At 70.5% G+C, this 56343-nt stretch carries 53 protein-coding genes and 2 pseudogenes (1 of these 55 only partly in view); 26 read left to right on the top strand and 29 right to left on the bottom strand.

Annotated elements, in window-relative coordinates; all coding sequences use genetic code 11:
- Window positions 1-83 carry the 5' portion of a DUF3000 domain-containing protein gene (locus OG230_RS27890; protein WP_328906476.1) on the bottom strand. Its footprint begins 577 nt before the window's first position, so the window shows 83 of its 660 coding nt (coding positions 1-83); it begins with the start codon at window positions 81-83; its stop codon lies off the left edge, out of view.
- A gap of 91 nt (window positions 84-174) precedes the next feature.
- On the opposite strand from OG230_RS27890, the gene hemE reads away from it, so the two are divergent.
- Window positions 175-1248, top strand: a complete 1074-nt coding sequence (hemE, locus tag OG230_RS27895) for a uroporphyrinogen decarboxylase (RefSeq protein ID WP_328906477.1) — start codon at window positions 175-177, stop codon at window positions 1246-1248.
- Between the two features lie 18 nt (window positions 1249-1266).
- Here the strand turns inward: hemE and OG230_RS27900 are convergent, their stop codons facing one another.
- Both OG230_RS27900 and OG230_RS27905 read right to left on the bottom strand, forming a co-directional pair.
- Window positions 1267-2649 (bottom strand): FAD-dependent oxidoreductase, encoded by a 1383-nt coding sequence (locus OG230_RS27900; RefSeq protein WP_328906478.1) that lies wholly within the window; start codon window positions 2647-2649, stop codon window positions 1267-1269.
- A gap of 80 nt (window positions 2650-2729) precedes the next feature.
- Entirely contained in the window at window positions 2730-3707 is a 978-nt protein-coding gene (locus OG230_RS27905; RefSeq protein ID WP_328906479.1) for a DUF4349 domain-containing protein, read from the bottom strand.
- A gap of 128 nt (window positions 3708-3835) precedes the next feature.
- On the opposite strand from OG230_RS27905, the gene hemG reads away from it, so the two are divergent.
- Window positions 3836-5311: a protoporphyrinogen oxidase gene (gene hemG, locus OG230_RS27910; protein WP_328906480.1), complete on the top strand. Its 1476-nt coding sequence runs from the start codon at window positions 3836-3838 to the stop codon at window positions 5309-5311.
- A gap of 4 nt (window positions 5312-5315) precedes the next feature.
- Window positions 5316-6041 (top strand): hydrogen peroxide-dependent heme synthase, encoded by a 726-nt coding sequence (gene hemQ / locus OG230_RS27915; protein ID WP_328906481.1) that lies wholly within the window; start codon window positions 5316-5318, stop codon window positions 6039-6041.
- Between the two features lie 32 nt (window positions 6042-6073).
- Here the strand turns inward: hemQ and OG230_RS27920 are convergent, their stop codons facing one another.
- The 6 genes from OG230_RS27920 to OG230_RS27945 form a co-directional block, all read right to left on the bottom strand.
- Entirely contained in the window at window positions 6074-7702 is a 1629-nt protein-coding gene (locus OG230_RS27920; RefSeq protein WP_328906482.1) for an alpha/beta hydrolase, read from the bottom strand.
- A gap of 112 nt (window positions 7703-7814) precedes the next feature.
- Window positions 7815-8609: a TIGR04222 domain-containing membrane protein gene (locus tag OG230_RS27925; RefSeq protein ID WP_328906483.1), complete on the bottom strand. Its 795-nt coding sequence runs from the start codon at window positions 8607-8609 to the stop codon at window positions 7815-7817.
- Window positions 8610-8712: 103 nt separating this feature from the next.
- On the bottom strand, window positions 8713-9771 hold the full coding sequence (locus OG230_RS27930) for a TIGR04222 domain-containing membrane protein (RefSeq protein ID WP_328906484.1): 1059 nt from the start codon (window positions 9769-9771) through the stop codon (window positions 8713-8715).
- Between the two features lie 4 nt (window positions 9772-9775).
- Window positions 9776-11074, bottom strand: a complete 1299-nt coding sequence (locus OG230_RS27935) for a DUF692 domain-containing protein (protein WP_328906485.1) — start codon at window positions 11072-11074, stop codon at window positions 9776-9778.
- A 109-nt stretch (window positions 11075-11183) separates the two neighbouring features.
- Window positions 11184-11930, bottom strand: a complete 747-nt coding sequence (locus tag OG230_RS27940; RefSeq protein ID WP_328911557.1) for a DUF4142 domain-containing protein — start codon at window positions 11928-11930, stop codon at window positions 11184-11186.
- A gap of 130 nt (window positions 11931-12060) precedes the next feature.
- Window positions 12061-12819, bottom strand: coding sequence for a peptidyl-tRNA hydrolase (locus tag OG230_RS27945; protein WP_328906486.1), 759 nt, complete (start codon window positions 12817-12819; stop codon window positions 12061-12063).
- 71 nt (window positions 12820-12890) lie between these two features.
- On the opposite strand from OG230_RS27945, the gene OG230_RS27950 reads away from it, so the two are divergent.
- The 4 genes from OG230_RS27950 to OG230_RS27965 are packed head-to-tail and all read left to right on the top strand — an operon-like array spanning window position 12891 to window position 15349.
- Window positions 12891-13568: an AIM24 family protein gene (locus tag OG230_RS27950; protein ID WP_328906487.1), complete on the top strand. Its 678-nt coding sequence runs from the start codon at window positions 12891-12893 to the stop codon at window positions 13566-13568.
- Complete coding sequence (locus tag OG230_RS27955) at window positions 13565-14476, top strand: ABC transporter ATP-binding protein (protein WP_328911558.1); 912 nt, start codon at window positions 13565-13567, stop codon at window positions 14474-14476. Before OG230_RS27950 ends, OG230_RS27955 begins: the two co-directional genes overlap by 4 nt.
- Before the next feature lies 1 nt (window position 14477).
- Entirely contained in the window at window positions 14478-15146 is a 669-nt protein-coding gene (locus tag OG230_RS27960; protein ID WP_328906488.1) for an ABC transporter, read from the top strand.
- 14 nt (window positions 15147-15160) lie between these two features.
- The gene (locus tag OG230_RS27965) at window positions 15161-15349 is read left to right on the top strand and encodes a hypothetical protein (protein WP_328906489.1); all 189 of its coding nucleotides are present in this window, start codon (window positions 15161-15163) and stop codon (window positions 15347-15349) included.
- A 12-nt stretch (window positions 15350-15361) separates the two neighbouring features.
- Here OG230_RS27965 and OG230_RS27970 read toward each other — a convergent pair whose 3' ends face one another.
- The 5 genes from OG230_RS27970 to zapE form a co-directional block, all read right to left on the bottom strand.
- Window positions 15362-16276 carry a polysaccharide deacetylase family protein gene (locus OG230_RS27970; RefSeq protein WP_328906490.1) on the bottom strand — a complete coding sequence of 305 codons (915 nt, stop codon included), beginning with the start codon at window positions 16274-16276 and terminating at the stop codon, window positions 15362-15364.
- Window positions 16277-16369: 93 nt separating this feature from the next.
- Window positions 16370-17830, bottom strand: coding sequence for a nucleobase:cation symporter-2 family protein (locus OG230_RS27975; RefSeq protein ID WP_328906491.1), 1461 nt, complete (start codon window positions 17828-17830; stop codon window positions 16370-16372).
- Between the two features lie 146 nt (window positions 17831-17976).
- A complete protein-coding gene (locus OG230_RS27980) occupies window positions 17977-19353 on the bottom strand; it encodes an alkaline phosphatase PhoX (RefSeq protein ID WP_328906492.1) in 1377 nt (458 codons plus the stop codon).
- A gap of 135 nt (window positions 19354-19488) precedes the next feature.
- A complete protein-coding gene (locus tag OG230_RS27985; RefSeq protein WP_328906493.1) occupies window positions 19489-19914 on the bottom strand; it encodes an OsmC family protein in 426 nt (141 codons plus the stop codon).
- Between the two features lie 93 nt (window positions 19915-20007).
- Window positions 20008-21102: a cell division protein ZapE gene (zapE, locus tag OG230_RS27990; protein WP_328906494.1), complete on the bottom strand. Its 1095-nt coding sequence runs from the start codon at window positions 21100-21102 to the stop codon at window positions 20008-20010.
- Window positions 21103-21139: 37 nt separating this feature from the next.
- Here zapE and OG230_RS27995 point away from each other — a divergent pair, with 37 nt between their 5' ends.
- The 4 genes from OG230_RS27995 to msrB all read left to right on the top strand — a co-directional run bounded on the left by OG230_RS27995 (window position 21140) and on the right by msrB (window position 24428).
- On the top strand, window positions 21140-21955 hold the full coding sequence (locus tag OG230_RS27995) for a pyrimidine reductase family protein (protein WP_328906495.1): 816 nt from the start codon (window positions 21140-21142) through the stop codon (window positions 21953-21955).
- 165 nt (window positions 21956-22120) lie between these two features.
- Window positions 22121-22573: an indole-3-glycerol phosphate synthase gene (locus OG230_RS28000; protein ID WP_328906496.1), complete on the top strand. Its 453-nt coding sequence runs from the start codon at window positions 22121-22123 to the stop codon at window positions 22571-22573.
- 42 nt (window positions 22574-22615) lie between these two features.
- Window positions 22616-24010, top strand: a complete 1395-nt coding sequence (murC, locus tag OG230_RS28005) for a UDP-N-acetylmuramate--L-alanine ligase (RefSeq protein WP_328906497.1) — start codon at window positions 22616-22618, stop codon at window positions 24008-24010.
- Between the two features lie 10 nt (window positions 24011-24020).
- Window positions 24021-24428 carry a peptide-methionine (R)-S-oxide reductase MsrB gene (gene msrB, locus OG230_RS28010; protein WP_328906498.1) on the top strand — a complete coding sequence of 136 codons (408 nt, stop codon included), beginning with the start codon at window positions 24021-24023 and terminating at the stop codon, window positions 24426-24428.
- 27 nt (window positions 24429-24455) lie between these two features.
- Here the strand turns inward: msrB and OG230_RS28015 are convergent, their stop codons facing one another.
- Window positions 24456-24917, bottom strand: a complete 462-nt coding sequence (locus tag OG230_RS28015) for a hypothetical protein (RefSeq protein ID WP_328906499.1) — start codon at window positions 24915-24917, stop codon at window positions 24456-24458.
- 286 nt (window positions 24918-25203) lie between these two features.
- Here OG230_RS28015 and OG230_RS28020 point away from each other — a divergent pair, with 286 nt between their 5' ends.
- Window positions 25204-26073 carry a peptidoglycan-binding protein gene (locus OG230_RS28020; RefSeq protein ID WP_328906500.1) on the top strand — a complete coding sequence of 290 codons (870 nt, stop codon included), beginning with the start codon at window positions 25204-25206 and terminating at the stop codon, window positions 26071-26073.
- A gap of 69 nt (window positions 26074-26142) precedes the next feature.
- Here OG230_RS28020 and OG230_RS28025 read toward each other — a convergent pair whose 3' ends face one another.
- The 3 genes from OG230_RS28025 to OG230_RS28035 all read right to left on the bottom strand — a co-directional run bounded on the left by OG230_RS28025 (window position 26143) and on the right by OG230_RS28035 (window position 29090).
- Entirely contained in the window at window positions 26143-27522 is a 1380-nt protein-coding gene (locus tag OG230_RS28025; protein ID WP_328906501.1) for a hypothetical protein, read from the bottom strand.
- A 21-nt stretch (window positions 27523-27543) separates the two neighbouring features.
- Window positions 27544-28497: a hypothetical protein gene (locus OG230_RS28030; RefSeq protein ID WP_328906502.1), complete on the bottom strand. Its 954-nt coding sequence runs from the start codon at window positions 28495-28497 to the stop codon at window positions 27544-27546.
- A 65-nt stretch (window positions 28498-28562) separates the two neighbouring features.
- Complete coding sequence (locus OG230_RS28035) at window positions 28563-29090, bottom strand: hypothetical protein (RefSeq protein WP_328906503.1); 528 nt, start codon at window positions 29088-29090, stop codon at window positions 28563-28565.
- Between the two features lie 546 nt (window positions 29091-29636).
- On the opposite strand from OG230_RS28035, the gene OG230_RS28040 reads away from it, so the two are divergent.
- Genes OG230_RS28040 through OG230_RS28050 form a run of 3 tightly spaced genes read left to right on the top strand, consistent with a single transcriptional unit; the run spans window position 29637 to window position 33228 of the window.
- Window positions 29637-30851, top strand: a complete 1215-nt coding sequence (locus OG230_RS28040) for an RCC1-like domain-containing protein (protein WP_328906504.1) — start codon at window positions 29637-29639, stop codon at window positions 30849-30851.
- 13 nt (window positions 30852-30864) lie between these two features.
- Window positions 30865-32043: an RCC1 domain-containing protein gene (locus OG230_RS28045; RefSeq protein WP_328906505.1), complete on the top strand. Its 1179-nt coding sequence runs from the start codon at window positions 30865-30867 to the stop codon at window positions 32041-32043.
- A gap of 9 nt (window positions 32044-32052) precedes the next feature.
- Window positions 32053-33228 carry an RCC1 domain-containing protein gene (locus tag OG230_RS28050; protein ID WP_328906506.1) on the top strand — a complete coding sequence of 392 codons (1176 nt, stop codon included), beginning with the start codon at window positions 32053-32055 and terminating at the stop codon, window positions 33226-33228.
- A 58-nt stretch (window positions 33229-33286) separates the two neighbouring features.
- On the opposite strand, the gene OG230_RS28055 is transcribed toward OG230_RS28050, so the two are convergent.
- The 5 genes from OG230_RS28055 to OG230_RS28075 form a co-directional block, all read right to left on the bottom strand.
- On the bottom strand, window positions 33287-34747 hold the full coding sequence (locus OG230_RS28055; protein ID WP_328906507.1) for a VCBS repeat-containing protein: 1461 nt from the start codon (window positions 34745-34747) through the stop codon (window positions 33287-33289).
- Between the two features lie 151 nt (window positions 34748-34898).
- A complete protein-coding gene (locus OG230_RS28060) occupies window positions 34899-37310 on the bottom strand; it encodes a GTPase-associated protein 1-related protein (protein ID WP_328906508.1) in 2412 nt (803 codons plus the stop codon).
- 121 nt (window positions 37311-37431) lie between these two features.
- Window positions 37432-37677, bottom strand: coding sequence for a DUF397 domain-containing protein (locus tag OG230_RS28065; RefSeq protein ID WP_328906509.1), 246 nt, complete (start codon window positions 37675-37677; stop codon window positions 37432-37434).
- The gene (locus tag OG230_RS28070; protein ID WP_328906510.1) at window positions 37674-38525 is read right to left on the bottom strand and encodes a helix-turn-helix domain-containing protein; all 852 of its coding nucleotides are present in this window, start codon (window positions 38523-38525) and stop codon (window positions 37674-37676) included. Before OG230_RS28070 ends, OG230_RS28065 begins: the two co-directional genes overlap by 4 nt.
- 172 nt (window positions 38526-38697) lie before the next feature.
- On the bottom strand, window positions 38698-39087 hold the full coding sequence (locus OG230_RS28075; RefSeq protein ID WP_328906511.1) for a RidA family protein: 390 nt from the start codon (window positions 39085-39087) through the stop codon (window positions 38698-38700).
- 72 nt (window positions 39088-39159) lie between these two features.
- On the opposite strand from OG230_RS28075, the gene OG230_RS28080 reads away from it, so the two are divergent.
- The 4 genes and pseudogenes from OG230_RS28080 to OG230_RS28095 all read left to right on the top strand — a co-directional run.
- Entirely contained in the window at window positions 39160-40071 is a 912-nt protein-coding gene (locus OG230_RS28080) for a LysR family transcriptional regulator (protein WP_328906512.1), read from the top strand.
- A 112-nt stretch (window positions 40072-40183) separates the two neighbouring features.
- Entirely contained in the window at window positions 40184-41395 is a 1212-nt protein-coding gene (locus tag OG230_RS28085; RefSeq protein WP_328906513.1) for a hypothetical protein, read from the top strand.
- Between the two features lie 136 nt (window positions 41396-41531).
- Window positions 41532-41993: an ATP-binding protein gene (locus tag OG230_RS28090; RefSeq protein WP_328906514.1), complete on the top strand. Its 462-nt coding sequence runs from the start codon at window positions 41532-41534 to the stop codon at window positions 41991-41993.
- Between the two features lie 122 nt (window positions 41994-42115).
- Window positions 42116-42592, top strand: a pseudogene (locus OG230_RS28095) (transposase); the annotation flags it as partial.
- Here OG230_RS28095 and OG230_RS28100 read toward each other — a convergent pair.
- The 3 genes and pseudogenes from OG230_RS28100 to OG230_RS28110 all read right to left on the bottom strand — a co-directional run.
- A pseudogene (locus tag OG230_RS28100) lies at window positions 42584-42958 on the bottom strand (transposase); the annotation flags it as partial. The pseudogenes OG230_RS28095 and OG230_RS28100 sit on opposite strands and share 9 nt — an antisense overlap.
- Window positions 42959-43197: 239 nt before the next feature.
- Window positions 43198-44283 carry a hypothetical protein gene (locus OG230_RS28105; RefSeq protein WP_328906515.1) on the bottom strand — a complete coding sequence of 362 codons (1086 nt, stop codon included), beginning with the start codon at window positions 44281-44283 and terminating at the stop codon, window positions 43198-43200.
- Window positions 44284-44296: 13 nt separating this feature from the next.
- Window positions 44297-45316, bottom strand: a complete 1020-nt coding sequence (locus tag OG230_RS28110; RefSeq protein ID WP_328906516.1) for a hypothetical protein — start codon at window positions 45314-45316, stop codon at window positions 44297-44299.
- Window positions 45317-45590: 274 nt separating this feature from the next.
- Here OG230_RS28110 and OG230_RS28115 point away from each other — a divergent pair, with 274 nt between their 5' ends.
- The 4 genes from OG230_RS28115 (at window position 45591) to OG230_RS28130 (ending at window position 48383) form a co-directional block, all read left to right on the top strand.
- On the top strand, window positions 45591-45998 hold the full coding sequence (locus tag OG230_RS28115) for a peptidase inhibitor family I36 protein (protein WP_328906517.1): 408 nt from the start codon (window positions 45591-45593) through the stop codon (window positions 45996-45998).
- 142 nt (window positions 45999-46140) lie between these two features.
- Window positions 46141-47070, top strand: coding sequence for a hypothetical protein (locus tag OG230_RS28120; protein ID WP_328906518.1), 930 nt, complete (start codon window positions 46141-46143; stop codon window positions 47068-47070).
- A gap of 170 nt (window positions 47071-47240) precedes the next feature.
- Window positions 47241-47822, top strand: a complete 582-nt coding sequence (locus OG230_RS28125; protein WP_328906519.1) for a sugar O-acetyltransferase — start codon at window positions 47241-47243, stop codon at window positions 47820-47822.
- A gap of 15 nt (window positions 47823-47837) precedes the next feature.
- Complete coding sequence (locus OG230_RS28130) at window positions 47838-48383, top strand: TetR/AcrR family transcriptional regulator (RefSeq protein WP_328906520.1); 546 nt, start codon at window positions 47838-47840, stop codon at window positions 48381-48383.
- A gap of 150 nt (window positions 48384-48533) precedes the next feature.
- Here OG230_RS28130 and OG230_RS28135 read toward each other — a convergent pair whose 3' ends face one another.
- The gene (locus tag OG230_RS28135) at window positions 48534-49046 is read right to left on the bottom strand and encodes a hypothetical protein (protein WP_328906521.1); all 513 of its coding nucleotides are present in this window, start codon (window positions 49044-49046) and stop codon (window positions 48534-48536) included.
- Window positions 49046-49804, bottom strand: coding sequence for a hypothetical protein (locus tag OG230_RS28140; protein WP_328906522.1), 759 nt, complete (start codon window positions 49802-49804; stop codon window positions 49046-49048). Before OG230_RS28140 ends, OG230_RS28135 begins: the two co-directional genes overlap by 1 nt.
- Window positions 49805-50463: 659 nt before the next feature.
- Between OG230_RS28140 and OG230_RS28145 the strand changes: the two genes are divergently transcribed.
- Window positions 50464-51090 carry an RNA polymerase sigma factor gene (locus OG230_RS28145; protein WP_328906523.1) on the top strand — a complete coding sequence of 209 codons (627 nt, stop codon included), beginning with the start codon at window positions 50464-50466 and terminating at the stop codon, window positions 51088-51090.
- Entirely contained in the window at window positions 51087-52250 is a 1164-nt protein-coding gene (locus tag OG230_RS28150) for a CU044_5270 family protein (protein ID WP_328906524.1), read from the top strand. The genes OG230_RS28145 and OG230_RS28150 overlap by 4 nt, the downstream gene beginning before the upstream one ends.
- A gap of 97 nt (window positions 52251-52347) precedes the next feature.
- On the opposite strand, the gene OG230_RS28155 is transcribed toward OG230_RS28150, so the two are convergent.
- Window positions 52348-55344, bottom strand: a complete 2997-nt coding sequence (locus tag OG230_RS28155) for a family 16 glycoside hydrolase (RefSeq protein WP_328906525.1) — start codon at window positions 55342-55344, stop codon at window positions 52348-52350.
- Window positions 55345-55906: 562 nt separating this feature from the next.
- Between OG230_RS28155 and OG230_RS28160 the strand changes: the two genes are divergently transcribed.
- A complete protein-coding gene (locus OG230_RS28160; RefSeq protein WP_328906526.1) occupies window positions 55907-56290 on the top strand; it encodes a peptidase inhibitor family I36 protein in 384 nt (127 codons plus the stop codon).
- Window positions 56291-56343: the final 53 nt, after the last annotated feature.

Raw genomic sequence — 56343 nt, forward strand, 5'->3', positions numbered from 1 at the left:
GGCGGGACGGATGTGTCCTCCGTACTGTCCTTGCTGCCAGTGCCATCGGAATGATCGGAATATTGTCCCTGAGCCGGAGCCATGCGGGGAAGAGTAGGCGGAACCGGAGCTTCGCGCAGGGAGGGACACCCGGGCGGCACAAGCTCCTTACGGCTTCGTGCGAAGATTCTTGGCGTGAGTGCCAACGATCGCCCGTCGGGCCAGCAGACGAAGTCATCCGCCACCCATGAGTCGGCGTTCCTCAAGGCGTGCCGGCGTGAGCCCGTGCCGCACACCCCGGTCTGGTTCATGCGCCAGGCGGGGCGCTCACTCCCCGAGTACCTGAAGGTCCGCGAGGGCATCGCGATGCTCGACTCCTGCATGATGCCGGAGCTGGTCACCGAGATCACGCTGCAGCCCGTGCGCCGCCACAAGGTCGACGCGGCGATCTACTTCAGCGACATCGTCGTACCGCTCAAGGCCATCGGCATCGACCTCGACATCAAGCCCGGCGTCGGGCCGGTCATCGCCGAGCCGATCCGTACCCGCGCCGATCTGGCCCGGCTGCGCGACCTCACGCCCGAGGACGTTCCGTACGTCACCGAGGCCATCGGCATGCTCACCGCGGAGCTGGGGGCCACTCCGCTCATCGGTTTCGCCGGAGCGCCGTTCACTCTCGCGAGCTACCTCGTCGAGGGCGGCCCGTCCCGCAACCACGAGCGCACCAAGGCGATGATGTACGGCGACCCGGAGCTCTGGGCCGACCTGCTCGACCGTCTCGCGGAGATCACCGGCGCCTTCCTGAAGGTCCAGATCGAGGCGGGCGCCTCGGCGGTCCAGCTCTTCGACTCCTGGGTGGGCGCGCTGGCCCCCGCCGACTACCGGCGCTCCGTACTGCCCGCCTCCGCGAAGGTCTTCGACGCCGTCGCGCCGTACGGCGTCCCGCGCATCCACTTCGGTGTCGGCACCGGTGAACTCCTCGGCCTGATGGGCGAGGCCGGCGCGGACGTCGTCGGCGTCGACTGGCGGGTCCCGATGGACGAGGCCGCGCGCCGCGTCGGTCCCGGCAAGGCGCTCCAGGGCAACCTCGACCCGGCGGTGCTGTTCGCACCGACCCCGGCCGTGGAGGAGAAGACCCGCGAGGTCCTCGACGCGGCAGCCGGCCTGGAGGGCCACATCTTCAACCTGGGCCACGGCGTCATGCCGTCGATGGACCCGGACGCGCTGACCCGCCTCGTGGAGTACGTGCACACGCAGACCGCGCGCTGAGGCGGCCGGGCGGGTACGTCAGGCCGTACCCGCCGCCCGCACCGCCGCGCTCGCCTTGCGGGCCGCCACCAGGATCGGGTCCCAGACCGGTGAGAACGGCGGGGCGTAGCCCAGATCGAGCGCCGTCATCTGATCCACCGTCATCCGCGCGGTGAGTGCCACCGCGGCGATGTCCACGCGCTTGGCGGCCCCGTCGCGTCCCACGATCTGCACGCCGAGCAGCCGCCCCGTGCGGTACTCCGCGAGCATCTTCACCGTCATCGGCCGCGCCCCCGGGTAGTAGCCGGCCCGGCCGGTCGACTCGATCGTCGCCGTGACGAACCGCAGCCCCACCGCCCTCGCGTCCTTCTCGCGCAGCCCCGTCCTGGCGATCTCCAGATCGCAGACCTTGCTCACCGCCGTACCGACGACGCCGGGGAACGTCCCGTACCCGCCGCCCACGTTCGCCCCGATGATCTGGCCGTGCTTGTTGGCATGCGTGCCCAGCGCGATGTGGCGCGGACGGCCCGACACCAGGTCCAGGACCTCGACGCAGTCGCCGCCCGCCCAGATGTTCTCGTGGCCCGTGACCCGCATCGACGGGTCCGTCAGCAGGCCGCCGTGCGCACCGGTCGGGAGGCCCGCGGCACGGGCCAGCTCCGTCTCCGGCGTGACGCCGATACCGAGCACCACGACATCGGCCGGATAGGTCTCCGCGTCCGTGGCGACGGCGGTGACCCGGCCGTCGGGCCCGGTGAGGATCCTGGTGACCGCCGCACCGTTCACCGTCGTGATGCCCAGGCCGTCCATCGCCTCGTGCACCAGCCGGCCCATGTCGGGGTCGAGCGTCGCCATCGGCTGCGCCCCGCGGTTGAGCACCGTGACCTCGAAGCCGCGATTCAGCATCGCCTCCGCCATCTCGACGCCGATGTAGCCCGCGCCGACGACGACCGCACGCCGCCCCGGCGCCCGGTCCAGGGAGTTCAGCAGCGCCTGCCCGTCGTCCAGGGTCTGCACCCCGTGCACACCGGCGGCGTCCATCCCCGGCAGCTCCGGGCGGACCGGGCGGGCGCCCGTCGCGATCACCAGCTTGTCGAAGCCCGTCCAGGACGTCTCGCCGCTGTCCCGGTCCACGGCGCGCACTCGCTGTCCGGCGACGTCGATCTCCGTCACCTCGGTGCGCATCCGCAGATCGATGTCCCGGGCCCGGTGTTCCTCGGGCGTACGCGCGACGAGGTCGTCACGCTGCTCGACGTCGCCGCCCACCCAGTACGGGATGCCGCAGGCGGAGTACGAGGTGAAGTGGCCCCGTTCGAAGGCGACGATGCTCAGCTCGTCGGGCCCCTTGAGCCTGCGGGCCTGCGACGCGGCGGACATGCCCGCCGCGTCGCCCCCGATGACGACCAGTCGCTCCGCTGCCATGCCGGGTCCCTTCGCCGCGATGTCCTGGGCCCACGCTACGGCGTCGTACAGGTGCGGGGCGTGCGGGCCCCGCGGTGCACTCAGTCCCCGGACGGGCCGGAGGGCGCCGCCTCGGACGGGCCGGCGGCCGGTGCCTGCGGGGTGCGGCGGCGCAGCCGTCGCCAGACCAGCAGAGCGATCGCCGCCACGGCCAGGAACGGGGCCGACGCCCCGATCGCCATGGCGATCCAGCGCAGCATCGTCACGAACGCGTCCCAGCCGCCGCCCAGGGCGTCCAGGAAGCCCGGCTCGTCGTCACCCGGCTTCGCGACCGGGGAGTCGGGCTCGGCCAGGTCGAGCGTGATGGTGGCCAGCGAGGTGCGGTCCTTCAGACTGGCCTGCTGGGCGAGGAGCGACTCCAAGGAAGCCTGCCGACTGCTCAGTTCGCCTTCCAGCGTGACCACGTCGGTGAGCTTCTCCGCCTGGTCCATCAGCTTGCGGACCCGCGTGACGCTCGCCCGCTGGGTGGCGATCCTGCTGTCGATGTCGACGACCTGATCGGTGACGTCCTTCGCGTTCGACGTACGCGACAGCAGCTTCCCCGAACCCGCGAGACTCCGCAGCACGTCCTGGTACCGGTCCTCGGGCACCCGCAGCACGAGGTGCGAGCTCTCGTGCTCGTCGTCGATCCGCTCCGTGGTCTCGTTCGACACGAGACCCCCGGCGCCCTCGGCCGCGGCCCGTGCCGCGGCGACCGCCCTCGGTACGCTCTTCACCTCGACGAACAGGGTGGCCGTGCGGATGACATGGGTGACGGCCTTCGGACGGCCGCTCTCCGGCGCGCTCTTCGAGCCGTCGGCGGACCGTTCCCCGGACCTGTCCGCCGCCGAACCGGCCCCCTCCTTCGTGTCCGACTGGGCCATGCTCTTAGTGGCCGCGTCGTCGCTGCCGGCGCCGCAGCCGCCGACGGCCAGCACGGCGGCGAGCAGACCCGCGGCCAGAGCCGCGGTGGTGCGCCGGCTCCGCCGGTCGGGAAGCGACAGGGCGAGTGGTCGGTCCACGTGGCGTTCGGTGTTCATGACTGGGCCCCCCAGGGTGGTGGTCTGACGTTGCCGGTTCGACGTACGGGCCCCCGGTACGGGTTGCCCGTCAGCGGTTTCGATGCGGTCACGGTCGGGACTCGGTACGGGTTTGAGAGAGTGGACCCATGCAGGGTTCTCATCAGCGCGTGAACACGCGCACGGGTCATGTCGTCGTCATCGGCGGCGGCATCGCCGGCCTGGCCGCCGCGCACCGGCTGCTCTCCACCGGCCTGCGGGTCACGCTCCTCGAGGCGACGGACCGGGTCGGTGGCAAGCTCATGACGGGCGAGATCGCCGGTACACGGGTCGACCTCGGAGCCGAGTCGATGCTCGCGCGCCGCCCCGAAGCGGTCGAGCTCGCCCGGGCCGTCGGACTCGGTGACCGGCTCCAGCCGCCCGCCACCGCCACCGCCTCGGTGTGGACACGGGACGCGCTGCGCCCCATGCCCAAGGGCCACCTCATGGGAGTACCGGGTGACCCGGCGGCGCTCAGCGGCGTGCTCTCCCCTGCGGGTCTCGCCCGGATCGCCGAGGAACGCGAACTGACCCCCACCGCCGTCGGCGACGACGTCGCGGTGGGCGCGTACGTCGCCGACCGGCTCGGCCGCGAGGTCGTCGACCGGCTCGTCGAACCCCTGCTCGGCGGGGTGTACGCGGGCGACGCCTACCGGATCTCGATGCGGGCCGCCGTACCGCAGCTCTTCGAGGTCGTGAAGGAGGGCGGTTCGCTGCTCGACGGAGTGCGGCGGGCCCAGGAGAGGGCCGCCGCCCGGCAGCAGACGGGACCGGTCTTCCAGGGCATCGACGGCGGCATCGGCACCCTGCCCGACGCCGTGGCCGACGCCGTACGCGCCGGGGGCGCCGAGATCCTGACCCGTACGCCCGTCCTCGGCCTGACCCGGACCGCCGCGGGCTGGGACGTACGGACCGACGCCCGCGTGATCACCGCCGACGGGATCGTCCTCGCCACCCCCGCCTGGTCCGCCTCCACACTCCTCGCCGCCGAGTCCCCGGCCGCCTCCGCCGAACTGGCCGGGGTCGAGTACGCCTCGATGGCCCTGGTCACCATGGCGTTCCGGCGCTCCGACCTCGCCGCGACCGAGGCACTGCGGGGGCGCTCCGGCTTCCTCGTACCGCCGGTCGACGGCCACACGATCAAGGCGTCCACCTTCTCCAGCAACAAGTGGCAGTGGGTCGCGGACTCCGCCCCCGACCTCTTCGTCCTGCGGACGTCCGTCGGCCGGTACGGCGAGGAGGACCACCTCCACCGCGAGGACACCGAACTCGTCGACGTGTCCCTGCGCGATCTCGCCGAAGCGACCGGACTCGCGGCCACACCCGTCGAGACCGAGGTCACCCGGTGGATCGGCGGCCTCCCGCAGTACCCGGTCGGGCATCTCACCAGGGTCGCCCGCATCCGCGAGGAGGTCGCGAAGCTGCCGGCCCTCCGGGTCTGCGGCGCGGTGTACGACGGCGTCGGCATCCCCGCCTGCATCGCGAGCGCACAGCGCGCGGCGGACGAGATCACCCACGACATCGCGGGAGAGATCATCGACACCCCACCCCTGGTTCAGGGCACTCGGAGCGAGGCGGGACAATAGCCGTATGAGTGCTCCTGAGACTGCGACATCCAAGGCCCCCAACGCCGGCAAGAAGGCCAAGGACCTCAACGAGGTCATCCGCTACACGCTGTGGTCCGTCTTCAAGCTGCGCGACGTGCTGCCGCTGGACCGTGCCGGGTACGCCGACGAGGTCCAGGAACTGTTCGACCAGCTCGCGGCCAAGGACATCACCGTGCGCGGCACGTACGACGTGTCCGGGCTGCGCGCCGACGCCGACCTCATGATCTGGTGGCACGCGGAGACCGCCGACGAGCTCCAGGAGGCGTACAACCTCTTCCGGCGCACCAAGCTGGGCCGCGCCCTGGAGCCGGTCTGGTCGAACATGGCGCTGCACCGCCCCGCCGAGTTCAACAAGTCGCACATCCCGGCCTTCCTGGCCGACGAGACGCCGCGCAACTACATCAGCGTCTACCCCTTCGTGCGCTCCTACGACTGGTACCTGCTGCCGGACGAGGACCGTCGCCGCATGCTCGCGGACCACGGCAAGATGGCCCGCGGCTACCCGGACGTCCGCGCCAACACCGTCGCCTCCTTCTCCCTCGGCGACTACGAGTGGCTCCTCGCGTTCGAGGCCGACGAGCTGTACCGCATCGTCGACCTCATGCGTCACCTCCGCGCCTCCGAGGCGCGCCTCCACGTCCGCGAAGAGGTCCCGTTCTACACGGGACGTCGCAAGTCGGTCGCAGACCTGGTGGCCGGGCTCGCATAACCAGCGATTCCCGACCACCCCAACCCGGAAGATCAGACGGCGGGCACCGGCAGACTCTGCCCCGCCCGCCGTTCCAGCGACACCGGGTTCGGCTCCCGGTGCGGCGCGCAGTCCGCGCGCCGCACCGGTGTTCTTCCCGTCAGCAGGTACGTCTCCAGATGCCTGTTGACGCAGGCGTTGTTGCTGCCGCCGACGCCGTGCGAACCGGCGTCCCGCTCCGTCACGAGCGCCGCGCCGCGCAGCCGCCGCTGAAGCTCCAGGGCCCCCTCGTACGGCGTCGCCGCGTCACGCTCGGCCGCCAGGATCAGCACCGGGGGCAGCTCGTCCCACTCGGTGCCGACGTCGACCGGCTCCTGCCGGGGCGCGGGCCAGTAGGCGCACGGCAGGTTCTTCCAGGCGTTGGCCCAGGTCCCGAACGGGGCGACCCTCGCGACCGCCGTGTGGTCGCGGTCCCAGACCCGCCGGTCCGTCGGCCAGGGGGCGTCGTTGCACTGGACCGCGGTGTAGACCGCGTTGGCGTTCTCGTCGCCCTGGGCCGTCACCGCACGGGGCGACGCCTGTTCGGCCAGCGGCTGCGGGTTGCCCCGTACGTACTCCGAGAGAGCGGTCGCCCGCATCGCCCAGTAGTCGTCGTAGTACACGGCACCGAGCAGCGCGGCGTGCAGTTGCGCGGGACCGGCCTTCCCGCCCGCGGGCCGACGTGCCACGCCGGCGCGCACCGTCTCGTAACTCCGCTGCACCGCCTCGGGTGACGTTCCAAGGTGATATGTCACATCATGCTTGGCCACCCAGGTGCGGAAGTCCTTCCAGCGGGACTCGAAGGCCAGTGACTGGTCGAGGTTGGAGCGGTACCAGATCTGGTCCGGTGACGGGTCGACGGCCGAGTCGAAGACCATGCGCCGTACGTGGGAGGGGAAGAGCGTCGCGTACACCGCGCCGAAGTACGTCCCGTACGAGGCACCCATGAACGTCAGCTTCCGCTCACCCAGCGCCGCCCGCAGGACGTCCAGATCGCGGGCGTTGTTGAGCGAGGTGTAGTGCCGCAGCGCCGGACCCGCGTCGCGCGCGCAGCCCTCCGCGTACGCCTTCGCCGCCGCGATCCGCCGTTCCTTGTACGCCGGTGAGGGATGCACCGGCGCAGCGGCCGGGGCCGCGGCGAACTCGGCGGGGTCCTGGCAGGAGAGCGGCGCCGACGGCGTGACACCGCGCGGCGCGTAGCCCACCATGTCGTACGCGCGGGCGATCTTCTTCCACTCCGTCATCTCGCCGACCAGCGGGAAGGTGATGCTGGACGCGCCGGGGCCGCCGGGGTTGTAGACGAACGCTCCCTGGCGCTCGCCTGCGCTGCCGGTCGCCCGGACGCGGCTGACGACGAGTTCGATCTGCCGGCCGTACGGCGCCGCGTAGTCGAGCGGGACGGCGACGGTGCCGCAGCGGAGGAAGTCGGGCAGCATCTCCTCCTCGGGGCACGGCCCGAAGGAGATACCGGCCGCTGCCGCGCGGGCCGCGGCGACCGCGGTGCCGCGGGTCTCGGCCATGGTGGCGGCAGCGGTAGGGGCGGTGGCGGCCGTGCGGTCGAGGCCCGTGGCGGCGGGGACGGGAGCGGCCACGACCGACAGGGCCACGCACACCATGGTTCCGTACAGCGCTGCTGCTCTCACGCGCGTTCCCTTCGTACAGCCGGCGGGGCCGGTGGGCCCGGTAGGGGGCCTGCGAAGCCGAAGGGGGATGGTCGGGCGCGTGATCAGCGATGTAAAGCACCACACTGCAATGTCATATGTAATGCCCCGGATGGGTCGACCAGACCGTGTGACGGGCCGTCAGGGCCGCGCGTACCGCGGGGTCCTCGACGGCGCGCACCCCCTGCACCGCCACCGCCGCCAGCAGGTCGCGGTCCGCTCCCGATACCGGAGCGGGCAGCGAGTCCAGCCACCGCTGTCCCGACGGGGAGGCCCACGGGCTGTACGGATGGTTCTCGACCCGGGCGATCGCGAGGCAGCCCAGCGTGAGGACGAGCGGCAGCGCGAACCAGGCCGCCACCGGGCCCGCGCCACCCGGTTCCCGGCCGGGGAGGAGCAGCGCGGCGACGGCCAGCACCACGACGAACACCGCCGAGGCCCGCACCGTACGCGCCGCCGACGCGACGCCCGTGCGGGTCCCGTGCGGAACGGCCAGCCCCGCGGCGACGAGCCGGTCCGCGAGCGCGCGTACGGCGTCGGCGGCAGCCGCCGCGGCCCGTATCGGCGCGATCCGGGACTGGCCCTCCGGCCCTATGGCCCGTATGACGGTGCGTTCGACCTCGTCGCGGCCTTCCGGGTCGACGACCGTCGCCCAGCCGGTGTGGGCGAGCAGCAGCCGGCGCCGCAGATGCATGGAGACCAGCGCGAGATCGGCGACCCGGTGCGGCCCCCCGGCCAGGAAGGCCGTCTCGTAGAGATTCAGCGCGGGGTGCGCGGATTCCCGTGCGGCGGCGGGCCGAGGCGCCGCGGCGGCGGTGGCGAGGCAGAGGCGGAGGCACGATACGGCCGCCACGGCCCACGCGACCAGTAGAAACAAGACCCAGAGCATGCCGGATTTGTATGCGAGGGGCGAACGGAACGCCATGCCCTGTTCATCATGTGGAAGAGATGTGGTCCACCGGCTGGTACGCGTGGCGCGTTCTGTTCCGCGCTCAGGAGCTGCTGCCGCAGCTGGAGCCGCCGGAACTGCTGCCGCAGCTCGACCCGCTGCTGCTGCCGCAGCTCGACCCGCCGCTGCTGCTGCCGCAACTGGAGCCCCCGCCGCTGCTTCCTCCGCAGCCTGAACTGCAGCCGGCCCCGCCGGAGCCGCAACTGACGCCACCGCCCCCGCCTCCGCCGGAACTCCCGCAGCTCGCGCTGCCGGGACCGGCGCCGGCGCACCACACCGTCGGCACGAGCAGAACCGCGGAGGCGTCCGAGGAGTGCGTGTTCATGGTGGTCCGCTGCCGTCCGGTGGTCCTGACGCGCGCAGCGGCGGCCAACTGGGCCTGGAGGCCGGGATCGGGCAGCGCGCGCAGCCCGAGCGTGGCCACCAGCTGGGCGGGTGTCATCGCCTGGGCGTACGCGGCGCGGTAGCCGTCGGCCGCCCGGCGCCCCGCCTTGGTGATCCTCGCCCGCGCGGACGACGCCACGATCATGCCGATCACGGAACCGGCCAGAAGCGCGGGCAGCACCTTGACGATGAACGGGAACGGGATGTCCGAGTAGCCCTCGTGCAGAACGTACTGAAGGAACGTGAGCACCAGGGAGACCGGCAGCGCCACCATGCAGCCGACGCCCTGGACGAGGGCCCACCTGCGGCGCGGGCCGTTCGTGCCGGGGGAGACGAGGAGCCCGCGCGCCGCGAGCCCGTCGCCGGTCTCCTGCACGGCCGGGTGGCGCATCACCGCCTGCCGAAGTGTGTGCAGAGCGCCGCTCGGTGCGGCGGCCAGCTCCTGGAGAACGGCTCGTTCCACCGGGTCGCGGGCTTCGCCGCGCAGGACGGCGACGATCCCCGGACCGCCGACGGCCAGCCGTCCGTCCGTGTGCATGGCGGTCAGCGCGGTGTCCACGACCCTGGCCGGGCCGCCGTTGAGGAACGCCGCCTCGTAGAGGTCGTGCACGGGGCTGTCGGCTCCGGCGGCGGAGCGGCCCGCGGCGACGGTACGGGCGATCAGGAGCGCCGACGACACGGCGACGGCGAGTGTCAGCAGAAGGGCGAGAGCGTTCATCGGTTCACTTCCCCACGAGGGCGGCACGGGCCGCTCGGACCAGTCGTACGGAGCGGCGGGGCGGTCGGGGATCGACCTGGTCCTGCCACCAGCGGGTCAGCCGCCGCCGGGCCGCGCCGTCCGAGGGCAGTCCGTCGATCAGCAGCTGTTCCGCGAAGTCCACCGCGTCGCGACGGTACCCGTCGGACATGGGGTGGGTCCTGGCGTAGGCGAGGAAGGCGCGGCGGTAGCCGTCGCCGAGGATCTCCGGGAGTTCCGGGGCCACCTTCGCGACGACACCGGCCCGCTTGGCGGCCAGGGCCCGGCTCTGCACCCCGAGCCGCCGGTGGTCGAAGCCCTCCGGGGCGGGGGTGCCGGCGACGAGGGCCGAGAGCAGGGCGGTCTGTGCCACGGCGCTGCGGTCCCGCGCGGCCTCCGTCGCGGACGAGGTCCGTTCGGGGCGTACGGCCCCGGTGCGTACCCGGCCGCCCGGGGAGGCGGCCCTGGCGGTCACCAGGGTCGTGCGGATCGTGGTCAGTTCGTCCGCCAGCTCGGCGGCCGGCGGGAAGTCGTCGTCGCGCTCCAGCAGCACTCCCGGCGGGTCGACCCGGGAGCGCAGCTCGGCGAGGACGTCCAGCACGGGCTGCGTCACGGGGTGCGCGTGCGTGTCGTGCCAGACGCCGTCCTTCTGGACGCCGCCCGCCACATGGACGTACGCGATGGCCTCGACCGGCAGCTCGTCGAGCGCCGTCGCCGGGTCCTCGCCGCGGTTGACGTGGTTGGTGTGCAGATTGGCGACGTCGATGAGCAGCCGGACCCCGGTGCGCTCGACGAGCTCCGCGAGGAACTGCCCCTCGGTCATCTGCTCGTCCGGCCAGGAGACCAGCGCGGCGATGTTCTCCAGGGCCAGGGGCACCGGCAGCGAGTCCTGCGCGATCCGTACGTTCTCGCACAGGACGTCCAGCGCGTCCCAGGTGCGGGGCACGGGCAGCAGATGGCCCGCTTCGAGCCTCGGCGACGCGGTGAGCGGCCCCCCGCCGCGTACGAACGCGATGTGCTCCGTCACCAGCGGCGCACCGAGCAGGGTGGCCCGCGCCGCCAGGGCCGAGAGGCGGCCCGGGTCCGGCCGGTCCGCCCCGCCGAGCCCGAGCGAGACGCCGTGCGGCACGACCGTGACGCCGCGTTCCCTGAGCCGCATCAGCGCGTCCGGCGGATGGCCGGTGCAGATGTTCTCCGCGACCGCCTCGACCCAGTCGATCCCGGGCAGCGCCGCCACGGCGTCGGCGATCTCCGGCCGCCAGCCGATCCCGATTCCCAGCTTCATGTGTGTCCCCCTCGGTCCGCTCTGCAGGGGTGATGGCCCCGGCGGGCGGTCGTGAATCCGAACAGGGGGACGTTCAGAGCTTGATTTGAGGTTCCCCGCGTGCCCCCTGTCAGGGCATCGGCATCATTGTGGGGGGTACCGGACGTGAGGTGAACGACTGGTCCCCGGTCGGCGTGACCGGCACCGGAACCTGCGGCACCGCGCCGCCGGACGACACGGGCGGTCCCGAGGGAGTGGCCGTCGAGGAGCCCGCGGCCTCGCGTGCCAGGCCGTCGAAGTCGACGAAGCCGGTGCCCTCCAGCATGGTGATGTGATCGAGCACCGTCTGGTTGGCGTCCGAGGCCAGCTGCCGTATCAGCGAGTTGCGGGTGGTGTGCCGCACCTGGGCGATCAGCGCGAAGACCTTCCCGTGCGCGGCCCGCAGCAGATTGGCGAACTTCCGCTCGTACTCCTCGCCGCTCGCCGCCGTGAGCTCCCGCAGCCAGCCCTGCTGCTGCTCGGTGGGCTGGTTCGGCAGTTCCATCCCGAGCTTCGCCGCCACGTCCCGGGCCCTCCGGTCCAGATCCGTGTGGCCCACCACGAGGTGGTCCCCGGCGGCCTTCGTCGCCTCGCTCGGGGCCCGCTGGATCGCCTGCTGCCCGGCGGGCAGCTCCCACAGCCCGGCGAGCCGCACCTTGACCAGGAACTCCCGGTCGGTCGCGGAGAGCGGGCCCCACTGGGTGGCGACGCTCGACGCGTTGAGATTCGCCTCGCCGGTGCCCGAGCGGTCGGCGTACGACCAGACGGGGAAGGCGAGCGCGCCGAGCGTGGCGACAAGTGCCGCGATGATGAGGGCCGTTCCGTTGATGCGTCGCAACAAGATGTCTCCCGGGCCGATGCGTGACAGCGTCGAATCAACCGCCAACTGATTCGCCGTGCAGGCTACTTGGCGGTAATGCCGGTACGGCAGTATCGGGAGGTACGTAAGTGTGCGCAGGGATGTTCAGTCAGCGGCGCAGTGCGGGATGGTCGGCGACCACCGTGCAGGACCCCGGCGCGATCTCGGTGAACCCGGCGTCACGCACCACCGGCAGTCCGCTCAGGGTGAGTTCCCGCCAGCGGGCCGCGTCCGGAGTGGCGACCGAGAGCGGGAAACCGGCCTCGCGCCACGCCTTGCGCTCCGTCTCCGACAGCTCCCACCAGGCGAGCTGGGCGCCGTGCCCGGCCTGGGCCATGGTCTTGCCGGCGGACATGTCCAGGTCGGGGTTGAGCCAGAGCACCGGGCCGGCCGGATCGGGCGCGGCCGGCGGCTCGGGGTCGTCCAGGTCCGTGCCCGACACCTGGAGTTTGGCCAGTTCCTTGGGCCAGCCGTCCAGGGGCACCGGCGGGAACACCCGCACCTCGGCGCTGTCGCCCGTGACCGTGATCCCGGGCAGCGCGGACGCCTTGCGCCACTCCGCGCCGCGTGCCCGGCGCACCACCTTGCGGATCCGGGCGTCCTGCCAGTCCCGCATGACCCGGGCCCACTCGCCCTCGTCGAGCGAGCGTTCGTCGGAGAGGATCGTGAGCACCGCACGGGCGGCGGTCCGCAGGGCGTCGGTACGGGCCGGGGGCGCCGTCTTCTCGATGTGCACCACCAACGGCAGGACGTACTGCGGTGCCTCGTCGCGGTCGGTCGGCTCCGTACGGAACGGACTGTCCACGGGAAGGGGCACGGCCCCGGACGCGGCGGGGGACTCGGATGCGGGGATGTCGTTGCTGCTCACCCGCCCAGTCTGCCAGGCGCCCGGAAAACGCTTCTTGGCGGAACGAAACGCTCCGGGTGAGGATGCACGGCATGAAGAGCGATCTTTTCTCCAGCGAGCACATGGTCCAGCAGGCGACCGTCCCCGGCATGACCCTGCAGAACAGCAAGTCCATCAAGTACGCGGTCAACGGTGAGATGCACGCGCGCCAGGGCTCGATGATCGCCTTCCGCGGCAGTCTCCAGTTCGAGCGCAAGGGCCAGGGCATCGGCGGCATGCTCAAGCGCGCGGTCACCGGCGAGGGACTGGCGCTCATGGCGGTCCGCGGCCAGGGCGAGGCGTGGTTCGCCCACGAGGCGGCGAGCTGTTTCATCGTGGAGATGGAGCAGGGCGACGTCCTGACCGTCAACGGCCGCAACGTCCTCTGTTTCGACGCGACCCTCTCGTACGAGATCAAGACCGTGAAGGGCGCCGGAATGACCGGCGGCGGCCTCTTCAACAGCGTCTTCAGCGGATACGGCAAGCTCGGACTCATATGTGAGGGGCAGCCGCTGGTGATCCCCGTCACGGCGCAGCAGCCGGTGTACGTCGACACGGACGCGGTCGTCGGCTGGAGCGAGCAGCTCACGACGTCCCTGCACCGCTCGCAGAGCTTCGGCTCGATGGTGCGCGGCGGCTCGGGCGAGGCCGTCCAACTGATGCTCCAGGGCGAGGGGTTCGTCATCGTGCGGCCGAGCGAGGCCAAGCCCGAGAAGGCGTCGTCCAGCTGAATCTGCGAGGAGTGGGCCGCCGGTACGGCCTCGGCGGCCCCTGGGTCCTGCGCGGGGTCGATCTCGACCTGCCCGCGGGGGCCCTGGTCCGGATCGAGGGGGCCAACGGCACCGGGAAATCAACCCTGTTGCGTCTGCTCGCGGGGATCGAGGCGCCGAGCGAGGGGCGGATCACCGGCCGGGTGCCGCGCACGTCGTACGTCCCCGAGCGCTTCCCGGTGGACCTGCCGTTCGGTGCGGCCGACTACCTCGTCCACCTCGGCCGCGTCCAGGGCCTGCGCACCGCCGAGGCGCGCAGGAGTGCCGAGGCGTGGCTCGTGCGGTTCGGGGCGGCCGAGTACGCCCGGACGCCCTTGGCGGAGCTCTCCAAGGGCACCAGCCAGAAGGTGGCCGTCGCCCAGGCGCTCCTGGCCGCACCGGGGCTCCTCGTCCTGGACGAGGCATGGACCGGCCTGGACGCCGCGGCCCGCGAGGAACTGGACCGGGCCGTCGTCGAACGCGTCGCGGCCGGCGCCACCGTCGTCTTCGTCGACCACGACCCGCGCCGCCTCGCAGGAGCGGCCGGCGCCGTCCACCGGGTCGAGGGTCACTCCGTGGTCCCGGTGCGCGAGCCCGCGGCGGACACCGTCGTACGGCCCGAACCGCACATCCGCATCGAGGCCGAGGGCAGTCCGGGAGCAGCCCTGCCGCCCGGACTGCCGGGCGCACCCGCGCGGACGCCCGGGCCCGCCGGGACCCTGCACCTCACGGTCGGTGCCGCGCACTCGGACGATCTGCTGCGGGCGCTCCTCGCGGCCCGCCCGCCCTGGCACATCCGGCGGCTGTCGCCCGTGCCGGAGACCGGACGTACGGGAAGCACCCCCGAACCGTCCGCCGGTCGCTCCGCCCCAGGGCTCCGGAAGGACTGACATGACCGCCCTGCTCCGGTACCAGACCGCCCTGCTCCTGCGCTCGCAGCGCTGGCTCGCCCCCGTCCTCCTGTACGCGGCGTTCCTCGGCGTCGGCGTCCGGTCGGGGCAGCCCGTGCTGGACTCGCTCGGCTACGCCGCAGCCGCTCTGCTGCCCGTCGCCGCCTGGCTCGTCCGGCTCTGTGTCACCCAGGAACCGCCCGCCGCCCGGACCGTCGCCGCGGCCGTCGCGGGACCGCGAAGGCTCCATCTCGCCACGCTCCTCGCGGCCTTCGGATGCGCGGCGGCCCTGGGCGCCGCGGCCACCGCGCTCGTGCTGCTGGTCAGCAGCCCCGTCGGCAACGACCGCACGGCCGCCGTCCCCGTGGCCGGGGCAGCATGGGCCGGACTCCTCGCCGCCCTCTGCTGCGCCCTGGTGGGCACGGCCGTCGGGGCCCTCTGCGCCAGGCCGCTGCTGCTCGCCCGCGGCTGGTCCGTCGCCGCCACCGTGCTCGGCTGCCTGCTCGCCCTGGTCGCCGCCGGCTCACCGGCGAGGTACGCGGTGACCGCGCTGGTCTCCGGTTCGCGGACCGGGGCGGTCGACGTGCCCGTCCTGCCGCTGCTCGCCGCCGTGGTCCTCGCCGCCGGGGCCGCCGCCCTTGCCGCCTGCCTCGTTCCACGGCGCGGGTGAGTAGGCTCGTACGCATGGACGATTCGTACTGCGAGCCTCCTGCGCCGCCCAAGCCCGTGGTCACCGGCGCGGACGTGGGCCCTCCGTTCGCCGAATGCGTACTGTGCCGCAAGCCGACCGAGTATCCCGAGTCGGCCAAGGGCATCACCCTGTGCCCGGTGTGCGAGTGGCAGGAAGCGAGCCGCAGGGCCTGCTCCGGCTGAGCCGCCGGGCGCTCAGCCCCGCATCAGCTCGGAGACCTTCACGAAGCGGTAGCCGCGCCTGCGCAGCTCCGGCACGACCCGCCGCACCGCTTCGGCGGTCACGGGCGCGGCGCTGCGCGTGCAGTGCATGACCACGAGCGATCCCGGCGTCACCCCGTCCAGCACCTGTTCCGCCACCGCGTCCGCGTCCTTCGCGAACGCGTCACCGCTGACGACGTCCCACTGCACAGCCGTCACCTTCTCCGACGCCAGGGTGCGCAGCGCCGCGTCGTCGTAGCAGCCGCCGGGGAAGCGGAAGTACGGGACGACGTTGCGCGCCCCCGCCTTCCGGAACGCGGCGAAGGCCCGGCGCACGTCGTCGCGCATGTCCGCCTCCTCGACGACCGGCAGGCCGTAGCAGGGGGACGTGAAGGCGTAGTGGCGGTACGAGTGGTTGGCGATCTCGAACAGCGGATCGGTGCCGATGGACCTTGTCTGCGCCGGATACTCCTGCGCCCACCGGCCCGTCATGAAGACCGTCGAGGGGACCTTCAGCCGGCGCAGCAGCGCGATCAGTTCCGGGTTGTCGAAGTGTTCGCCCGAGGCGGCGCGCGCCCCCTGATCCGCGGTCATGTCCGCGTCGAAGGTCAGCGCCACCACCTTGCCGTGGGTCCCGGCGCCTGCCGTCCCTGCGCGCGGGCCGCGCAGGAAGACCGGGGTCAGTCCGGCGGGTCCCGGTGCCATGGTGGGCGGCTTCCGTCCGGCGGGCGGTGACGCGAGCGCGCCGGCCGGAGCGGAAGGGGCCGCCGGGGAGCGCGAGGGGGTCGCCGGGGAGTGCGAGGGGGCGTGTGCCGCGGTCCGGGGGCCGTCGGTACGCGGGCCCTCCGAGCTTCCGCACCCGAGGAGGCCGCTTCCGAGTACCGCCCCCAAAACGGTCAGATTATTCATTTTCCGTACAAAATGGGTCACTCTCGGAACGTAACCGATCACTCTGCGGAGAGCCGCCCGGCGGCGCCCACGCGCTGCGGGCGACCCCCGGATTCACTCCGCTGTCGACGCCTTGACGGCCCCCGCCTGTGCGGGAACGGCGGCCACGGGCGCCGCTGCGGCATCCGGCGCCGGCTCGGGTGCGTCCGGCACCCGCGCGGGGGAGTCGGTCACCGGCTCTGCGGCTGCGGGCTTCTCCCGGCCCCAGGAGGTGTGGTGGAACAGGAGGTTGAGCAGGAACGCGGCGAACGCGGCGCTCGTGATGCCGCTGCCCACCACGATCTGTGCCCAGGACGGGAAGCCGTCGTAGATGCCCTCGGAGACCTCCGGGAGCAGACCCACCCCGAGCGCCACGGCGGCGATCGTCATGTTGTGCCCCTGGTCGAGATCGACCCGGCGCAGCGTGTTCACGCCGACCATGGTGACCGTGGCGAACAGCACCAGGCCCGCCGCCCCGACCACCGGACCCGGCAGCGCGGCCACCAGTTCGCCGAGCCGGGGGATCAGGCCGAGGACGACCAGCATGCCGCCGGCCACCGCGGTGACGTAGCGGCTGGAGACCTTCGTCAGCCGGATGAGGCCGATGTTCTGGGTGAAGACGGTGTCCATGAAGGAGTTCATCGTGCCGCCGAGGACACCGGAGAGACCGTCGGCGGCGAGCCCCCGGGCCAGGTCCTTGTCGGTGACGGGCCGTCCGGTGGACTCGCCCACCGCCATCATCGTGGCGGTCGACTCGGTGAAGATCACCAGCATCACGACGCACATGGAGATGACCGCCGACGGCGGGAACTCCGGGGCGCCGAAGTGGAACGGGGCCGCGAGGCCCACCCAGTCCGCCCCCGAGACCCCGGAGAAGTCCGTCAGGTCCAGCGGGATCGCCACCAGGGTGCCCAGGACGAGCGAGACCAGCACGCCGATCTGCCCGGCGAAGCCCCGGACGAAGCGGGCGAACAGCACGATGAACAGGATGACGCCCGCCGCCAGCGCGAGCCGGGTGGTCGACGCGTAGTCGGCCGCCTCCGGGTCGTTGCCGGTGATCAGCCCCGCGGCCACGCCGATCAGCGAGAGCCCGACGACCGTGATCACCACACCGCTCACCAGCGGCGGGAAGAAGCGCACGAGCCGGGCGAACGGCACGGCTATCAGCAGTCCGAAGAGGCCGGCGGCGAGCATCGATCCGTAGACCGCCTGCATGCCGTACTCGCCCGCGATCAGGATCATCGGGGTCACCGACGCGAAGGTCGCACCGGTCACGATCGGCAGCCTGATGCCGAAGACCTTCCCGATGCCGAGGCTCTGGATCAGCGTGATCAGACCGGCGACGAGGAGATCGGCGTTGATCAGCAGGCCGATGGTGGAGGTGGACAGCCCGGCCGCCGCACCGAAGACCAGCGGCACGGTGACACAGCCGGTGTACATGATCAGGACGTGCTGGAACCCGAAGACCGCCAGCTTCCCCAGGGGAGGCCGGCGGTCCACGGGATGCGCGGCTCGAACCTGCGGTGAATCGTCCATGACATGCCCTCCGGTGCTGGTCAGTCCAGTGGAGAGCATTGAGCCAGGCGTTCTTTGAGGGCGTGCGGCCGTGGGATTACGCCGCTGTTACGGGGGCCGGGGGCGGGATCATGTGGTCCCGCCCCCGGCCCGCGCGGCTCAGCCGGTCAGTGCCAGGGCCCCGTCACGGCGAAGGTCGTCCCCGGCGTGTAGCAGTTCAGATACATCGTCAGACCGTCCGGCGAGAAGGTCACTCCGGCGAACTCGCCCCACTCCGGCTCCTCCGGGGTTCCGGTGTTCTGCCGGCCGCGCGCCATCGTGTACACCTCGCCCCGCCGGGTCACCCCGAGGACGTACTGCGCCCCGTTGCCGTCCTCGCACACCATCAGACCGCCGTCGGCGGAGAGACAGATGTTGTCGGGGGACTCGCCGGGCAGCTGGATGTCCGTCTCCGGGCCGAAGACGACCACCAGCGTGAGACGGCGCCGCTTCGGCTCGTAACGCCACACCTGCCCGTAGTGGTCGGCGGACGACCCCTCCGAGCTGCGCGCGAAGCTGGAGACGAAGTAGACCGAGGACCCGCCCCAGTAACAGCCCTCAAGCTTCTGGGCGTGCGTGATGCCCTTCGGGCCGAAGTCCTGGAGCCGGATCGGGGTCTCGGCCGCCAGCGGATCGGGTACGGGCACCCACTCGACCCCGCCGAAGCTCGCCCCGGTCTCCTGCACGGCGGAGAGGTCGGGCACGCCTGGCACCCGCATGGCCTCCAGCGCGCCGCCCGCCCGCAGCGAGCCCCGGCCGCCCAGCGGCTTCTCGGGCAGGAACCGGTAGAAGAGCCCGAACGGCCGCTGGAACGCGTCCTCCGTCTCGTACACGATCCCGTTCGACGGATCGATGGCGACGGCCTCGTGCTGGAAGCGCCCCATCGCGGTCAGCGGTACGGCTCCGGTACGGCGCGGATCGGCGCCGTCCACCTCGAAGACGAAGCCGTGGTCCTTGGTGTAGCCGTTGGTGCCGGCCTTGTCCTCGGTCTCCTCGCAGGTCAGCCAGGTGTTCCAAGGGGTCGGGCCGCCCGCGCAGTTCACCGCCGTACCCGCGATGGCGACGCGTTCACCGAGGACCGCGCCGCGGCTGTCGAGCTCCAGGGCCGTACAGCCGCCCTTTCCCATCGGGTCGTAGGTGAGGCCGTCGACGGTGGGGACCCCGAGTGCGGCGGTGGCCCGGTTCTCGTGGTTGCGAACGAGGTGGACACGGCCGCGGTGCCCCTGGAAGGCGGCCATTCCGTCGTGGTTGCCGGGGACGACGCCCTCACCGGAGCGCAGCTCGTCGCCCTGCCGGGAGAGCACCCGGTAGCGGAACCCCTTCGGCAGATCGAGCAGGCCGTCCGGGTCGGGGACGAGAGGGCCGTAACCGCTGTGGCCCACCGCGGCGGAGGTGCCCGCGAAGAGTTCGGAGAAGGCTCCGGCGAAGGTGATCGAGACGGCGGCTGCACCGCCCCCGGCCAGGACCTGACGTCGTGTTGCGGGTCGTCGTGATGCTGATGACATGAGGCAACTCCCTGTTGGCGGACAGGTGAAGTGACCCGCATGTGTGTACCACGCGTATGGCCGCGCGGGAACCATGCGGGCCACTGAGCCTCATGGTGGCGCCTGGGACATCAGTGGTCCGAGGGGCCCGTGCGATCAGACCAGGGACGCCGAAAGAGTGATCGTCGTACCCGTCAGGGCCTGGCTGACCGGGCAGTTCGCCTTGGCGTCCTCGGCGGCCTTCACGAAGCCCGCCTCGTCGAGCCCGGGCACCTCGCCCTGGACGGTGAGGTGGATGCCGGTGATGCCGGTGCCCGGCTGGAACGTCACCTCGGCCTGGGTGTTCAGCCGGGTCGCCGTGGTGCCGGCCTTGGCCAGGCCGTTCGAGAGGGCCATCGAGAAGCAGCTGGAGTGCGCTGCGGCGATGAGCTCCTCCGGGCTGGTCTTGCCGTTCGCCTTCTCCGCGCGCGACGGCCAGGAGACCGCGTACTCGCCGATGCCGGAGGAGTCGAAGGTGACGACGCCCTCGCCCTCGATCAGGTTGCCTTCCCAGACCGTGTGCGCCTGACGCGTGGTAGCCATGCTGGATCCCTTCGAACGGTGTGCTCGCGGTGGTGCCGGACGTACGTGATTCTCGCGTAGGCGGTGCCGCCGCGAGGCGTTACGCCCTCGAACCTACTGCGCCACCAGTCCCTTTGCGTCACGCGCCAGCGCCGTCAGCCGGGAGATGGCCCGGAAGTACTTCTTTCGGTACCCGCCGTTCAGCATCTCTTCGCTGAACAGCTTGTCGAAGGGGAGTCCCGAGGCGAGCACCGGGACCTCGCGGTCGTAGAGCCGGTCCGCGAGCACCACGAGCCGCAGCGCCGTCGACTGGTCCGGCACCGGCTGCACATCGGTGAGACAGACCGCGCTGAGCCCGTCCGTCATCGCCCCGTACCGGCTCGGGTGGACCCGGGCCAGGTGGTCGAGCAGACCGGGGAAGTCGTCGAGGGCGGCGCCCGGCGTGGCGTACGCGGCCTTGGTGACCTGCTCGTCGGAGTATGGCGCCGGAGCCTCGGGCAGCCCGCGGTGGCGGTAGTCCTCGCCGTCGATCCGCAGCGGCCGGAAGTGCGAGGAGAGCCCCTGGATCTCGCGGAGGAAGTCGGCGGCGGCGAAGCGGCCCTCGCCGAGCTTGCCGGGCAGGGTGTTGGAGGTGGCGGCCAGCGCGACCCCCGCCTCGACCAGCCTGCTGAGCAGCGAGGACACCAGCACCGTGTCGCCCGGGTCGTCGAGTTCGAATTCGTCGATGCAGAGCAGCCGGTGCCCGCTGAGGGTCTGCACGGTCTGCTGGAAGCCGAGCGCGCCGACCAGATTGGTCAGCTCGACGAACGTGCCGAACGCCTTGAGCGAGGGGGCCGCGGGCGTGGCGTGCCAGAGGGAGGCCAGCAGATGGGTCTTGCCGACCCCGTAACCGCCGTCGAGATAGACCCCGCGTGGCCCGGTCGGAGCAACGGGCGCCTTCCGGCCGAACCACTTCCGCTTACCGCTCCCGGTGGCGTGCGCGCCGCCGAGGCCGCCCGCGAAATCGCTCAGGACCCTGACCGCCTCGCTCTGGCTCGGCTGGTTCGGATCGGGGACGTACGTATCGAAGCGCACCGAATCGAAGCGCGGCGGCGGCACCATCTCGGCGACCAGACGGTCGGCGGGAACGCGCGGCTCACGGGCGCACAGGGACAGCGGGGCCGCTTCAGCTATGGGGCTCTGCCCCGGAACGGCGGTGGATGACGACACAACTCGCCACCTTAAGGGCCATGCCAGACTGCATCACATGCGACGCCTGCTCCCTGTGACGGACCTGACAACCGACGAGACCGGCCGGGCCGCCGGTGCGACCTCCCCGACGACCGCGGCCGACGACCGCGAGTGGAGTCTCGAACAGCTGGCCGAGGCGTACGCGTATCCGGAGGGGGGCGGTCCGTGGCTGCGCGCCAACATGGTCTCCACCCTGGACGGCGCCGCCCAGCACGACGGCCGCTCCCAGGGCATCTCCTGCGCGAGCGACATGAGGATCTTCGGCACGCTGCGCGGGCTCGCCGACGCGGTGGTGGTCGGCGCGGAGACCGTACGTCTGGAGGGATACCGCCCGGCCAGGGCCCGGGAGGCGTTCGCCGCGCGCCGTGCGGCGGCCGGCCAGGGCCCGGCCCCCGCGATCGCCGTGGTGAGCGCGAGCCTGGACCTGGACTTCTCGCTTCCGCTCTTCGCCTCGCCCCTTGTCCCGACCCTGGTCCTGACCGGTGCGGGGGCCCCGTCCGACCGCATCCAGGAGGCCCGGCAGGCGGGCGCCGAGGTGGTCGTCGCCGGGGAGGGCTCCGCGGTCGCTCCCGAACGTGCGGTCCGCGAGCTGGCCGCCCGCGGTCTCACCCGGCTGCTGACGGAGGGCGGGCCCCGGCTGCTCGGCCAGTTCGTGGCGGCCGACGCGGTGGACGAGCTCTGTCTGACCGTCTCCCCGATGCTGTCGGCCGGGGACGCGCAGCGGATCGCGGTCGGCCCCTCGGTGGGTGTGCCGGAACGATTCGTCCTGGCGTCGATGCTGGAGGAGGACGGGTTCCTCTTCACTCGGTACCGTCGTGATCGATCTCGTTGACACGGGATCTGACAAGTAACGGAATTTCCCGTTCCGGTTAGCTCCGGATGGGCACACTTACTTCTGCAGACCCCGTGCCAGCGCGGGGAAGGATGGTTTCAGCAGCGGCCGTGACGGTCGATGAGACAAAGCGGAAGGGCGCCTGTCGTGTTCACAAGCGTTTTGATGATCGAGAAGCCCCTCACCCCGGAGGACGTGGACTTCGTCACCACCCTCCACGGCGAGGAGCGGATCTCGTTCGTCGTACTGATGCAGCCGCGGGGCGACCAGGCCGACGTACTCCTGCGCGCGATCGACGACGTGGCCATCGGAGAACTCAAGGAAGCGACCCGCGAGGGTGAGGAGCCGGAGGGCAGAGCCGCCCGGGAGCCCGCCGAGATCGCCCTGGAGTTCTCGCTCCGGGCGCTGCGCGAGGCCGGCTCGGACGCCGTCGGACAGGTGGTCGAGGACCACCCCCTCGACAAGCTCAAGACCGTCGTCGACGAGTCGAGCGCGGACGAGGTCATCGTCCTGACCGCACCGCACTACGTGGAGGAGTTCTTCCACCGGGACTGGGCCTCCAGGGCCCGCCACAAGGTCGGCGTACCGGTGCTCAAGCTCTTCGCGCACAGCGAATAGGCTGGGGGACCGTTACTAGCCTCGACCCTGGGAGACACGCGCATGGCACCCGGAATTCCTGCCGCCCTTGAACGGCCGCACTTCATCGGCATCGGCGGCGCCGGAATGTCGGGCATCGCGAAGATCCTCGCCCAGCGGGGCGCGAAGGTGGCGGGCAGCGATTCCAAGGAGTCCGCCACCGCCGGAGCGCTGCGGGCGCTGGGGGTGACCGTCCACATCGGCCACGCCGCCGGTCATCTGGCCGACGACGCCACCTGTGTGGTCGTCTCCAGCGCCATCCGCTCCGACAACCCCGAGCTGGTCCGCGCCGCCGAGCTCTCGGTCCCGGTCGTGCACCGCTCCGACGCCCTCGCCTCCCTGATGGAGGGCCTGCGCGCGATCGCCGTCGCCGGCACGCACGGCAAGACGACCACCACGTCGATGCTGGCCGTCGCCCTGTCCGAGCTGGGCCTCGACCCCTCGTACGCCATCGGCGGCGACCTGGAGGGTCCCGGCACCAACGCCAGGCACGGCGAAGGCGAGATCTTCGTCGCCGAGGCCGACGAGAGCGACCGCAGCTTCCAGAAGTACGACCCCGAGGTCGCGATCGTCCTCAACGTCGAGCTGGACCACCATGCGAACTACGCCTCGATGGACGAGATCTACGACTCCTTCGAGACGTTCGTCGGCAAGGTCGTCCCCGGCGGCACCCTCGTCGTCTCCGCCGACCAGGCAGGCGCCGTCGAGCTCGTCCAGCGGGTCCGCGACATCTCCTCCCTGAAGGTCGTCACCTACGGCTCCGCGCCGACCGCCGACGTACGCGTCCACAAGGTCACCCCGCGCGGCCTGACCAGCGAGGTCACGGTCGTCCTCAACGGGAAGTACCTCACCTTCACCGTCTCCGTGCCCGGCAGCCACTACGCCCACAACGCGGTCGCCGCACTCGCCGCCGGTGTCGCCCTCGGCATCCCCGCCCACAACCTCGCCTCGGCCCTCGGCAAGTACACCGGGGTCAAGCGGCGCCTCCAGCTCAAGGGCGAGGCGGCCGGCGTCCAGGTCATCGACTCGTACGCACACCACCCCACCGAGATGACCGCCGACCTCGAAGCCATGCGCGGCGCCGCGTCCGACGCCCGCCTCCTGGTCGTCTTCCAGCCCCACCTCTTCTCCCGCACCCAGGAACTGGGCACCGAGATGGGCCAGGCCCTCGCGCTCGCCGACGCCTCCGTGGTCCTCGACATCTACCCGGCCCGCGAGGACCCGATCCCCGGCATCACCAGCACCCTGATCATCGACGCGGCCCGGGCCGCGGGAGCCGACGTCCTCGCCGTCCACGACAAGACGACGATCCCCGAGGTCGTCGCGGGAATGGCCAAGCCCGGTGACCTCGTTCTCACCATGGGGGCGGGCGACGTCACGGACCTCGGCCCGCAGATCCTGGACCACCTGTCGAGCTGAGGGAGCCACTGTGGCGTACGACATCGAGAAGCCGGACGAGCAATGGCGGGCGGAGCTGTCCCCCGCCGAGTACGCCGTGCTGCGCCAGGCCGGCACCGAGCCCGCCTTCAGGGGCGAGTACACCGACACGAAGACCGAGGGCGTCTACTCCTGCCGGGCGTGCGGCGCGGAGCTGTTCCGCTCCGACACGAAGTTCGACTCGCACTGCGGCTGGCCGTCCTTCTACGACCCGAAGGACACCGAAGCGGTCGAGCTGATCAAGGACAGCAGCCACGGCATGGTCCGCACCGAGGTGCGCTGCGCCCGGTGCGGTTCGCACCTGGGGCACGTCTTCGAGGGCGAGGGCTATCCGACGCCCACCGACCAGCGGTACTGCATCAACTCGATCTCGCTGACCCTGGCTCCCGACGGGAGCTGAGCGGGACCCGCTTCCGGCGCCCCGGGATCAGTCCTCTTCGGGGGCCTCGGGGCGCAGCAGCGGATGGACGACTCCGGGGAAGACCCGGACGCGGACGACCGGCTCGGCCGAGCCGCCCTGGATGACCGTCTCGGCGACGCCCCAGGGGCGGCCGGTCAGCTGCACGGTCAGGGTGTACGAGGACGGGCAGCCGGTGCACTCGTAGCGGTCGGCCCAGGTCTCCACGTCCGTGACACTGCCCGGGTACCGCTTCACGTGCAGGTGCCTGGCGTGGCAGTGGTCGCACTTCTCGCCCGGCTCACAGGTCCCGCCGCACGGACAGGGGACGTCCAGGGAGTCGGCGGGGCGCCAGCGCTGCACGAGCACGGCTTCCCGGGTCTGACCCATGTCCTTCATGGCCTTGAGGTTCCGGGCCGCGACGTTGTACGACTCGCCGGTGGCGGCCATCCGGTCCCGGATCACGTCCTTGCGTCCGCGGTTGGTCGTCATGTGTTCCTCCTGGGTGTACGCAGCCCGCCAGGAGGCCCACGAAATCGTTCTCCCTACGGTACCTGTCGCACCGCGGCCGATCCGACCGGGCAGTGCGGCGCCACCGGATTGGATCTGACGTTCGGGAGCGGCGGCCGGAAGCCGGACGGAGCCCGGCGCCCCGGCCGAGGCGGAGGCCGGGGCGGCGGAGTCCGCCGCCGCGGCCGGTTCGGCGCCGCCGCCTGCGGGGCAGGACGACGAGGGACAGCCCGAGAACTGACGCGTCACCGGGGAAAGGAACACCACGATGGCAACGCCTCTGTCCGCCGACAAACTGCTCAAGGCGCTCCGAGACGAAGGTCTGCATGTCGTCGAGCACCGAAGCTGGCGCACGCACAACCGCAACCACAAGGGTCCGTGGGGGCCCACGCACGGGGTGATGATCCACCACACCGTGACCTCGGGCACCCAGAACTCCGTGGACATCTGCTACGACGGCCATTCGACCCTGCCGGGTCCGCTGTGCCACGGAGTGATCGCCAAGGACGGCTCGGTCCACCTGGTCGGCAACGGCCGCGCCAACCACGCCGGACTCGGCGACGACGACGTCCTGCGCGCGGTGATGAACGAGTCCGCGCTGCCCGCCGACAACGAGGCCAACACCGACGGCAACCGCTCCTTCTACGGCTTCGAGTGCGTCAACCTCGGCAACGGCACGGACCCGTGGCCGGCCGCCCAGCTGGAAGCCATCGAGAAGGCGGCGGCGGCGATCTGCCGGGCACACGGCTGGACGCATCGCTCCGTGATCGGTCATAAGGAGTGGCAACCGGGGAAGATCGACCCGCGCGGGTTCACGATGGATTCGATGCGCAGCCGGATCAAGGCACGTCTCGGCGGCAGCCCCGACGGCCCGTCGAAGCCCCCGGCGACGTACGAGCCGTTCCCCGGAGCCGCGTTCTTCCGGGCAGGCCGTCGCAGCCCGGTCATCACGGCGATGGGAAAGAGACTGGTGGCCGAGGGCTGCGGACGGTACGCGGTCGGCCCGGGCCCGGACTGGTCGGAGGCCGACCGTACGTCGTACGCCGCGTGGCAGCGGAAACTGGGCTTCTCGGGGAGCGACGCGGACGGCGTCCCGGGCAAGTCGAGCTGGGACAGGCTCAAGGTGCCCAACGTCTGATCCGCCCTACCCTGCCCCGGCCGGCCGTCACCTCGGAGAGAGACGGCCGGCCGGGGCGGAAGGCCGGGATCAGTCCCGTGACGTGCCGTGGACCGTGCGCACGCCCGGTGCCGTGGGCGCGGGGATCTCCAGCAGTCCCTTGTCGGCGGAGCTCGCCGGGGCGTCGGCGCCCACCGGGGTGCTGGTCATCGGCCGCGCGGCGGCGCACCGCTGCTTCTCCGACTCGGACATCGGGCCGGTCCGCTGGAGGATGCGGTCCGGGACCGCGCGGGACGGGCCGTCGATGACGGCGTGCAGCCGGTAGTCCTCCTTGTTGGAGAGGAACCAGCCCTCGATCCGTTCCCGGCTCGGCTGGAGCTCCACCCAGCTCACCTCGCCCGGCTGGATCTTCTCCTCGATCTCGCGCCGGTCGCTGGAGAACCACTGCCAGGGCCGCTGCCAGCCCTTCTCGTAGGCCAGCGCGAACTGCGTCGCCATCGGACGTTCCTTGAGGCGCTTCTTGTCCTCGTCGCGGTCCCCGGTGCTGGGCAGCCTGGCCACCTCCCCGAGGGCGAGTCCCGCGTCCACGTAGGTCTGCGCGATGCTGTCGTGGGAGCGCTCGGCGTAGCTGAGGACCCGGGTGTGTTCCAGCGGGTTGCGGGTGCAGTTGACGAACGCCTCGCCGATCACGCGCGCCTGGCCGTAGTAGCGGAACGACATCCGGTCGTCGGGCTTGAAGACGCACGCGTTCTCGCCGTTGCAGGACGCTGCGGCGTTGTGCAGGGTCTTCTCGCGCTCGTTGCCCTTGTACGCCTCCGAGCGCTCCAGGTTCGTCCGGGACACCGTCTTGTCCAGGCTGGGCGGTGCCTCCGCCGCGCGCACCCTGGCGATCATCGGTGAACAGGTCACATGCGTACGGGAGTCGGTGACCTTCGAGGTGAAGGTGAGCAGCGGTTCGTTCTCGGTGGCGGTGAACTCGTAACTCCGCGCGGTCCAACGGCCGGGCCCCGCCTTGCCCTTGGTGCGGCCGGGGTCGCTCGCGGTGGTGACCTCGCGGACCGTCCCGCCGGTGCCCTCCACGGTGTACGGCTGGCCGTCGGCGACCTGTTCGGGGGTGCATTCCTTGGAGACGGCCGGGCTGTCCTCGTACGTGACCGTGATCTTGGCCCCGGTGCGTACGCCGCGCAGGCGCTGGTGGAGGGAGTTGCCGTCCTTCTGGAGCGCGACGCCGTGGGCGTTGTCGGTGCGGCCGGAGGCGGACGGCGCGTAGCGCTGATTGGCCCCGGTCCAGACGTCGATGCCGACGGTGGTGGGGCCGTCCCCCTTCACGGCGGGATCGGCGAAGTCGCCGTTGAGGACGGGAACGGACTGGGAGGGGGCGGCGGCACCGGCGGGGGCGGCGCCGAGCACGGCCGGCAGGGCGAACCCGGCGACACCGAGCGCGGCCAGGGTGCGGAGGGGGAGTGACATGAGGGCTCCTGGGGGCGGGTGTCAGCGCTGGGCGGGCAGCAGGGTGTCTTCATGCGTCGGCAGTGCGCCGCGGGGGACGAGCCCCTGGGCCGGGACCTCGCGCAACTCGGGCTGCGCGGATCGGCCGTTGTCACCGTCGCCCGCCGCGTCACCGGAGGGGCGCTTGCGCCCGCAGAGCTCGCCCGGGACGGGGTACGTCTGAGCCACGAACGTGCTGTTGTTGACCATCGACGGGCTGTCCACCGCGATGTTGATGATCTTCTTGCCGCGGTCGGTGACGAGGCTGCCGACCACCCGTCGCATGGCCGCACTGGCGCCGAACACCAGCATGTCGTACGGCTTGACGGTGGTCTTGTAGGCCGTGGCCTCGGTGGTCTCGGACGTCCAGGACTTGGAGTACGTGGCCTTGAAGGCGGCCTGGAACGCGAGGGCGGCGGTCAGGGTGCCCGTTGCCTTCGTTCCCCCTGTGACCGTGGTCTTGTTGCCGTTCGTCGAGGTGGGCCCTTCCTTCATGTTGGGCGTCTGGGTGCTGGTGTTCATCTCGTTGGCGAGGAGGGCGGAGACCTCCACCGCGGCGGCGACGGTGCCCGTTGCGGTGACACTGCCGGAGATCTCGCCGCCGATGTTGTCCGTGCTGCTGGTGCGCAGCGTCACCGTACGCGTCACATCGATCGGGTCCACGGTGCAGTTGACGACCGCGTTGCCCATGGACTTGACCGCGCTGGCGTACTCACGGTCCTTGGCCGGGTCGATCGTGAACGTGCAGGCGTTGCGCCTGGACTTGTTCTTCTCGCAGTACTCCAGCACCTCACTGATCTCCGCCGCCCGGTTGTCGGCGGTGAACGCGCGGGCGGTGGGCGCCTGTTCCACGCCCTCGGTGGAGGGGCCGGCCATCGCGGGGGCGAGCGGGGCGATCAGACCGAGGGTGATCAGGGGGAGGAGCAGCGTGGTGCGGTGCAGGGCGCGCGTGGGCATGACGGAGGTCCTTCCGGCTGTGGGATAGCTGGGGGGGGGAGTGGGAGGCGACGAGCGGGGACGGCTCAGGAACCGAGCAGGGAGCAGAGCTGCGAGACGGGGAAGGGCGCCGCGCTCGCGTCGGCCGAACCGGCCGGCAGGGAGCCGGGGAAGTCGGCGCAGGTGGACTCGACGGCCGACGCGGCGTTGTCCGAGGGGTCGGGCTTGAACGAGCCGATGGTCTCGGTCATGTCCGAGACCCCCTTCTTCTCGCCCGAGCCCGTACCCGCCAGCTCCTCCATGCAGGAGCTGTCGCCGGGCGGGCACTCCTTCAGCTTCTTCCCGGCGGCGTCGATGTCCTTGCCGGCCTGGGTCGCCGCCGCCTGGGTCTTCTTCTGCTCCTCCTCGATCTCCTTGGCCTGCTCTCCGTTGGCCTCGCGGTCCTTGCACGCCTGGTCGTCGGGCTTGCACTCCTCGGCGGGCACGGCGGCCGAAGCCTGTACGGAGTGGCTTCCGCCGGACGCGGAGGCGGTGCCCGCGAGAGGGAAGAGGGTGACGGCACAGGCGGCGGCGGCCAGCAGGGCGGTGCGGGTGGGCAGCGGACAGATGCGCATGGGGGAACTCCAGGCGATCGGGGGTGGGGGACGGTCGGGCCCGTGGGAGGGCCCTTCGGGACGCGTGGCCCGTGGGGAGCGGGCCATCGGTCGGCAGGGGAAAAGGGGGCGCGTGGCGGGGTCGGGGGACGGCCTCGCCAAGATCATCAAGCGCAGTGAAAAAGTACATAAATCCTGGCCGCCCAGGCCGGGGACACACGGAAGTCATGGCCCGGGAGGGAAGCTCACCGCATCGGCGTAGTGGCGCCCAAGTCCCTTTCGCATCAAGGCTCCAGGCGTCCGCGCCCCTACTCCCGACTGGCCCGTGACGCCGCCGCCGCGGGCCCCGGTGCCCGGCCCGTACCCCGTACAGCGGACCGTCGCTCGGGTGGTGGCGCCGGTTCGGCGCGCGTAAACGATCTTGCGTGGACAGTGTTGAAGAGAGCGCGGCGGCCGTGCCCCGGTCCGCCGGGCATCGTCGTGGGCCTCCCCTGCCCGCGGCCGTCCCATGCCCCGGACCCGCCCCCGCCTCGCCTCGTCCCACGTACCCCACACCGAAGGACGCCCATGTCACATGTCACCGGTCGTACCCCGCGCCTGCGTGCCCTGGCAGCCCTCGCCGTGGCGGCCACGGCACTCACCGCCGTACCGGCACTCACCCCCCTGGCCAGCGCCAACGAGGGCAATCCCACCGTCCTCGCCTGGGGAGCAGGCCGCACCGGCCAGCTCGGCAACGGCACCAGCACCGACAGCCTGACCCCCGCCTCCGTGACCAGCCTCTTCCGCGGCGACGTCGACCAGATCTCGGCGGGCGGCACCTCGTCCTCCGACTCCTTCGCGCTCGCCCTCACCGACAAGACCATCAAGTCCTGGGGCAGCAACTCCATGGGCCAGCTGGGCAACGGCGGCTCCATCAACCAGACCGTCCCCACCACCGTCCCCCGCCTGACCAACATCAAGGACATCGCCGCGGGCGGTGGCCACGGCCTCGCCCTGGACACCAGCGGCCAGGTCTACTCCTGGGGCGACAACGCCTACGGGCAGCTCGGCAACAACCGCACCGGTGACAGCCGCACCGTCCCGGACCGCGTCCAGGGCATGCCCCGGGTCAAGCAGATCTCGGCCGGCTGCGACTTCAGCCTCGCCCTGCTGGAGAACGGCAAGGTGTACGCCTGGGGGCGCGGCGTCTACGGCCAGCTCGGCAACGGCAGCCGTGCCGTCAGCTCCGTACCCCGCCAGGTCGAGGGTCTGAACAACATCACCGAGATCGACGCGGGCTGCCACCACGCCCTCGCCCTGACCGCCGACTCCACCGTCAAGTCCTGGGGCTACAACCTCTATGGACAGCTCGGCAACTCCTCCACCAAGTCCGCCGTCACCCCGGTCGACGTCGACTGGCTGGAGGACGTCTCGGACATCGAGGCGGGCGCCCACCACAACTACGTGATCACCAGTGACAGCGAGGTCTGGGGCTGGGGCAACAACCAGTACGGCCAGCTCCTTGAGTCCGACGAGGCGTTCGACTCCAACGTCTCGCGCACCAACCGCACCGCACCCGTCGAGATCCCCCGGCTCAAGGGCGTCCAGCACCTGGCAGCGGGCGCACGCCACGGCGTCGCCGTCACCGCCGACGACGTCTACACCTGGGGCCACAACGGCGAGGGCCAGCTCGGCAACGGCACCACCGTCCCGCGCTACGAGTCCGTGAAGATCCTCAACGAGGGCTCCGCCATCAAGGACGTGGCCGCGTCGTTGGGCGGCAACACGACCTACGCGTACTGATCCGGAACGCACGATGACGTACGCGTACGGTCTCCGAACCGCGGCAGGGGCGGTTCTCACCGCCGCCCTCGCCCTGGCCGCCCCCGCGCAGGCCGCCGGCACCGATCCCTGGGTGCGGTCCTGGGGCATCAACACCGTGGGCCAGCTCGGCAACGGTTCACTCGTCAACCAGCAGACCCCGGGCTCCATGCGGGACCTCGCCCGCGACGAGGTGCGCCAACTGTCGGCGGGCGGCTACTCGGACGCCACCGGCTTCGTCGCAGCCCTCCTCAAGGACGGCACGGTCAGGTCCTGGGGCAACAACACCATGGGCCAGCTCGGGAACGGCACCACGGTCAACCAGAGCACTCCGGCCACCGTCGCCGGCCTGTCCGGAGTGAGCCGAATCGCGTCGGGCACCACCCACGTGCTGGCCCTCCGGGCGGGGCGTCTCCTTGCCTGGGGCGGCAACGCCTACGGCGAACTCGGAAACGGCACCATCGTCCCCACCAAGGACGGCACGCAGAACCTGCCCCTTCCCGTGCAGAGCATCGACGAGGTCAAGGACGTCAGTGTCGGCTGCGCCTTCAGCGTCGCCCTGCGCCAGGACGGATCCGTCTGGACCTGGGGCACGAACAGCTACGGTCGCCTGGGCTTGGGCGACACCAACAATCGCCCCACACCCCAGCAGGTCACAGGACTCAGCGACATCGTGGCGATCTCCGCAGGATGCCAGCACGTTCTCGCCCTCACCGCGGAAGGCACCGTCAAGGCGTGGGGCCGAGGCCAGGACGGCCGGCTCGGCACCGACAGCACGGACGACAGCCCCCTGCCCGCCGACGTCGCCCATCTCGACGGAGTCGCCAGGATCTACGCGGGAGCCCGGCACAACTTCGCCGTCCTGGAGGACGGCGAGGTCCGGGCATGGGGCGCCAACGCCTCCGGCCAGCTCGGCGACGGCACCACGACCGACCGCACCACCCCCGTCCCGATCGACGCGCTGCGCGACATCCAGGACCTCGACCCGGGCGCGAACCACACCCTCGCGGTCCGCACCGACCAATCGGTCCTCGCCTGGGGCGACAACGCCGCCGGGCAGCTCGGTGACGGCACCACGAAACCCGTCCTCGTCCCCGTCCGTGTGCTGCCCGCCGGCAGCGGCATCACCCACGTCGACGCGGCCACCAACGCGAACTCCAGCTACGCCTACTGAAAGGGCGTCATGACAGCACTGCGCACCACCCTCACCGCAACCCTCACCCTCGCGGCGCTGGCCGCACCCTGCCTCCCCGCACACGCCGCGCCCAGCGACCCGTGGGTCCGCGCCTGGGGCATCAACAACCTCGGCCAGCTCGGTAACAGCAGCATCGTCAACCAGCAGACCCCCGCCGACGTCCAGGGCATCGCCCGGGACTCCGTACGGGAGATGTCCGGCGGCGGCGACGCCGACAAGAACTCCTTCGCCATCGCCCTCCTCAAGGACGGCACCGTCAAGTCCTGGGGCGCCAACCTCACCGGCCAGCTCGGCAACGGCACCCTCGTCGGCCAGTCCTTCCCCGCGGCCGTCGCCGGACTCTCCGGCGTCAGCGAGGTGTCGGCGGGAAGCAACCACGTACTCGCCGTACGCGGCGGACGCGTCCTGTCCTGGGGCAGCAACACCAAGGGCCAGCTCGGCAACGGCCTGACCGCCGCGGACCCGGCCGGAGTACAGAAGACCCCCGTCGACGTGCAGAGCCTCAACAAGGTCAAGGACGTAGGAGCGGGCTGCGACTTCAGTGTCGCCATGCGCCAGGACGGCTCGGTCTGGGCCTGGGGCGAGGGAGTCAACGGCCGTCTCGGCAACGGCGACAACGCCGCCCGCAACACCCCGCAGAAGGTCAAGGACCTCGAGGACGTCGTGTCCATCTCGGTCGGCTGCGCCCACGTGCTGGCCCTCACCGCCGACGGCACGGTCAAGTCCTGGGGCAAGAACACGGAAGGCGAGCTCGGCAACGACTCCGTCGCCGACAGCAACGTCCCCGTGGACGTGCACCACCTCGAAGGCGTCGCGAAGATCTCCGCCAACGCCTACACCAACTACGCGATCCTGGACGACGGCAGCGTCAGCGCCTGGGGCAAGAACGACGTCGGCCAGCTCGGCGACGACACGACCACCACGCGGACGACCCCCGTCCCGATCGCCCCGCTCCAGGGCGCCACGGAGGTCGTGAGCGGCTTCGACTACACGGTCGCCTCCCTGGACGACGGCTCCGTCGTCTCGTTCGGCGCCAACACCAACGCCCAGCTCGGCGACGGCACGGTCACGGCAACACGCAAGCCCGTGACCGTACTTCCCGCGGGCAGCGGCATCGCCCACGTCGCCGCGGCGACCACGGGCAAGTCCACGTTCGCGTACTGAGTCCGCACCACAGCGAAACGCCGCCCCCGGCACGGAGCCGGGGGCGGCGCCCCACACCTCAGCGGTTGAAGGACGACCCCAGAGCCGCCTTCACCGCCACCGTGCCCAGCGTGCCGTGACCGAAGGTGAAGGAGCCGGTCCCCGTCGTCATGGACGGGAAGACCCAGAGGGAGCCCTCACCGGCGTTCTCGCCCGGGGCACCCACGGCCAGTTCCGCGCGGCCGTTCCTGTTGCCGTCCACGAAAGCGGCGGCCCCGCCGAACAGATCGCCCAGCTCCGCGGTCCCGGTGACACCCTCCGTGTCCTGGTTGAAGCCCGTGGAACCCGTGCCCGTCGGGCCGGCGGCGGTACCGGGCAGGATCACGATCCCGCCCGCCCGCGCGGTCGTGCCCAGCGCCTCGCCCGGCACACCGGCCGCGACCTCCCCGTAGCCGTCGCCGTCGGTGTCACCGATGGCGAGGGACGAACCGAACAGGTCGCCGCGCTCGGCGGCGCCCGGCACCCCCGCCGAGTCCTGGTTGAAGACCTTCGCCGCGGCGCCCTGCGCGCCCGTCGCACCGCCCGGCACATAGGTGATCATGCCGCCGAGGGCGAGGGGATTCTCCGCGTCGCTGTCGTAGCCTTCGAGCCGGCCCACGACGAAGTCGGCGTACCCGTCACCGTTCACATTGCCGACGGCGAGATTCTCCCCGGCCTCCAGACCCCGTCCGTCGGCGTTGGTCACCTCGCGGAAGGCCCCCGGACCGGACGGCCCGCCCGCGGCGACGCTGACGCGCCGCCTGTCGTCCTCGTTGCCGTTGTGCGCGAGGCCCACGAGGTCGTCGCGCCCGTCGCCGTCGACATCGCCCGCAGCGAGATCGTGCCACCGGTTGTCCTCGGTGTCAGCGGCCAGGGTGACAGCGGCGGCGGCCCCCGTACGGGCGAACGGCCCCCTCAGGACCTGGAGGTCCTCGGACCGGAACGTGGCAAGATCCTTGGCCCCGTCCCCGTCGAAGTCACCCACGGCCAGCTCGCTGCCGACCTCGCTGGACGCGGCCCCCACCAGAAGCGTGGCCCCGCCCGAAAGACCGGCCGCACTTCCCCATAGGACGGACAGCGCCCCTGCCCGCACGGCGGTGCCGTCCTGCTCACCCGCCGAGCCGACCACCAGGTCGGTGTAGCCGTCCCGGTCGAGGTCGGCGGAGACGAGCGTGCTGCTGAAAGCGTCACCGGCCTCCGCGACGCCGGGTACACCGGCCGAGTTCTGCGTGACGACCTGCTTGGTCGTGGTCTTCAGGCCACCGCTCGACCCGTAGACCACACCGGCGTACCCCGCTCCGGCGAAGCCGTTGACCGTCGCACCGGGCGCCGAGAACGCCAGATCCGCGTACCCGTCGCCGTTGAAGTCGTCACGGGGACCGGCAGAGGCGGCTGCCGCCACGACGGACGGCGCCAGGGCCTGTGCGGCGGGCGGACCGACGACGGCGGACGCCACGGCGACGGCGAGGACCACACTTGTGCCGAGTGCACGGGATGCCACGCGGACTCCTTACCAGGAGAGTGCGCGGAACATTCCGGGCTCGTTCACCCGGCGGGCTCCACGCGTTGGGATGCAGTTGATCTGCACACATAGAGACAGCCGGATCAGGCCAAGGGTTGTACCCGGAGGACAATCGTGATCAAGAAAAGGCTCAGCCCCGCCGTACCCGCCCCGAGATCCGCCTGCCGAGCCGCCCCAGCGTGCTCGGCCGGTTCCACGCACGGAACGCGTCCGCCCGCCCGCTGCTCCCGGCACTCTCCACAGCCTGCTCGACCTCCTTCAGCCGGGCGGGCGAGAACGTACGCACGGCGGGACGCAGCACCTCCCGGAGCAGAGCGTCGGCGGTCGTGTTCCACGCCGGGCCCGCGTGCGGGTACGCGGTCCAGACGGCGAAGCAGCCCGCCGCATACACCGGATCGGTCCGCAGCCGCTGCGCGACACCCTCCCCGCGAGCCTCCCGGTCGTACGCCGCCACCAGACCCGCGTCCTCACTGTGCACGAACGCGTACAACTCGGCCTCCGGACGGTCAGGGGCGAGCAACCGTACGGCCAACGCCCCGAACGCCCGCTCCCGGACAGCCGGTTCGACCGGTTCGGCCTGCGCGCACAGCGCCCGCGCCCGCTCCACCCAGCCCTCTTCGGCGGCCCCGGAACCCACCTCACGGGCGAAGTCCAGCAGCAGCAGCGCCCCACGCACCCGCCCCTCGATCTCCTGCGGGAAACCACGCAGCAGATCATGCGTGAGCCCGGCGGCCTCCTCGTCGTCGGCCGACGCGGCGAGCGCCGCCTCGACGAGCCGCGACCACGTCCCGGCCGTCCGATGAGCGTCCGACGTGGCCGCCTCCAACAACAGCCGCGCCTCCCCGGCCGTGGGAGCACGATCCCCCCACACCAGGCCCGCAGCCGTACGCAGCACCATCGGCTCGGCGAACGGCGAAAGCCCCGCCGCCCGCAGCACCCGCTGCCACACGGCCGCCCGGTCACCGCCCAGGGTCGCCCGCGCCCCCGCCGCCTCGGAACACATCCGCAGATGCGGCAGCGCCTGCGTCCCCGTGAACGGCAACGTCACCCGGCCCAACAGCCGTTCCACCGCCCCCGGGTCGTCCGGCGCGATCCCGTCCAGCGCCCCGAGCAGCGCCGTCCGCACATCGAACTGCTCGTCCAGCAACTCCAGCAGCGCCGGCCCGAACTCCGGATCGTCCTCGGAGAGCAGCGCGGGCGCCAGCCGCCGTACGACCGTGGGAAGGAACTCCGCACAGTCCACATCCAGCAACCGCGCCACCCGCAGCAACTGCACCGTCCGCGCCACGTCCCCGCTCGTCGCGGGCGCACCCAGCTCGGCCAGGATCTCGGGACCGAGCAAGGCCCCGATCGCCGCGCCCTCCGGACCGGCGAACGCCGAACGGCCGGGCAGCTCCAGCGAACCGTTCCCCCCGCGCACCGCCTCCGTCACCAGCATCGCCGCGAGCGGCGCGGTCGTCGTGACCGGCGCACGCCCGTCGAGCGCCCCGAACAGCAGCCCCACCGCGTCGAACTCGGGCCCGGAACGATCGTCGATCGCGGGCGACGTCAACGCCTCGACCAACTGTCGGGTCTGCTTGGCATCCAGCGCGTACGGCCTCTCCGCCGCCCAACGGGTCGCAGCCGCACGCTCGTTGGTCGCCAGCGCAATTCCTGCGCACAGCGCCGTCACAGCCAGCGGGCCCGCGGCGAAGGGCTCCCCGGGCAACTCGCCCGCATCCCGGAACAACTCCGGCGCCCGGCTGCGCCAGATCCGCGCAGCGGTCTCCGCCCAGGCATCACCCGTCACCCCCTGCGGCCGGGACCCGGTGCACGTATGCACCCGCAGATCCCCGCCCAACTCCCCTACGTCCTGCGGCAGTACGCCCACCACCCGGTGGGGCGCCCGCCCCGGACTCCGGGTGTACGTGGTGAACGTCAGCCGCTCCGCGCTCTCCCGCGGCAGCGCGGCCCCGGCCAGCGCGATCCAACGGGCCACGTCCGCGCTCTGCCGCTCGACGAGCACGACCGGCGACGCCGGGGGACTCTCCTCGCTCACCCGCCGCAGATCGGCGAAGACGGAGGCGAGCCACGGACTACGGGACACGGCGAAGTCACCCAGCCCCTCACGCACCGCCCCGTGCCCCGGCGGCAGGCTGCTGAGGGGATCGGGTATCGCACCGCCGGGCGTCACGGAGACCCACTGCGGCGACCGCCACGCGTCGACCGGCAGCCGGCCGCCCGTCAGCCGTGCGTCCACGGGCAGATGCACCGCATGGGCGTGGAACCGCACGGGAGCGGAGCCCGACCCACGCACGGGCACCGTACGACAGAGCAGCCGGCTGCCGTCGGACAGCGCACAGAAGCTGAACGCCTGCGGCAACGACCACAGTTCGGCATCCGTCGGCAGGAACGGAACATCGGCCGGAAACTCGTACCCGATCAACGGCTCGATCTCGGCGAGCATCGCCGCCGAGATCCCGGGACCGACCGCCGTGAACCGTCCGCCCGTGGCCTCGCTCCCCGGCGCGGCGGAGGTGTAGTGCAGCTGTGCAAGGCTCATGCGTCGGCCCTCTTCGTCCCTGCCGCGAGCGTCCCCGTTTCCACCCCACGGCTGGGGGCGGGGAGAAGTCCCGCAGCCGTGGGGGCGACGCTATCAAGAGCGGACGCACTGATGTGCGGGCTCAGCCTCGGGCGGCGTACGAGACGAAGCTCCCCCAGGCACCGGGCCGGAGCGCGAGCTGCGGACCCTCGGTCACCTTGGAGTCGCGGACGTGGACGGTGTCGGGGCAGGAGGCGACCTCGACGCAGTCATCGCCCGAGCCGCCGCTGTAACTGGACTTGGTCCAGGAGAGGGCCACTTCTACGCAGGAGTCGCCCGAGCCCCCGCTGTAGCTGCTCTTGAACCAGGCAAGTTCTGTGGTGCTCATACCGCTCCTCGCATCTGCCGCAACAGGCTCAGGGAGTCCCCCAGGGAGAGAGCCTGGGACCGCATCCTGGCATACCGCATCTGGAGCATGCTGACCACTTTGGAGTGTGGAATGAGCTGCCCGCTCTCCTGGCCCTCGCAGTAGGCGAGCCAGCGATTCGCCGGGGTCTCGCACAACTGCATCGGCCCGTCCAGCCCCGCATGTCCCGTGCGTACGAGCGGCATGACCTGCACCTCGATGTTCCGCAGTTCGGCGAGTTCGAGCACATGACTGATGAGCTCGCGCGTGACGTCCCGCCCGCCCATCAGCCGCCGGAACACATGCTCCTCGACGATGAAGCTGTACGAAGTGTTCGGCCGCTCCCGCAGCAGCCGTTGCCGTTCCGTCCGGGCGGTCATCTGCGCCTCGATCTGCGCATCCCCCAACGGGGGCAGCTGGTTCACGAACAGCGTCCGCGCATACGCCTCCGTCTGCAACAGCCCAGGAATCAACCGGCATTCGTACGTGTAGAGGCTCAGCGCCTCCGCCTCCAGCTGGGCCCACTGGCGGAACCAGCTGGCCAGCCCCGGCCGCCGTGACAGATGCCGTGCCGCTCCCTTGATCGTCCCGAACGCGTCCAGCACTGCTTCGGCCCGGTCCACGAAGTCGCCCGGAGGGAAACGCCTGCCCTGCTCGATGGAAGCGACCGTCGGGACCGAGTAGCAGACCCTCGGTGCGAAGTCCTCCTGCGTCAGTCCGGCACGCTTCCGGAACGCTTTGACGACCTCTCCGAACGCCTTGAGGCTGTCCGAGGATTCCGGTTCCCCGCCGCTCGCCACTCCACTTGTACCGCCCCCGATGTCCGCCATCTCCGGTCACCTCTCGCGCCTGTCCCCGACAGCTCCGACCCAGCTGATCCATCGTCACGTTCCGTGAGGCGTACTGTCCACTGTGTGTACCCGTACGCTGACCGAGCGTACGAGTCGCTGACCTGGCACGTGCGGTGTCACGGCGTCCGGGAGTCACGGCCCGTGCGGGCTGTTACGCGGTGGCCCGCCGTGCGTACACCTCGATCTCGATCTTCATGCGAGGGTCGGCGAGGCCGCACATGAGCATCGTGGCGGTCGGCCGGACCTCTCCGAAGGCGCGGCGCAGTGCTGGCCAGCAGCGCTCGAAGTCCTCGCGGTCGGGAAGGAGATAACGCACCCGGACCACGTCGTCGAGGCTGCACTGCGCCTCGGTCAGCGCGGCCTCGATGTTGCGCAGGCACTGCTCGGCCTGCTCCACCACGTCGCCGGAGATGGTCATGCTGGCGTAGTCGAATCCGGTGGTACCGGACACATGGACCCAGTCGCCGTCGACCACGGCACGTGCATAACCGATCTCTTCCTCAAAGATCGAACCGCTGAGGATCACACGTCGCTCTGTCATGCGCCGAACGCTAAGTGACCTGCTCGTATACGTCTAATACGCCTAAGGGCATCATCTGATATCTCTAAGCGTATGGAGCGCCCCGAACTTCCCCTTGCGCAGCTGCACGCCTTCGTCGTGCTCGCCGAGGAACTCCACTTCGGACATGCGGCCGCCCGCCTCGGTGTCGCGCAACCACCGCTGAGCCAGCAGATCCGCCGCCTGGAGGACAAGGTCGGCCACGCCCTGTTCCGCCGTGAACCGGGAGGTGTCACGCTCACCCCAGTCGGTCGTGAACTGCTGCCGGCAGCCCGGCGGGCGCTCAACGGCCTCGCCGACGGCCTTGCCGCAGCACGGGCCGTCGGCGACGGACGGACCGGCTGCCTGCGGATCAGCTTCGCCGCGTCCCTCGCCCTGACGGTCCTGCCCGGCCTGCTGAGCACCTTTCGGCAGCGGTTTCCCGGTGTGCATCTGGACATCCATGAGATGACCACCGCACCCCAACTCGCCGCCCTCCACGACGAGAGCATCGACGTCGGCCTGCTACGTGAACCGCCCGCCGACGAGCCGGAGATCGGCTTCGAGACCGTACTCGACGAACCCTTCGTGGCCGTCCTGCCGACGAAACACCCGCTGGCCGCCCAAAGGACTGTGCAGCTCGCCCAGTTGTCCGACTCGCCGTTCGTGCTCCTGCCCCGTGAGGTCGGCCCGGGGCTCTACGACCGGATCACCGGTCTGTGCATCGCGGCAGGATTCACGCCGCAGATCGCCCAGCACGCAGTGGAGTGGCAGACCGTGTGCGCACTGGTGGAAGCGGGGTTGGGGGTTTCCGTGGCCCCGGCGAGCATCAGGCGCATCCGCCTCAGGGGCGTTGCGTTCCGCGGGGTTGAGCCCCGCATCGCACGCACACGAGTCGCCGTCGCCTGGCGCAGGAACGACACAAACCCTCTGGTGGCACACCTTCTGACGACCGTGGTCCACGATTCGCCGGACAGGCGTGAGTAGGCAGACGGCCGCCAAGTACGACTCGCCTCCCGAGCCCCGGGCTTCGGGAGGCTGAACCCTTCCCGTACGGGCCGCGTTGTGGGGACTATCCACAGTGCGAGGGGGCGTTGCAGTGACCACTCCGAATAATGTCGTCACCCAGTGGGACGAGGAGTCCCAGCGGACCTACCACAGCGTCGGCGAAAGGATCGTCGGCTGGGATCAGCAGGGGCGGTACTACGGCTACGACGCCGATACCGGCTGGATCAGTGGTCAGAGCGATGGGCTCACCAGCTGGTGGCACGAGAGCGACCCTGTGAACCCGATCTATGTCACCGATGCGCAGGGGCAGACGGTCTGGTCCGCCTACCCTCCGGTTCCCGACGCCCCGCTCCAGGACGCACCGCAGGCACCCCGGCGACCGCACCTCAGCGAACTGCGGATGCACGCCATGAACGACGTGTTCAGCCAGGGGCGGGGCGTCTTCGTCAAACCGATCCTCCTGGTGAACGGTCAGCACGTGCCGGTCGCGGACGGGAGCGTCTTCGGCGCGGGCAGGCCGGGGGGCGGGTACGACGACGGGAATTCCTACGGCGCCGTCCATGTAGCCGGGCTGGAGCAGGAGATGGCGGTATCGGCCAGGGACGCGGAGGTCGGTGCTCTCGACGCGGTGCACGCCTACCTGACACGGAACCATCCGCCGAACTCCCCGGCGAGGGAAGCGATCACGGAACTCGGCGTGGAGTTCGTCAGCAACATCGGCCCGTGCAACGGCTGCAAGTGCCGCTTCCAGGAGTTCGCGGAGAACATGCAGCGCGAATTCCCCGCCGCACGGATCACAACGGACGCGGTCTACAACAAGGGCAACGGCACGCGGTTCAGGACCATCGACACCCGGGGGCCGGTCACGCAGTACGGATACGCGGGCGAGGTGGAGGCGTTCACCAGCCACGCTGCCCGGGGGTCCGAGTACCCGTTCGTGTACTACAAGAGGGCGATCGAGCCCCGCGACCCCGCTGAGCAGCGGCGCTACGTCGGAAACGGCCGGCATCTGATGGACGCCGCCGGAGTCAATCAGTATGTGACCGGTGACATACCGACGACTCCGTCCAGCCCTGGCTCGGACAGTTCCTCCCTCGGCGCGAACTCGCCCCGCGGCGGTTCCCCGGCCCCGGAGGCGGCCCCCAGCGTTGCCGCGGCGGCCAGCCTCCGGATGGGCAACATCGGCCATGCCCCGCAGCAGTCCCAGCACCAGTCGTCCCAGCACCAGCAGTCCCAGCACCAGTCGTCCATGCCTGTTGGCGTCCCACCCAGGACGAGGGGCGGCGGCGCACCGGTTCAGTGATGGCCACGCAGCCCGTCACCGCCCCGGGGGGTTACGGTCCGTCACCCCGACGGCCTGCCGTGCGCACCCGTACGCGTACTCTGCGTACGGGTGCGTGATCTGGAGGTATGAGGGTCAGGGCCGCCACGCTCGTCGCATGGAAGCTCCCTCCGTAACCCAACGCCCGCTCACCGTACGTGAGTTCACCCAGCGCTTCAGTGCCACCCCGCGAGGCGCCCGCCTCGCCCGGCGGTTCGCCCGGTTCGAGCTGGACCGCTGGGGCATCCCGTACGGCGGCGACGTGTCCGACACGGCCGCGCTGCTCGTGGCCGAACTGGCGGCCAACGCCGCCACCCACGGCCGCGTCCCTGGCCGGGACTTCGAACTCGCCCTGACCCTCACCCCGCGTGACCCTGCCCTCAGCACCCTCCGTATCGAGCTCTCCGACACCCGAACCGAGGCCCGCCCGCCTTCCCCCGGTGACGTCACCGCACCCGCACCCGATGCCGAGAGCGGCCGGGGGCTGGTCCTGGTCGATGCCCTGGCCGACCGCTGGGAAGTGCTCGACCGCCGGCCGCCGGGCAAGACTGTCCGCGCGGAACTGGACCTTCTGTACTAACCTCGCGCTTTCACGAGGTGGAGTGTCCGAGGCTTGATCAAATAAGCGGAGAGTGCTCCTGACCTGCAACGATGGGACTTGTCGAGGGTCCTGTTGGCTGCATGGGAAGAAGCACTCTCCAGGTGAAGAGGCGTATCGGGTCGTACCCGCGTGTCCGCATCGAGGGCGGCGGCCGGGCGGTGGTCTCGTAGGCCGGGGAAGTGCTGCTGGTCGAGACCGTCCGCAAGGTCGGCCTGGACACCGCGATGTCAGCAGCGCTCACGCCGTGGCGGAAGGCTCGGGCGGTGCACGATCCGGGCAAGATCCTGCTGGACGTGGCCCTGGCGGTCGCATTGGGCGGGGACTGCCTCGCGGATGTCGGCATGCTGCGGGCCGAGCCGGCCGTGTTCGGGCCGGTGGCCTCCGATCCGACGGTCTCCCGCCTGATCAACACCCAGCTGGCCGAGGGCAGTGCGCCTGATGCGGGCGGGACGGTGACCGTCGACCTCGACGGGGTGCTGGTGCTGGCTCACTCCGACAAGGAGGACGCCGCACCCACCTGGAAGCGGACCTACGGGCACCACCCCTTGATGGGGTTCGTCGACCACGGGCAGGGCGGCCACCGGCTCCCCGCTCCCGCCGCTTCCGTGGTCGACGAAGGCCATCAGAGGATGGTGTCCGAAGGTCTTCTTCCAGGTCGCGGTGGCGTCCTGCTTCTCGGAGTGAGCCAGCACGGGCACCCCGTCCAGGTCCACGATCACCTGCCCCGCGGCATCCGGCGCCGCAGTGCCGGCCAGCTTCCACACGTGCTCGCGCACGCCGGCCCGAGCGGTCCTGATCGCGGACAGGGCCTTCGGCCCGGCTGCGGCGAGGGCGTCAACGAGCCGGGAGACCGTGGGGTCGGAGGCCGCCGGCCCGAACACGCCGGGCTCGGCCCGCAGCGTCCCGACATCCGCGAGGCAGTCCCCGCCCAGCGCGACCGCGAGGTGCTGCGCCTGAACGTCGCACGCCTCTACGGATGGCCAGCCACCGCCACCACGTACGAGCACGTGGAGCAGTGGCTCCGCTCGCGCTACTGCACGATCGTCTGGCACCGCACCCGTGCGTCGGGCACGCTCGTCGACCTGGTCGCCGCCGACTCGATGCCGTGCCCGGCCAGCGTCGCGCTCTACCGGACGGGCCCGGGACGCGTCGCGCGCCCGGGCCCGTCCCGTATCGGTGCAGGTCAGCGGACCTGGACGGATGCGACCAGAGTGTTTAGGTCCGGCCAGAGCTTCTTGTTCGTCTCCGGCAGTACGACCCACAGCACCGAGGGGCGGACCCGCCCGGTGTCGACCACGAGGACCGCGTTCAGGTCCATCGTGGACGGCACCCCGCGTTTGTGGAAGTGGATCTCGCTGACCAGCAGCCAGGCGTCATGTCCGTCGACCTTCAGCGGCTGCGAGGCGACGTCGACCAGGATCGCCTGGTCGCGGGGGTACTCGTAGCGCCGCCGCTCGTCCATCACCGCGCCCGCCACGCCCCGCAGCTCCCCGGTGCCGCCGGCCGCGGCCATGATGTCCTCGTCGACCTGCGTGGACTTCACGAGTGCGCGCTGGCGCCCCTCCTGCTTGCGGGTGAAGCCATCGAAGACCGGATCCAGCGTCTTGCTCCGGTCCCACGTGCCGCCCAGCTCCGCGTACTCCAGGGAGGAGTCCGTGACGGTGCCGATGACCGGCGAGCCCTCGCCCGGGTAGTCCGGCACCTTGACGGTCCCGGTGAGCCGCCGCTCCTCGGGCAGCGGGGAGGCGCCGGGGGTGAGAGTGGGCACGGGGATGCCCCGCTGCGGGGCGTCCGCGGTGCTGCCCGCGCAGGTGGCGGACGAGGAGTCCGGTGTGCTGTGCGCCTGCTGGACCACCTTGCCGCCGACCAGCACGGTGCACGTGAGAGTGCCCCCTTCCTGGTCCTCGCGGCTTCTGACGTCCAGATAGAACGCGGCGCCCGCCGCCAGCTCGACGGTCTTGCGGTACGGCAGGATGACGACCCCGTGGGGCTCGTGGTTGCCGTTCGCCTCCCCGACGGTGAGGTTCACCGAGGGGTGGTCGCCCGTCGCGATGTAGGTGACCTCGACCCGCCGGGATTCCTTGTCCGGGGATGCCCCGTCGTCGCTCGGGTCGCCGACGGCCAGGGCCAGGCCCACCGCGCCGAGCGTGACCACCTCGAAGAGGATCACCAGGGCGCCGACCAGGTAGAACCCGCCCGGGATCCGGTCGAAGGTCTTCTTGCCGCGGCCGGAGTGGAACTCGAGTCTCGGCTGGGATGTCTGCGTCATGTCGTCCTCCCCCTCACGCCCGGCCGCTGTCGCCGGACCGGCGGTCGGCCGGCTCGTCGGCGAACCGCGTGGCCAGCAGCCCCGCCTCCCGCGCCTCGTCCAGCATCCGGTGCAGGTCCTGGAGTCGGGACCGGTCGGCGAGCCCCTCGATCTCGGCGACGGCCAGCTCGTCCCGCACCGTGTTCACCACCAGCTCGTGCATGTCCTCGCCGAGTTGCTCCAGCTCTCGTACGGCCTCCCACTCGCGGTACGCCGCGTCCGCCGCGCGGGTGTTCTCGGCGTACCGCTCCAGCGCCTCCACCCGCTCCTCCAGCGCGCTCGACGAAAGCCGCAGCGCCTGCCGCTGAGTCCGCAGCACCTCCTCCACCCGCGAGCCGGAGGCGTCCCCGGCAGCGGTGCGCACCTTCCGCGCCAGCCGGGTCAGCTCGGCCAGGCGCTGGGCGATCTCGTACTGTTGGGCCGGCAGCGTCACGTCGTTGGCGATGTCGTCCAGCAGCCCGTCCCGGTCGACCTGCGACTGGAGTACCGCCGTCACGGCGGCCTGGGCGCGCTCCATCCGGCGCAGCGGCGAGTGGCCCAGCAGCTCGCGCAGGGAGTCGTCGCCGAAGTCCTCGGCCAGGTAGTAGCGGCCGTGGTGCAGCCGGGCCACCCGCTGCCGCTCGTCGGTCCCGCAGCCGAGGACGACGATCAGCAGCCAGGCCAGCAGGTGCACGCCCACGACGGTCAGGATGAACGCCTCGAACCCGAACTGGACCCCGACCCAGATCAGCCCCGCCTGCGCCGCGAGCCCGACGGCCAGGCCGGGCCACACGCCGATCAGCGCCCACAGGATCGTCACCGGCAGTAGCGCGCACACCGCGGAGACCCCCAGGGCCGTCCAGATGTCCGCCTTGGTACGGCCGCCCAGCCCCGGCTCCTCGGGCAGCGGCAGCGTGGCTGGGAAGAGTCCGTCGGCGGACTTCTCCAGCAGCGCGCGCTCCGCGTCCTCGAGGGCCGGATCCACCACCGGCCGCAGCGCAATGTCCTGCGCCATTCAGCAACACCCCCCACAGGTTGGGGAGATCGTGACACACGCCGGAGGGGCTGCCCACGCCACCCCTGTTCCCGGCCGCTAATGGGCGGGATGAATCAGTCATTCCGTGGACTCGGAATGTCATATTCCATTCTTCACCGAACTGCTCAAGCGCTGAACCGCCAATGAAATTCGGCCAGTCGGCTCGATTATGCTGCTTATGAAATGGCTTGATCACCGACTGGTGCGGTGTTAGCGTCCTCCGCGTATGAGCCCGACGAGTAATGGAGTATCCATGTCGAAACTGAGGGCTGCTTCCGCGCTTGCGGCAGTCGCATTCACCGCCACTGTCGCTTTCGCCGGAAGTGCGTCTGCGGGCAGCTACAACGGAGTATGTGAAAGCTCCAACGGTGGCGAGGTCTGCCTGTACGACAGCAATAACAACACCGGTAGAGTTTATGACACGCTGTACAGCAAGGCGTCGTACACCGGCACGTATTACGGCACGAACATAGGCATCAACGACACCGTGACGTCCACGTGGAACCGTGACCCCGACACCGAGGTCACCTTCTACGCCGGGGCGAATTACACCGGTACGGCCATGGGGAATGTTCCCGGTTGGAAGGTCAACTGGGAGGGCGGCTGGAGCGACAAGTGGAGCTCGCACTGCTTCGCCAACAACGCGGCCTGCCCCAACTGAGGTTCGCTCAGGTGAAACCCCTGGTGGGCGGTGGTGGACGGTGTGTCCTGCCCCGCCCGCCAGGGCTCGCCGGCCGTGAGCTGCGCTCTGTGGTCAACCGGTAGGGATGCGCCAGGTATTCGGTGCGCGTGTGTGTGGGGGAATGGGAATGCTCAACAAATGCCGACCGCTCGTCGTGCTCGCCCTTCTCGGCTCTGTGGCCACCGGGTGCGCGAACGGCGAACCGTCTCCTCGTGATGCCCAGGCCAAGGGGACGCTGAGGATCGATCGGTCGGACGCCTATTACGAGGGGCGCGAGATCAAGCTCCCGCTCGACGAATACGCGCTCACCAAGGAACAGCGCCGCGACTACAGGGAAGCTGTCTATTCGCTGTCCAGTGCGTGCATGAAGGGCTTTGGCCTCTCCTGGCCCAAGCCGGTCGAGCAGGAATCCAGGGAAGGCGACAACTCCCGCCGCTACGGAGTTGTCGACGGACGGTATACGAAGAAGTTCGGCTATGGCGTTCCGCTTCCCGATGGTGTGACCCAGGCGGAGGCGCTGAAGCTCGGCCGGCAGAACACCGACCGAACCAGGGCTCTCCCCCAGAAGACACGTGATGTATATACGGGGGAGCGCGTGCGGAACTACGCCGGAAAAACCGTCCCCAAGGGCGGGTGCCGCGGGGAGGCGTACGGGAAACTGGGTCTGCCGCCGCAAGGAATGACGTCCACGACCCTCGACGCCCTGCGCTACGAATCCTGGGACAGCGCGCGCAACCACAGGATCGTGCTCGACGCCGTCGTGCAGTGGAGCGCCTGTATGAGCAAGGCGGGCTATACGTACAAGACGCCTGAGGACGCGGTGGCCGACTCGGCCTGGCAGCGCCAGGGTGAACCTTCACGCGCGGAGATCGCCACCTCGACCGCTGATGTGCGGTGCAAGCGCGACGCGATGCTCGTCGAGAAGTGGCACGCGATAGAGGTGAAGAACCAAGAGCGCCTGACCCAAGAGAAGGCGGACGTGCTCAAGGGCCTGGGGGACCAGGTGAACGCCCTCGCGGAGCGGATCGCGCAGGTACGCACCGAGGGGTGACCGGTCACATGTCACAGCAACCGGTCACATGTCACAGTGAAAGCTCATAGGTCACCGTAAGCCGTCACCGGTCACCGGTCGCGGTGCACGGTCACGGATCACCGCTCGCCATTTGCTGCTCGCCGTGTCCGAGTGTACGACCGTACGCTTTGGAGTGTACGGTCGTACGCATGACGACGGACTACTTCGCTGACGACCCGCGCACCAACCTGGAGCGGATGCTCGCGGGTGATCACTACATTGCCGACGACCCGGAGATCGCCCGCCGTCAGCGGCGCGCCATGCAGCTCGCGGCGCGCTACCAGGTCGCGTACGTCGAGGGTGCCGAAGGGGCCGGCGAGCTCCTGGCGGAGCTGCTCGGTGCCGTGGGTGAGGGTGTCGACGTACGTCCGCCGTTGAACGTCGACTACGGCAGCAACATCGCCATCGGGGCCCGTACGTTCGTCAACTACAACCTGACCGCTCTGGACGTCGCGCAGATCACCATCGGTGAGGACTGCCAGATCGGCCCGAACGTCCAACTCCTCACGCCCACCCACCCCGTGGAGCCCGAGCCCCGGCGCGACAAACTCGAAGCCGCGCTCCCCATCACCATCGGAGACAACGTCTGGCTCGGCGGCGGAGTGATCGTGTGCCCCGGTGTGACGATCGGCGACAACTCCGTCATCGGGGCCGGTGCGGTGGTCACCAAGGATGTGCCCGCCAACGTCGTCGCGGTCGGCAATCCCGCGCGGCCCGTCCGCAGCATCTGAGACGGCACACCCCCCATGGCCACCGGACAGACCGACCCGCAGCGTCGCGAGAGGATTCTCGCCGCCGCACTCGACCTCATCGCCGACGACGGTGTCGCCGGCGTCTCCCACCGGAAGATCGCCACCCGGGCCGAAGTGCCGCTCGGGTCGATGACGTACCACTTCTCCGGCATCGACGAACTGCTGCGTGAAGCGTTCACCGGATTCGCGCGTCATATCGAGGACGTCTTCGCGCTGCACCTGAGTCGCGCCGACACCGTCGAACAGGCCCGTGAAGCGGTCACCGACCTCATCCACACACTCTCCGAAGGCCCCCGCCGCGATCTCGTCCTCGCGCAGGAGCTCTACACCCTCGCCGCCCGGCACCCGGAATACCGGGAGTTGACCCAGGAGTGGATGCGGCGCAGCCGTCATCTGCTGGAGCAGCACTTCGACCCGGACACCGCCCGCCAGGTGGACGCGCTGATCGAGGGTATGACTCTGCACAGGGCTCTGGACGGCGCACCCCATGACCGCGAGCTGACGCGCCTGGCCGTGGCCCGCCTTACCGCCGCCGCCTAGGCGCGGCGTACACAAGCAGCCCGTGGGGCGCGGACCTGACACCGCGTCCCACGGGCGTTCGACCGGACGAAGAGCCTTGGTGGCGGGATCCTTGGTCGCGGACTTCCCGTTGCGTCGAGCGCTACGGAAAGTCCGCAATCGCGGGGTGGGTCAGTAGCGGTCGTGCGAGGCGTTCTCGTTCTTGAGCGTGGACACCAGGTTGTCCGAGGGCCAGTAGTCCCCACAGGTCGGGAGGAATGCCTGACTCGGTCCGCTGTAACCGGAGTAGAAGTACACGCGATACGTGGCCGAGCATTCGCCGTTCGACGCCGAGGCCGCGTTGTTCTTGACCGCCTGGCCGTCCCCTTCGTTCGACAGGACACACGTAGCGGCGGTTCCGGAGACCTGGCCGGGCCTGAACACGTACCGGACCAGCGCCACCCCGTTGGGGGAGTACCCGAAGTAGTCGGGAATGTCCTTGTTCGAAACGAAGCAGGGGCTGGCCGAGTACCAGGTCTGCTCGCCCCGGCTGTTGAAGTGGATGGCGAAGCAGTAACTGTTCCCCGACGAGCTGCACGTGTCCGACTCGTAAGAGGTGGCAGCCGATGCGGGAGTCGCCGAGAGCGCCAGGGCGCTCATGGCGAAGAAGGCGGCGATTCCCGCGATGCGCTTTCTGATGTTCATTAGTTGACCGCCGCTTCGTACGCCTGGCGAACCTTTGCCGTGTTCTTGTCCTTGACGCTCTTCTCCTTGGCGAGCTTGGCCGCGTTGCCCTTGATCGCCTTTTCCTGACCCGCTGACTCCTGTGCGTTCCAGACTCCGATGAGCCCGGACTCACCCTTGCAGGAGACGTCGGCGACGGCCTGGGCGATCTCCTCGCTGCCGACGGTGGGCGCCGACGGCGACAGGCCGAGCTTGCCGAGGTCTTCGAGCGGGTGGCTCCGCTCGTACCCCTTCTGCTTCATGCAGGAAACCCACTGCGCGACGGCTTTGACGACCTCGGGGTTCTTGCGGGACTCCTCGAAGACCGTGATCCCGACCTGCTCGGCTTCCGGAGTCCGGGGCATGGGGTACATGCGCGTGGTCTCACCGCGGCAGCCGCCCTCGGGGACCGCCTTGCCTTCGTAGGTGCCGTCCTCGACTTCGGCGCCCGCCCCAGTGAAGACAGCGGACTCGGTGCCGGCGGCCGGCTCCCAGTACGAGGTTTCCGGGACGCCGGTCGGGAGGTGGTAACCGAACTTCTTCGCCAGGTCGAGATCCGAAATGCCGTAGCGGCGGCCCAGGGCGGAGTCCGCCTGGGCGATCGTGGACTGCTCGGAAATCTGCGGTGGGCCGAAGTCGGAGAATCCGTAGCGTGCCATGCAGGCACGCCACTGGTCCTGGACGGCGACCTTCCAGGCGTAACCGTCCACCGCGCTGGTGGCGTAGTCGTCCAGGGGCAAGGTGAGCCCCTTCGCCAATCCCTTGGTGGGAGCAGTCGGCAGCTCGTCCAGCGCCAGCCGCTCAACCTTCGGCGTTCCCCCGCTCCCGGCTCGGCTTTCGGACGCGTCGTCCGCCTGTTGTGTTCCGCACCCAACAAGTAGAGCCGCGAGTGCGGCAACACTCGCTATCCCTCTGATCGGTCTCAAAGCGAAAGGACCTTTCGTGTGATACCTCGGCTGTCGAACTGCAGCACGCCCCCCACGAGGGCAATCACCGAGAGTGCGTCGCGCATTGCGGACGGTTCCGGCGCGGCTGAGCATATGCATGCCAAAAGTAAATGTCTAGACCTTTATTCTGGTGTCCCGCCGGGGGTGGGGGAGGTCCTGCCTGCGAGGTGAGAATGCGTCAATGTCCGTCGCTTTCATGGTGATTGGCGGTGGCGCCGCGCGCCCGTGCCGCCGTGGCGACCTTGCGCCCCCGGCGCCCGCCGTGTCGGTGCCGCCGCCGCTGAAGCAAGCCCGCCGCGAACCTGATTTCCTCTCCCGTGGCGAAGTGCTCCCGAGTGCGCCCGCCGTCGGCGGTGGGGAGGGCGACGGCGTCAGGCGTCGCTTGATCCACTGTGACGTGGATCACAGGAACTGCTCGGCCTGGCCGGACAAGTCAGAAGGTGAACTACTCGATGCATGCGCGCATCCGCGCGGGGGACCCGGAGGCATTTCGGGAGCTGTTCCGCGACCATGCTCAGTTGATCTACCGGCACGCGGTGAGGTCCACCGGGGACTGGGCCGCAGCTGAGGACGTCGTCTCGCTCACCTTCCTGGAAGCCTGGCGGCTGCGCGAAAAACTGCGGGACGAGGGCGACAGCCCGCGGCCTTGGCTGATGGGGATCGCGGTCAACGTGCTGCGCAACACCGGCCGAGCGGCGCGACGGCACGAGAGAGCCCTCACCAGACTGCCGCTACGGGACGTGCTGCCCGATTTCGCCGACGAACTGGTCGGAAGGATCACCGACTCCGAAGAACTGGCCGCGGCGAAAACCGCGTTGGGGCAGTTGCGGCGGGGCGAGCGCGAGGTGTTCGCGCTGTGCGTGTGGTCCGGGCTCGGCTATGCGGAGGCCGCCGAGGCCCTCGGAGTGCCGGTCGGTACGGTCCGCTCCCGGTTGTCGCGGGCGAGAAGCCGGCTGCGCAAGCTGACGGACGGCGAACTGCGCCGTCGGCGAAGAAAGATGGAACGGGTCGGGGCGGGCGGACAAGTACTGAGTGACCGCATCGATGCGGTCCGGTCGAAAGAGGAGAGGCACCGATGAATCGCACCCCTTGGCGGCGGCGCCGAGAGCCGCTCGACCATGTGGAGCTGGCGGGGCTGCTGCCGGCGCCGGGCGATCCGGAGCTGCCCCACGGCCGCATGACCATGCTTGAGGAGCACCTGATGAACGAGATCCAGCAGGCGCAGGCCGCCCGGACGCCCGCAGAGTCGGAGACGCGGCCCGGGATGCAGTCGGGGCCGCAGCCGGTGGGTTGGGCTCCGTCCCCGCCTTCCGGGCGGTCGCCCCGGGGCGGACGGCGGCTCGTGCTGATCGGGGCGGCCGTCGCGGTGGCGGTGCTGGCCGGTGCCGCAGGGGCTGTCCAGCTCACCGGGCAGGACACGGTCGAGGTCGCCGGACCCCTGGAGGAATCCGGACCCGCGCCGGTCGTCCAGGCTCCGCGGGAGGCGACGCAGGCCCTGAGCAGGACGGTCGACCGGATTTCGGTGGCTGCTGCGCAGGAGAAGCTGCCCGAGCCGAAGCCCGGCCAGTTCATCTACATCAAGAGCCAGGTCTCCTGGCTGACGGTGTCGGAGGACGCTTCGGGGAAGGACGTGGCCGAGGTGCAGAAGCCGCACCCGCGTCAGGTGTGGAATTCGCCGGACGGAAGCAAGGGCTGGCTCATCGAGCCGGGCAATGGCACGACGTCCCGCGAGGGCCTGACCCTGGACAGTGACGCAGAGGCACTGGCCGCCGGACCGACGCTCGGCGCTCCCAGTTACGACTACCTCAAGACGCTCACCACCGACCCCGACGAGCTGCTGAGCAAGATCTACGAGGAGACGAAGGGCCAGGGCAACGGGCCGGACCAGCAGGCGTTCACCACCATCGGTGACCTGGTGCGGGAGCAGGTGATGCCGGCGGAACTGACGTCCGCACTGTTCCACGCGGCGGCGAAGATCCCCGGCGTGGTCGTGGTGGAGAAGACGACGGACGCGGTGGGGCGCCACGGGATCGCCATAGCCCGGACCGACGAGAGCTCGGGCGACCGTACCGAGTGGATCTTCGATGGGAAGACCTTCGGCTACCTGGGCGAGCGCACGGTGCAGATGCGTGACAGGGACGGCATCAAGGCCGGCACGGTGACGGCGAACACCGCGATCACCGAGCGGGCGGTCGTCGACGGGATGAAGGAGCTGCCGGGGACCAGGAACAAGATCTGACAGGCGGATCGGCCGCTTCCGGAGCGGTCGTTTCCCGAGCGGCCGTTTCCGGAGCGGCCGGGGTACGAGGCCCCGGCCGCCACTCGGTAGGGAGTGCTTAGACCAGCGGATCGATCCAGATATTGCGGTAGCGGACCTTGCTTCCGTGGTCCTGGAGCCGGATGGCTCCGGCCGTCGGGCCCTCCGGGGCTCCGGCGCCCGTCGGACCGTCGACGGCCACGTTGTCGTGGACGGTCTTGCCGTTCCACACCACCGTCACGCGGGCGTCGGCGGTCTTCTTGCCGGTGTCGTCGAAACGCGCACTGCGAAAGGTGATGTCGTACGCCTGCCAGGTCTCCGGTGCGGTCGCGGCGTTGATGTCCGGGGCCTTCTTGGTGTAGATCGCCCCGGCCTCGTTGTCCGCGAGGGTCGTGTCACCGTACGAGTCGAGGATCTGGACCTCGTAGCGGTCCTGGAGGTAGACGCCGCTGTTGGCGCGGTTCTGGCCGGTCACGTCCGGAGGGAGGTTCGGGAGCCAGAATTCGACGTGCAGGGTGAAGTCCTTGAACGCCTCCTTGGTGCGGATGTCCCCGCAGCAGACCTCCATGGCGCCACCGGCCGATGGCCATTCCACCTTGCGGCCGTCGGTGTGCTGCCAGGCCGCCTGGCTCGATCCGTCGAACAGGGGGATGCGTGCACCCTGGGGGCGGACGCTGATCAGGTCGAGGTTCACATGACCGGTGTCGCCGCTGTCGTAGACGTAGGTGATCCTGTTGCGTCCTGCGCGCAGGTCAAGTGGCTCGGTCTGCATCGACCAGGTGTCCCAGTCGCGGGTGCTGAGCAGACGGGTCTGTTTGATCTTCGTACCGTTGACGTGGACGCTGACGGATTTGGTGCCGGTGAACGGATTGGGTCCGTTGGAGTAGCGCAGGCCGACGTCGTACGTGCCTGCCGTTTCGACGTCGACATCGAAGGTGGTGGACGCGCCCTCGGTGCCGTAACCGTCGACGAATCCGCCGCCCGAGTAGCCCGTGTGGTCGGTGTCGAAGGAGGCGCCGCCGGTCAGGGTCGCTTCCTCCGCCTCGTACAGCGGGGACGGGGGCTGCGCGCCGGGAAGGGAGTTGAGCGTGTACCACGCCTCCGTGCTCCACAGGGATTCGCCGCTCGCGGAGCTGAAGGGGCGCGGGGAGCGGACGTGGACGACGCGGTTGGCCTTCAGGCCGGGGATGTCCAGAGTGACCTTCTTCCGGTCGGCCGACAGGGTGGCCGACCGTACGGACAGGGTCTCCTCGTCGACCTTGGGGCCGCCGTACGCGGGGGTCGGGACGTAGAACCACTGCTTGACCTTGTACTGCTCGGCAAGCTTGGCCGCCGTCTCGTCCGAGAGCGGCTGGGTGTACTCCAGCTCGAAGCCGCCCGGCTTCGCGCGCATCGCCAGGATGTCGAACGCCTTGTCGCCACTGGGGGAGAGCTTCTGCAGACCGTAGGTGAGCTTGCCCTCCTGACCCCAGTTGCCGCCCGCGCCCAGGCCACCGGCGTAGATCGCGCCGTCCGGACCCATGCTGATCCGGTTGACCCCGGCCTCCAGGCCCTGGGTGAAGCGGAACATGGCGCCCTGGTACTGGCCCTTGACCTTCTCCAGATATGCCCGCTGGATACCGCCGTAGGTCACGTCACCGAAGAGCATCTGCCCCGCGAACCTGCCCTTGGTGAGCTGGAGCGGTGTACTCGGTGAGTTCGCGATGTCGTTCTGCGGGAGCCACAGCACCGGCTTGGTCACCGGGTTCGCGTCGAACGGCCCGTCAGGGTTCGTGTAGTGGTTGAAGAAGCGGTCCTGCTTGATGTGGACCAGCTTCGACGAGGGCAGCCAGCCGCCCTGGTTGTCGGTGACGAAGATGTCGCCGTCCGGGCCCCAGCCGATGCCGTTGGGGGTGCGCAGACCGCCGGCGACGTACGAGATCTCACCGGTCTTCCGGTTCACCTTGATGGTGGAACCCCGGTTCTTCGCGGGCTGCGGATCGGTGGTCGCGCCGCCGTAGTTGATGGCGACGGACAGGTTCAGGTAGAAGAAGCCGTTCTTGTACAGCAGGCCGAAGGCGAACTCGTGGAAGTTGCCGCCGTACGGCCAGGTGGCGATCGTCTTCTGCCCGTCGATCACGTCGTCGCCGTCGGCATCGGTGAGCTCGGTCAGCTCGTGCTTCTGCGAGACGTACAGCTTGCCGTCGACGGACTTGATGCCCATTGGCTCCTTGAGCCCGCCGATGATCTTCTTGGCCGTCACCTTGCTCGCATCGGTGTTCCCCTGGACGTTGTCGAGGAGATACACCTCGCCCGCCGTGTTGGTGCTGCCGCCCCAGGTGGTCACGGCCAGCCGGCCGTCCGGCAGCCAGTCCATCGCCGTGACCTGCGGTTCGAAGCCCTGCGGACGCAGATCGGTCAGCTTGTAGTCGGGGTGGACGGAGTTGAGGGGCAACCCGTCGCCCGGTGCGTCCGATACGCCTTCGCACTCCTTGCGTCCGGGAGCCGTGACGCGTACGACGTCGGCGTCCGTACTCAGCACGGAGTTGGGCACGACGGCGAAGTCGGAGGCGCCGGGCGGCTGCCAGGCCAGGGTGATCTGCTGGCCGCCCGTGCGCTCGAAGTGCTCGATATGCAGGGAGTGGTGACCCGCCGTCAGGGTGACCGTGCCGTCCTTGGGATCGGCGCCGTGCAGGCCGTCGTGATCGATGACCAGCTGATCGTCGATCAGCAGCCGCGAACCGTCGTCGCTGGTCAGCCGGAAGGTGTACTCGCCGTCCTGCGGGACGTCGACATTGGCGATCACATGCGCCACGAAGTAGTCGGCGAAGCCGAAGTCGTCGGTCGAGCTCCAGTCGATCGTCGGCATCAACTTGTCGACGTTCGGAGTCTGTCCGCTCTTGATGTCGCACAACTCGCTGAGCGGCACCTGCACATCGAAGACCCGCAGGGTTACACCCGGTTCCTGGGGCGGGAGTTCGGCCTGCTCCGAGGGTTCGGCACCGGCCGGTGAGGTGGAGAAGGCGCCGACGAGGAACGAGGCGACGAGCAGACCCACCAGGCGTCTGCGGCAACGTTGGTACAGCCGTGAGTTCATTCTTCCTCCTGGCCCCTCCAGCGAGGAGCGCGTGGGCGAACGTTCTACGGGAGTGGTCCGGAGGCGCCGTACCTGAGCGGAAGTTGGGGGGTTGCGACGGAAACAGTAGGAGGCTTCTGCTGATGGCGTCCATACTTCGTCACCACTGTGTTCAAAGTCGGATGTGATGGACCGAAAGGCGGCGGGGCGCCCCTGCGTCACCCCCCGGTGGCCCTGCGCACCCGGCGGTATGCCGGGCGGTGCGTCAGGAGCGAGTCCGCGGCGCGCCCGCGCGTACCAGAACGCCGGTCCGCATTCTGTTTCTTTTCGCGAAAAAGGAAAGGCTGGCCCGTTGTCCGGGCCTCTGGCAACGTTCTTTCCCAGACGGCGCCCGGAAGGGCCGTGGGGGATTCCATCCGGTCGGCCGCACTATTCGGAAGCGATGAATTCGCTTCCGCTCTTGGTCGATGCCCCGCGTGGACCGGGAAGCGCCGGCGTTCCCGCCGCCACCTCTGCCACCTGCGAGTTGGCGGATGTGCGAGCGCCTCGGGAGGGCGCTCGCACCGAAATCACAGGAGGAAACGTGAAAACTGGCATCCGTAGAAGTGCCGCCGTGGGTATCGCGGCGCTCTTTCTGACCGTCACGGGCGCGACATTGGCGCCGTCGGCATTCGCCGCGAAGAGCGATTGCCCCCGAGGATATGTCTGTGTCTGGAACAACACGTCGTTCAGCGGCCCGCCGACGTGGAAGTCGCAGGGCAACCTGTACAGCAAGAGCTCGGCCGCCGGGATTTCGATCTTCAACAACGGTGTGGCGGACCCGGGAGCCGATCACATCTGGTGGAAGGCCACGTGGGCCAACGGGCAGAAGTCCAATGGGTGCCTCCACTACCCGCCGGACGGCAGCTCGTTCGTCCTGTACGGCAGCGTGAAGCTGGACTCGGCCGTGTGGGGCGGCGAGTGCTGATCTGACAGCAGCCGGTGGGACCGTTCCTGCCCCGGTACGGGCGGAGCGGTCCC

Origin of the sequence: Streptomyces sp. NBC_00234, assembly GCF_036195325.1 — a bacterium.
Taxonomy (GTDB): Bacteria; Actinomycetota; Actinomycetes; order Streptomycetales; family Streptomycetaceae; genus Streptomyces.

Coding starts and splice junctions, on each gene's coding strand:
- OG230_RS28050 (WP_328906506.1), top strand. CDS start 32,053: ATGACAGCACTGCGCACCACCCTCACCGCAACCCTCACCCTCGCGGCG.
- OG230_RS27965 (WP_328906489.1), top strand. CDS start 15,161: ATGGACGATTCGTACTGCGAGCCTCCTGCGCCGCCCAAGCCCGTGGTC.
- OG230_RS28105 (WP_328906515.1), bottom strand. CDS start 44,283: ATGACGCAGACATCCCAGCCGAGACTCGAGTTCCACTCCGGCCGCGGC.
- OG230_RS28065 (WP_328906509.1), bottom strand. CDS start 37,677: ATGAGCACCACAGAACTTGCCTGGTTCAAGAGCAGCTACAGCGGGGGC.
- OG230_RS28135 (WP_328906521.1), bottom strand. CDS start 49,046: ATGAACATCAGAAAGCGCATCGCGGGAATCGCCGCCTTCTTCGCCATG.
- OG230_RS27970 (WP_328906490.1), bottom strand. CDS start 16,276: ATGAATAATCTGACCGTTTTGGGGGCGGTACTCGGAAGCGGCCTCCTC.
- OG230_RS28030 (WP_328906502.1), bottom strand. CDS start 28,497: ATGCCCACGCGCGCCCTGCACCGCACCACGCTGCTCCTCCCCCTGATC.
- OG230_RS28145 (WP_328906523.1), top strand. CDS start 50,464: ATGCATGCGCGCATCCGCGCGGGGGACCCGGAGGCATTTCGGGAGCTG.
- OG230_RS28045 (WP_328906505.1), top strand. CDS start 30,865: ATGACGTACGCGTACGGTCTCCGAACCGCGGCAGGGGCGGTTCTCACC.
- OG230_RS28155 (WP_328906525.1), bottom strand. CDS start 55,344: ATGAACTCACGGCTGTACCAACGTTGCCGCAGACGCCTGGTGGGTCTG.
- OG230_RS28070 (WP_328906510.1), bottom strand. CDS start 38,525: ATGGCGGACATCGGGGGCGGTACAAGTGGAGTGGCGAGCGGCGGGGAA.
- OG230_RS27905 (WP_328906479.1), bottom strand. CDS start 3,707: ATGAACACCGAACGCCACGTGGACCGACCACTCGCCCTGTCGCTTCCC.
- OG230_RS27930 (WP_328906484.1), bottom strand. CDS start 9,771: ATGAACGCTCTCGCCCTTCTGCTGACACTCGCCGTCGCCGTGTCGTCG.
- OG230_RS28040 (WP_328906504.1), top strand. CDS start 29,637: ATGTCACATGTCACCGGTCGTACCCCGCGCCTGCGTGCCCTGGCAGCC.
- OG230_RS27950 (WP_328906487.1), top strand. CDS start 12,891: ATGAAGAGCGATCTTTTCTCCAGCGAGCACATGGTCCAGCAGGCGACC.
- OG230_RS27995 (WP_328906495.1), top strand. CDS start 21,140: ATGCGACGCCTGCTCCCTGTGACGGACCTGACAACCGACGAGACCGGC.
- OG230_RS27980 (WP_328906492.1), bottom strand. CDS start 19,353: ATGTCATCAGCATCACGACGACCCGCAACACGACGTCAGGTCCTGGCC.
- hemG (WP_328906480.1), top strand. CDS start 3,836: ATGCAGGGTTCTCATCAGCGCGTGAACACGCGCACGGGTCATGTCGTC.
- OG230_RS27925 (WP_328906483.1), bottom strand. CDS start 8,609: ATGCTCTGGGTCTTGTTTCTACTGGTCGCGTGGGCCGTGGCGGCCGTA.
- OG230_RS27985 (WP_328906493.1), bottom strand. CDS start 19,914: ATGGCTACCACGCGTCAGGCGCACACGGTCTGGGAAGGCAACCTGATC.
- OG230_RS28015 (WP_328906499.1), bottom strand. CDS start 24,917: ATGACGACCAACCGCGGACGCAAGGACGTGATCCGGGACCGGATGGCC.
- OG230_RS28075 (WP_328906511.1), bottom strand. CDS start 39,087: ATGACAGAGCGACGTGTGATCCTCAGCGGTTCGATCTTTGAGGAAGAG.
- OG230_RS28150 (WP_328906524.1), top strand. CDS start 51,087: ATGAATCGCACCCCTTGGCGGCGGCGCCGAGAGCCGCTCGACCATGTG.
- OG230_RS28110 (WP_328906516.1), bottom strand. CDS start 45,316: ATGGCGCAGGACATTGCGCTGCGGCCGGTGGTGGATCCGGCCCTCGAG.
- OG230_RS28025 (WP_328906501.1), bottom strand. CDS start 27,522: ATGTCACTCCCCCTCCGCACCCTGGCCGCGCTCGGTGTCGCCGGGTTC.
- OG230_RS28120 (WP_328906518.1), top strand. CDS start 46,141: ATGGGAATGCTCAACAAATGCCGACCGCTCGTCGTGCTCGCCCTTCTC.
- OG230_RS27960 (WP_328906488.1), top strand. CDS start 14,478: ATGACCGCCCTGCTCCGGTACCAGACCGCCCTGCTCCTGCGCTCGCAG.
- OG230_RS28035 (WP_328906503.1), bottom strand. CDS start 29,090: ATGCGCATCTGTCCGCTGCCCACCCGCACCGCCCTGCTGGCCGCCGCC.
- OG230_RS27935 (WP_328906485.1), bottom strand. CDS start 11,074: ATGAAGCTGGGAATCGGGATCGGCTGGCGGCCGGAGATCGCCGACGCC.
- OG230_RS28090 (WP_328906514.1), top strand. CDS start 41,532: ATGGAAGCTCCCTCCGTAACCCAACGCCCGCTCACCGTACGTGAGTTC.
- OG230_RS27975 (WP_328906491.1), bottom strand. CDS start 17,830: ATGGACGATTCACCGCAGGTTCGAGCCGCGCATCCCGTGGACCGCCGG.
- OG230_RS28125 (WP_328906519.1), top strand. CDS start 47,241: ATGACGACGGACTACTTCGCTGACGACCCGCGCACCAACCTGGAGCGG.
- hemQ (WP_328906481.1), top strand. CDS start 5,316: ATGAGTGCTCCTGAGACTGCGACATCCAAGGCCCCCAACGCCGGCAAG.
- OG230_RS28080 (WP_328906512.1), top strand. CDS start 39,160: ATGGAGCGCCCCGAACTTCCCCTTGCGCAGCTGCACGCCTTCGTCGTG.
- OG230_RS28115 (WP_328906517.1), top strand. CDS start 45,591: ATGTCGAAACTGAGGGCTGCTTCCGCGCTTGCGGCAGTCGCATTCACC.
- OG230_RS28020 (WP_328906500.1), top strand. CDS start 25,204: ATGGCAACGCCTCTGTCCGCCGACAAACTGCTCAAGGCGCTCCGAGAC.
- OG230_RS28060 (WP_328906508.1), bottom strand. CDS start 37,310: ATGAGCCTTGCACAGCTGCACTACACCTCCGCCGCGCCGGGGAGCGAG.
- OG230_RS28000 (WP_328906496.1), top strand. CDS start 22,121: ATGATCGAGAAGCCCCTCACCCCGGAGGACGTGGACTTCGTCACCACC.
- OG230_RS27900 (WP_328906478.1), bottom strand. CDS start 2,649: ATGGCAGCGGAGCGACTGGTCGTCATCGGGGGCGACGCGGCGGGCATG.
- murC (WP_328906497.1), top strand. CDS start 22,616: ATGGCACCCGGAATTCCTGCCGCCCTTGAACGGCCGCACTTCATCGGC.
- OG230_RS28130 (WP_328906520.1), top strand. CDS start 47,838: ATGGCCACCGGACAGACCGACCCGCAGCGTCGCGAGAGGATTCTCGCC.